Origin of the sequence: Pseudarthrobacter sp. NPDC055928, assembly GCF_042270935.1 — a bacterium.
Taxonomy (GTDB): domain Bacteria; phylum Actinomycetota; class Actinomycetes; order Actinomycetales; family Micrococcaceae; genus Arthrobacter.
The window spans coordinates 1-57,671 of the sequence record NZ_JBHJZH010000007.1; the positions used below are offsets into that span (position 1 = coordinate 1).

At 62.6% G+C, this 57,671-nt stretch carries 36 protein-coding genes (1 of these 36 running past the window's edge); 18 read left to right on the top strand and 18 right to left on the bottom strand.

The window, feature by feature from the left end:
• Window positions 1-32: 32 nt before the first annotated feature.
• Together ACFC25_RS10635 and ACFC25_RS10640 are read right to left on the bottom strand one after the other, a co-directional pair.
• On the bottom strand, window positions 33-989 hold the full coding sequence (locus ACFC25_RS10635; RefSeq protein WP_376045120.1) for a lipid kinase: 957 nt from the start codon (window positions 987-989) through the stop codon (window positions 33-35).
• A 106-nt stretch (window positions 990-1,095) separates the two neighbouring features.
• Complete coding sequence (locus tag ACFC25_RS10640; protein ID WP_376045121.1) at window positions 1,096-1,992, bottom strand: ketopantoate reductase family protein; 897 nt, start codon at window positions 1,990-1,992, stop codon at window positions 1,096-1,098.
• 320 nt (window positions 1,993-2,312) lie between these two features.
• Between ACFC25_RS10640 and ACFC25_RS10645 the strand changes: the two genes are divergently transcribed.
• Entirely contained in the window at window positions 2,313-3,479 is a 1,167-nt protein-coding gene (locus ACFC25_RS10645; protein WP_376045122.1) for a methyltransferase, read from the top strand.
• 40 nt (window positions 3,480-3,519) lie between these two features.
• On the opposite strand, the gene ACFC25_RS10650 is transcribed toward ACFC25_RS10645, so the two are convergent.
• The gene (locus ACFC25_RS10650; RefSeq protein WP_376045123.1) at window positions 3,520-5,172 is read right to left on the bottom strand and encodes a LuxR C-terminal-related transcriptional regulator; all 1,653 of its coding nucleotides are present in this window, start codon (window positions 5,170-5,172) and stop codon (window positions 3,520-3,522) included.
• 158 nt (window positions 5,173-5,330) lie between these two features.
• Between ACFC25_RS10650 and ACFC25_RS10655 the strand changes: the two genes are divergently transcribed.
• On the top strand, window positions 5,331-5,717 hold the full coding sequence (locus tag ACFC25_RS10655; RefSeq protein ID WP_376045124.1) for a hypothetical protein: 387 nt from the start codon (window positions 5,331-5,333) through the stop codon (window positions 5,715-5,717).
• A gap of 53 nt (window positions 5,718-5,770) precedes the next feature.
• Here the strand turns inward: ACFC25_RS10655 and ACFC25_RS10660 are convergent, their stop codons facing one another.
• Complete coding sequence (locus tag ACFC25_RS10660; protein WP_376045125.1) at window positions 5,771-7,444, bottom strand: thiamine pyrophosphate-binding protein; 1,674 nt, start codon at window positions 7,442-7,444, stop codon at window positions 5,771-5,773.
• 120 nt (window positions 7,445-7,564) lie between these two features.
• Entirely contained in the window at window positions 7,565-8,068 is a 504-nt protein-coding gene (locus tag ACFC25_RS10665) for an Lrp/AsnC family transcriptional regulator (RefSeq protein WP_376045126.1), read from the bottom strand.
• Window positions 8,069-8,161: 93 nt separating this feature from the next.
• Between ACFC25_RS10665 and hisC the strand changes: the two genes are divergently transcribed.
• Window positions 8,162-9,259 carry a histidinol-phosphate transaminase gene (gene hisC, locus ACFC25_RS10670; RefSeq protein WP_376045127.1) on the top strand — a complete coding sequence of 366 codons (1,098 nt, stop codon included), beginning with the start codon at window positions 8,162-8,164 and terminating at the stop codon, window positions 9,257-9,259.
• 54 nt (window positions 9,260-9,313) lie between these two features.
• Window positions 9,314-10,726, top strand: coding sequence for an amino acid permease (locus tag ACFC25_RS10675; RefSeq protein WP_376045128.1), 1,413 nt, complete (start codon window positions 9,314-9,316; stop codon window positions 10,724-10,726).
• Window positions 10,727-11,046: 320 nt separating this feature from the next.
• Here ACFC25_RS10675 and ACFC25_RS10680 read toward each other — a convergent pair whose 3' ends face one another.
• The 3 genes from ACFC25_RS10680 to ACFC25_RS10690 form a co-directional block, all read right to left on the bottom strand.
• Window positions 11,047-11,691 carry a class F sortase gene (locus ACFC25_RS10680; RefSeq protein WP_376045129.1) on the bottom strand — a complete coding sequence of 215 codons (645 nt, stop codon included), beginning with the start codon at window positions 11,689-11,691 and terminating at the stop codon, window positions 11,047-11,049.
• Between the two features lie 26 nt (window positions 11,692-11,717).
• On the bottom strand, window positions 11,718-12,125 hold the full coding sequence (locus tag ACFC25_RS10685; RefSeq protein WP_376045130.1) for an excalibur calcium-binding domain-containing protein: 408 nt from the start codon (window positions 12,123-12,125) through the stop codon (window positions 11,718-11,720).
• Between the two features lie 227 nt (window positions 12,126-12,352).
• Window positions 12,353-13,105 (bottom strand): FadR/GntR family transcriptional regulator, encoded by a 753-nt coding sequence (locus ACFC25_RS10690; protein ID WP_376045131.1) that lies wholly within the window; start codon window positions 13,103-13,105, stop codon window positions 12,353-12,355.
• Window positions 13,106-13,201: 96 nt separating this feature from the next.
• On the opposite strand from ACFC25_RS10690, the gene ACFC25_RS10695 reads away from it, so the two are divergent.
• From ACFC25_RS10695 to ACFC25_RS10720, 6 genes are all read left to right on the top strand, one after another.
• Window positions 13,202-14,080, top strand: coding sequence for a carbon-nitrogen hydrolase family protein (locus tag ACFC25_RS10695; RefSeq protein ID WP_376045132.1), 879 nt, complete (start codon window positions 13,202-13,204; stop codon window positions 14,078-14,080).
• A 9-nt stretch (window positions 14,081-14,089) separates the two neighbouring features.
• Entirely contained in the window at window positions 14,090-15,439 is a 1,350-nt protein-coding gene (locus ACFC25_RS10700) for an APC family permease (protein ID WP_376045133.1), read from the top strand.
• A 48-nt stretch (window positions 15,440-15,487) separates the two neighbouring features.
• The gene (locus tag ACFC25_RS10705) at window positions 15,488-16,273 is read left to right on the top strand and encodes a carbon-nitrogen hydrolase family protein (RefSeq protein ID WP_376045134.1); all 786 of its coding nucleotides are present in this window, start codon (window positions 15,488-15,490) and stop codon (window positions 16,271-16,273) included.
• 304 nt (window positions 16,274-16,577) lie between these two features.
• Complete coding sequence (locus tag ACFC25_RS10710; RefSeq protein ID WP_376045135.1) at window positions 16,578-17,885, top strand: hypothetical protein; 1,308 nt, start codon at window positions 16,578-16,580, stop codon at window positions 17,883-17,885.
• A 113-nt stretch (window positions 17,886-17,998) separates the two neighbouring features.
• Window positions 17,999-19,186, top strand: coding sequence for a PD-(D/E)XK nuclease family protein (locus tag ACFC25_RS10715; RefSeq protein WP_376045136.1), 1,188 nt, complete (start codon window positions 17,999-18,001; stop codon window positions 19,184-19,186).
• A 280-nt stretch (window positions 19,187-19,466) separates the two neighbouring features.
• Complete coding sequence (locus tag ACFC25_RS10720; RefSeq protein WP_376045137.1) at window positions 19,467-19,712, top strand: hypothetical protein; 246 nt, start codon at window positions 19,467-19,469, stop codon at window positions 19,710-19,712.
• A 15-nt stretch (window positions 19,713-19,727) separates the two neighbouring features.
• On the opposite strand, the gene ACFC25_RS10725 is transcribed toward ACFC25_RS10720, so the two are convergent.
• The 9 genes from ACFC25_RS10725 to ACFC25_RS10765 form a co-directional block, all read right to left on the bottom strand.
• On the bottom strand, window positions 19,728-23,021 hold the full coding sequence (locus tag ACFC25_RS10725; protein ID WP_376045138.1) for a UvrD-helicase domain-containing protein: 3,294 nt from the start codon (window positions 23,019-23,021) through the stop codon (window positions 19,728-19,730).
• A complete protein-coding gene (locus ACFC25_RS10730) occupies window positions 23,018-25,852 on the bottom strand; it encodes a PD-(D/E)XK nuclease family protein (protein ID WP_376045139.1) in 2,835 nt (944 codons plus the stop codon). The genes ACFC25_RS10725 and ACFC25_RS10730 overlap by 4 nt, the downstream gene beginning before the upstream one ends.
• On the bottom strand, window positions 25,849-28,359 hold the full coding sequence (locus tag ACFC25_RS10735) for a sigma-70 family RNA polymerase sigma factor (RefSeq protein WP_376045140.1): 2,511 nt from the start codon (window positions 28,357-28,359) through the stop codon (window positions 25,849-25,851). The genes ACFC25_RS10730 and ACFC25_RS10735 overlap by 4 nt, the downstream gene beginning before the upstream one ends.
• 78 nt (window positions 28,360-28,437) lie before the next feature.
• Window positions 28,438-30,126 (bottom strand): NERD domain-containing protein, encoded by a 1,689-nt coding sequence (locus ACFC25_RS10740; protein ID WP_376045141.1) that lies wholly within the window; start codon window positions 30,124-30,126, stop codon window positions 28,438-28,440.
• The gene (locus ACFC25_RS10745; RefSeq protein WP_376045142.1) at window positions 30,123-30,833 is read right to left on the bottom strand and encodes a hypothetical protein; all 711 of its coding nucleotides are present in this window, start codon (window positions 30,831-30,833) and stop codon (window positions 30,123-30,125) included. The genes ACFC25_RS10740 and ACFC25_RS10745 overlap by 4 nt, the downstream gene beginning before the upstream one ends.
• A 159-nt stretch (window positions 30,834-30,992) precedes the next feature.
• Window positions 30,993-31,676 (bottom strand): DUF6308 family protein, encoded by a 684-nt coding sequence (locus ACFC25_RS10750; RefSeq protein ID WP_376045143.1) that lies wholly within the window; start codon window positions 31,674-31,676, stop codon window positions 30,993-30,995.
• Between the two features lie 26 nt (window positions 31,677-31,702).
• Window positions 31,703-33,247, bottom strand: coding sequence for a hypothetical protein (locus ACFC25_RS10755; protein WP_376045144.1), 1,545 nt, complete (start codon window positions 33,245-33,247; stop codon window positions 31,703-31,705).
• 26 nt (window positions 33,248-33,273) lie between these two features.
• Entirely contained in the window at window positions 33,274-34,824 is a 1,551-nt protein-coding gene (locus ACFC25_RS10760; protein ID WP_376045145.1) for an ADP-ribosylglycohydrolase family protein, read from the bottom strand.
• On the bottom strand, window positions 34,821-35,786 hold the full coding sequence (locus ACFC25_RS10765; protein ID WP_376045146.1) for an ARPP-1 family domain-containing protein: 966 nt from the start codon (window positions 35,784-35,786) through the stop codon (window positions 34,821-34,823). The genes ACFC25_RS10760 and ACFC25_RS10765 overlap by 4 nt, the downstream gene beginning before the upstream one ends.
• A gap of 95 nt (window positions 35,787-35,881) precedes the next feature.
• Here ACFC25_RS10765 and ACFC25_RS10770 point away from each other — a divergent pair, with 95 nt between their 5' ends.
• The gene (locus ACFC25_RS10770) at window positions 35,882-36,547 is read left to right on the top strand and encodes an NUDIX domain-containing protein (protein ID WP_376045147.1); all 666 of its coding nucleotides are present in this window, start codon (window positions 35,882-35,884) and stop codon (window positions 36,545-36,547) included.
• A 36-nt stretch (window positions 36,548-36,583) separates the two neighbouring features.
• On the opposite strand, the gene ACFC25_RS10775 is transcribed toward ACFC25_RS10770, so the two are convergent.
• A complete protein-coding gene (locus tag ACFC25_RS10775) occupies window positions 36,584-37,699 on the bottom strand; it encodes an SIR2 family protein (protein ID WP_376045148.1) in 1,116 nt (371 codons plus the stop codon).
• A 677-nt stretch (window positions 37,700-38,376) separates the two neighbouring features.
• Here ACFC25_RS10775 and ACFC25_RS10780 point away from each other — a divergent pair.
• The 7 genes from ACFC25_RS10780 to ACFC25_RS10810 all read left to right on the top strand — a co-directional run.
• Window positions 38,377-41,430 carry a hypothetical protein gene (locus ACFC25_RS10780; RefSeq protein WP_376045149.1) on the top strand — a complete coding sequence of 1,018 codons (3,054 nt, stop codon included), beginning with the start codon at window positions 38,377-38,379 and terminating at the stop codon, window positions 41,428-41,430.
• Entirely contained in the window at window positions 41,427-46,775 is a 5,349-nt protein-coding gene (locus tag ACFC25_RS10785) for a DEAD/DEAH box helicase (protein WP_376045150.1), read from the top strand. Before ACFC25_RS10780 ends, ACFC25_RS10785 begins: the two co-directional genes overlap by 4 nt.
• A gap of 140 nt (window positions 46,776-46,915) precedes the next feature.
• The gene (locus tag ACFC25_RS10790; RefSeq protein ID WP_376045259.1) at window positions 46,916-50,035 is read left to right on the top strand and encodes a DUF3427 domain-containing protein; all 3,120 of its coding nucleotides are present in this window, start codon (window positions 46,916-46,918) and stop codon (window positions 50,033-50,035) included.
• A 60-nt stretch (window positions 50,036-50,095) separates the two neighbouring features.
• Window positions 50,096-50,548 carry a hypothetical protein gene (locus ACFC25_RS10795; RefSeq protein ID WP_376045151.1) on the top strand — a complete coding sequence of 151 codons (453 nt, stop codon included), beginning with the start codon at window positions 50,096-50,098 and terminating at the stop codon, window positions 50,546-50,548.
• Window positions 50,549-50,979: 431 nt separating this feature from the next.
• Entirely contained in the window at window positions 50,980-51,387 is a 408-nt protein-coding gene (locus tag ACFC25_RS10800) for an NYN domain-containing protein (RefSeq protein ID WP_376045152.1), read from the top strand.
• 493 nt (window positions 51,388-51,880) lie between these two features.
• The gene (locus tag ACFC25_RS10805) at window positions 51,881-57,067 is read left to right on the top strand and encodes a DEAD/DEAH box helicase (protein WP_376045153.1); all 5,187 of its coding nucleotides are present in this window, start codon (window positions 51,881-51,883) and stop codon (window positions 57,065-57,067) included.
• Window positions 57,064-57,671, top strand: the 5' end (the start) of a protein-coding gene (locus ACFC25_RS10810) for a helicase-related protein (protein ID WP_376045154.1). It continues 2,254 nt past the right edge of the window; the window shows 608 of its 2,862 coding nt (coding positions 1-608); the start codon lies at window positions 57,064-57,066; its stop codon lies beyond the right edge, outside the window. Before ACFC25_RS10805 ends, ACFC25_RS10810 begins: the two co-directional genes overlap by 4 nt.

Genomic DNA, 57,671 nt, shown 5'->3' on the forward strand with positions numbered 1-57,671 from the left:
CGTCGTGAGAGTACGACGGCGGCCGCTGGCTTTCACACGGGCGGCCAGTCCGCGGCGCCCGGTCCGTCAAACAATGCGCTGGTGCTGCTTTGGGGCACCACGACGTGAACGGCGTTGCGCTGGATAGTGAAGTCTGCCGGCGTGGTGGTGGCGATTTCGCCGTCAAGGTTCACGGAAAGCGGCGGCTCGGTGACCAGCCGGACGTGTCGGCTGGTCACGTGGTGCACCCGGTCGTGTTTGATGAAGCTTCCGTCCTTGAGCAACCGTGCGATACTCACGTGTTCCCGGAGCGGGCCGGCCAGGATGGCGTAGATGTCAAGGATGTGGTCATCGATCCCGGCGGTGGGGGAGACCGTGTTGCCGCCGCCGTAGTGCCGGCCGTTGCCGACGGCCACCTGAAGCAGGTCCTCGAACTCCATCGGCTCGTGGTCCCCTTCCGGGAACTCGAGGCGGGCCCGGAACGGCTGGTGCCTGGCATAGGCCCGAAGCGTCGCGATGCTGTAGGCCAATGGCCCGATCATCCGCTTCAGGCGGGGGCTGAGGGCTTCGGTGACCGCCACCGACAGGCCCACGGACGCGACGTTGAGGAACGGCTCGCCGTTGGCCCGGCCGAGGTCGATGTCCACCACCTTCCCCTCGGCGACGGTGGCGCACGCCTCGGCGAGATTGTTCGGGATCTCCAACGTACGGGCGAAGTCGTTGGCGGTGCCCAGCGGAAGAACGCCGAGCATCACGTTGGTGCCGGCAACCCGGCCCGCGGCGTAGGACACAGTCCCGTCGCCGCCGCCGACAACCACAAGGTCGTGCCCGTCTGCAAGCACCCGGTCAAGCGTCCCGGCCAGGTCTGCCCCGGACAGCACGTGGTGCACGGCGGAGATCGGCACGCCTGCCTTTCGCATGGTGTCCACCGCAAGTTCGGGTGCCGCCCCTCGGCGTGATCCGGCGTTAATCACAACGGCGGCTGAGCGGACGTCCCTGGCAGCTTTCATGAAGGCCATGGTAGGCCGCGGACCTGTGAATTCCTTAGGCCGAGTGGGTGGGATCTTGGGAGGCCCGGCTTCGCTCCTTGCATTCCGTGCAGCTGCGCCGAAGGGTTCAGCGCTGCAGGCCGGCCCTGATCTGGATGAGGGTGAGGTCCAGCAGCGGCGCGGGAACGTTGAGCTCCCGGGCCCTGCGTGCGAGATCGCCGAGGATGTGCTCCGCCTCCGAAGGGAGCCCTGCGCTGAGGTCCCGGTACAGGGAGGAAGTGAAGGCCGATCCCGGCTCGGTGAGGATTCCGACCGCCTGTCCATGAGCGGCGTCGGAAACGGGGTGCCCTGCCGCGTCGGCCACCGCTTCGGTTTCGCTGATGGCCTCCAGGATACTGGACTGCCCGCCGGCCTCGATGATCCGTCCCACTGGCGCCCGGAACAGGCAATTGACGATCCCCGCGGCGGCGATGAATGCCCATTTATCCCACAGTGCGCCCACTATGTCGTCAACCACCGAGAAATCGACGCCGGGCACGTCCAGAGCCTCAGAAACATCCGCGGGGACAGGGTTTCCGTTCAGCCCACCTACCGTGAGCGAAGTGAGGGGCACCTGCTGGCGGACCACATCGCCGTCGAGAGTGGCGACGATCCGGGCCAGGCCGCCCAGCACCTGTCCCGGGTACTGCTGCTCAAGCCGGTCCACATGGGCCATGCCGTTGAGGATGGGAATGATGCTGGTTTCCGGCACCACGAAAGCGCCCAGTTCGCCGAGGACGCCGTCGAATGCGGTGGCTTTGACCGTGACGAGGATCAGATCGAAGGCCTCCGACCCGTCCGGTGCGGTAATGGTCTGGACCGGGTGCGTCCGGTCAGCGGTGGGGGAGATGAAGCGCAACCCGTCGCGGCGAAGGACCTCCTGCTTGCGCGGCCGCACAAGATATGTGACATCCCGTCCCGCTTCCTGCAGGAGCGTGCCGAACGCCCCGCCGGTGGCTCCGGCTCCGACAACGAGTATCCGCATGGGTGCATACCTTTCCGGGGTGGTGCTCAAGGATGTTGACCGGGCCCTGGAGACCGGGACAGCTGATGAGCCTTTGGATCCGATGTTCCAAGGCTAGGGGGTTTAAGCAGGACCTCCCACCCGCGGCGCACCTGTATCCTGAGAAGGCAGGTTGAATGGCTCCAGCGGCCATCAACCACGCTCGGTTCGCGGCCGGATGACGGTCCGGAAACCTGGGCCGTCGCCTTCCCCGTCGTGGATCACCGCCGCAATCGTCAGTTGCCGATCGGCTCCCATGACGCTTGGAATGGATCTCTATCAGTACCGATACACCAGCTCCCGTGGGAATCCCGACGCCGGGCCTCAAGCCCTCGCGCACAGCTGCGGTGGATGATCCCGCCGTCGTGACCTGGGCCGAGGCTGGTGTCAGCATGACCGCGCGATGGCGGTCGGCGAACGGCAGACCGGCGCCGACCCGCGTAGAAGTAGTCGACGACTCCCTCACGGCCGATGATGCGAACCGGATGGCGTCCCAGGGGATCGCGATGCTCTGGCACGGTGACTTCCACAACGCACGGCAGATCCTCAACGCCTTGGACCGGCGGATAGGCACCGGAAAGAAAGAGACCACAGCAACGTCGGCCGAAAAATTCTATAGGCATCGCCAATCCGCCTCGCACCGTGCGCGCATCCTTGGCCTGCTGCTGGTTCCCCTTGATCCGGGCCCGGTGGTGCCGCTGCGCCGCGCACCGGACATCCGGGAGGCCGCCGCCGAGGCGTACGGGGACATCGGCGAACCCTCCGTGGTGTCGCTGCAGGAGCTGGTGGGGGCCATCGGCGCCCACGAGTGGCGGCGGACGGGCGTCTACGTCGATGCCCTGCAGGACCGCATCCACCCGCACTACGGCACGTTCTTCCCCACCCGGAGTGAGTATGTGGACCTCGTGGCCGCAGCACCGCTGCCCTCTGACACGCTGGCGTTCGACGTCGGAACCGGCACCGGGGTGCTCGCTGCCGTCCTCGCGCGCCGGGGCGTCCACCGCGTGGTGGCAACAGACAATGAACCGCGTGCCATCGCCTGCGCCGCCGAGAATTTCCGGAACCTCGGTATTGACGACCGTGCCGAGGCCGTCCTGACCGACATGTTCCCGCCCGGGGTGGCACCCCTCATTGTCTGCAACCCGCCCTGGATTCCGGCCACGCCGCATTCCAGCCTGGACAACGCCGTCTACGACCCCGGGAGCAGGATGCTGTTCCGCTTCCTGAACGGGGTCACCGACCATCTGCAGCCCGGCGGGGAGGCCTGGCTTGTCCTCTCCGACCTGGCCGAACACCTTGGCCTGCGGACGCGTGACGATCTGCTGGCCGCCATCGCGGCGGCCGGGCTCAAGGTGGTGGACCGACTCGACACCAAGCCAACGCATCCGAAGGCATCGGACCGCGACGATCCTCTGTTCGAGGCACGCGCGGCCGAGGTCACCTCGCTGTGGCGGCTTGTTCGTCGGTAGTTTCCCGCGGGACCCAACGGGTACATCGTGGTAACCAGCCTCACTGGGCGCCGCTGATGATCCCTTCCTCGATGGCATGTGTTGCAGCCTGTGTCCGAGAGGTCACTCCGAGCTTGTCGAAAATATTGCTCACGTGGCGCTGGATGGTCCGCTCGCTGAGGAACAGCTCCGCACCAATTGCCCGGTTGGTCAGGCCCTGCACGATTAACCGGAGCACTTCCACCTCGCGGGGTGAGAGTCCGTGCTGGCCCGGCGTGTCGGGATGCCGGAGCATGCCTTCGACCATCAGCAGGTCGTGACGGGCGCCGAGGCGCGTGAAGGCCTGGCGTGCCGATTCGAGTTCAAGGTCCGCCGCTTCGTCGTCCCCTACTCCCCGGTACGCGGTGGCCAGAAGTACGGAGCACCGTGCCGTTTCATAGGGGACGTCGAGGTCTCGCCACAGACCGGCGGCCTGTCGGAGCCAGGGAAGTGCCTGATGCAAGTCATCCTTTGCAAGGGCCACTTCGCCAAGTGCCCGTGCGTGGGTGGCGCGCACGCTGTCGGACGCGAAATGCTCGGCGAGGCTGCCCAACTCGGCTGCAGCGGCCTCGGCTTCACCTGCAGCCTGTGCCGCCAACAGCACGGTCACTGCCGCAGGCAGCAGTTCCACGCGGGCAGCCGGCCCCACGGACTCGCCGAGCGCACGCCGGATCCCCGCTGCCGCCGCTGGCACGTCTCCCAGGGAGAGCCTGAGCAGGGCGAGCCCTGGCTGCGTGGGGCCTCCGGTGAACGCTGCCGTCCGGTAGGCTGCCACGGCCTCGGCGAAGTCGCCTAAGAGGCGATGCGATTCACCGAGCTCGTAGCGCGCATGCCCCATGAAGCGAGTTCCTGCGCCCTCGGCCAAGCTACGGCATGCCTCTTCCAGTTGGGCAAGGGCAGCCGCCCACTCGCCTGCGAGCCGGAGGTGGACCGCATAGTAAGTCAGGCAGTGACCGTAGAAGGGCCCACCGAACGGAGGTACTTTCTTGAGCCACGATCCGAGGGCCGCGCTCCATTCCCGGATCCGCGCGACGTCGTGCACCTCCATTTCGCAGGTGCCGATCGCCGCGCAGTAGAGCAGGCTTGTGACCCGTGGCGTTGTCTGGCCCGCCACCACGCGGAGCATCGAATTGTCGAGCCAGTCCAGCCCGTCCGCGAGGCGGCCGGACAGGACGAGGGCGCGGCCGGTGAGGAGCGTCGAGAAGGCGAGCTGATCGTCGTCGTGCGTCCTTGCGGCCCCGTCACGGGCGCGCGCGAGGAGCGTGACGGCGTCGTCATAGGCGCCAGCGCCCATCCGGTAGTACGCCGTGGTGATGAGCAGCCAGCCGGGCTCTTCGCCGGCGTCGTCCGGGCCGAGTTCCCGGGCCCGTGCCAGCCAGCCGTTGGCCTGCGCGTCCTCGCCGTTGAGGCGGTAAGCCTGCCACAGCCAGAAAGCGGAGGCGACGGCGGGACCCACCTGGCCGTTCGCGGCCCGCTCCTCGAAGGCACGCACCAGCGCGGCAATCGCATCGTCGCGGAACCCCACGATTTGTGCGCACTCGGCGAAGCACTCGACATCCTCCACCCCGAGGCCGGCCGGCCCGCCGGCGGCGCGGAACTCGTCGCAGGCCTGCCGCCACGCGTACGCCGCGTGGAATGCCCGTGCCTGCGCGAGGTGATTTCCGTCGTCGGCCACTTCAACCTCCTGAGCACTACTATGCATCGTTGGACTGGGCATAACTACCCAATGCCGGATGTCGAAGGTGGCGCGGTTTGCCGATGCCTGCCTGGCACCGCCGGCGGGATCCTGAGAGTGATCCGCAGGGTGCGGATTAGCTAGTTCAGGAGGCCATCATGTACGAGCCGTTTGTCTACTTGGGCACCTACACCGTCCGCGAGGGGCATCTCGATGAAGCCCTCACGTCCTGCCGCGAGGTGGCCAGCCTCGTGGAGAGCCGTGAGCCAAAGATGCTCGTGTTCCAGTTCTTCGCCGATGACCAGGGCCGGCAGATCACAGTCCTTCAGGTCCACGCCGACGCCGAATCCATGGCCAACCACATGGGTGTGGTCAGCGAACACCTGGCACGGTCCGGATCGTGGATCGAATCGTTCAGCAACACGACGGTCCTGGGTCAGCCTCCGGCGGTCCTCTCGCAGTGGTATCAGGAGGCGGGCGAAGAGCTGACAGAGTTCCCGCGGCACATTGCAGGGGTAATCCGGGTCGGGTCGCCTGTTGGGTGAGCGGTCCAGCGGGGGCTTACGACGGCGGCGGGCTGGGTAGGTCTTGAAGGTTGCTACCCCGCCACCGCCGCCTTCGCCCCCTGCTTGGCCTGCATCCATTCGCTCATCCACGGGGCCCGGACGCTCGAGGTGATGCGGCAGTCGGCCACGAACGTTCCCTTCGCGCCGGCGTCGATCCAGTCCGTGAGCGCGGAAAGGTCCGCCAGTGAGCGGATAATCGCCGACTCGGCACCGAGTGCGCGGGCGATCCCGCTGAAGTCCACCTCGGGGATCAGCATGGGATTTTCGGTCAGGCCCTGGGATCCGTACTGGTGGATCTCGGCCCCGTAGGCGGCATCGTTGTAGATCACCACGACGGCGCTGCTCGCCGCACCAATGAGCGATTCGAGGTCGGACAGGCCCATCAGGAAACCGCCGTCGCCGGAGGCCAGCACCAGGGTGCGGCCGTCCTCCACGGCGCGGGCCGCCCCGACGGCGCTCGCGAGGCCCAGGCCGATGGACTGGAAGGCCGTCCCCACCATCACCAGATCCTGCGGCCGGGGGATGTTCCAGTACATGGGTGCCCAGCCGATGAAGTGCCCGCCGTCCTGGACTACGGTGCGGCGCTCCGGCAGCACGGCATCCAGCGCGGTGGCGAGGGCGCGCGGGTCCAGCCTGCCGTCCGGGGTCTCGTCGGAGCCTGCTGCGTGGCCCGGCCCTTCGGCCAGACGCCTGCGGGCTTCCGCGCGCCAGGCTTCTCCGCTACCGGCGTCCGGCAAGGCCGGGCCATCGAGCATCCTCAGGATGCGTCCCGCAGCAGCCTTCACGTCCGCGCTGACGAACGTATCCACCCGGGGGTGCGTCGGCTGCAGGGCGGTGTCGATCTGGATGACAGTGCTGTCCGGGCTAAGCAGGTGCCCGAACCGCATGGTGAACTGGCTCAGGCTTGCCCCGGCCACCAAGACCACGTCGGCCTCGCCCATGAGCCCGGCCGCGGTGTCCGTGCCGAAGCCGCCCGCGACGCCGAGGTATCCCTCGCCCTGGAGGAGGTTGAGGGCCAGGGCGGTTCCGGCAGTCAGCGCACCCAGACGGTCCGCGAGCTCCCGGAGCTCCGGGCCGGCTCCGGCGAGATGCGCACCCCGGCCGGCGAGGATCAGCGGCCGCTTGGCCCCGGCGAGCAGGTGCGCTACCTGCCCAATGCCGCCGTCGACGTCGTCCGTCACCTGAGGTGCCAACGGCTCCGGAAGTTCCTCATCCGCAGCCTCGAGTGCCGCGAGGTCGTAGGGAATGGCAATCACGACGGCGGTGCGCTTGGTGAGTGCGTACTCCACTGCCTGCCGGGTGATGGAGCCCGCGGTTTCGCGGGTGACGGTGAAGGTTGCCGCGCCGAGGCCTGCTGCGATGGCCGCCTGGTCCACGTCCTGGGGCCGGGCGCCACTGGTGGGGGCGTCCCCGGTGACCAGCACCACGGGGATCTGCGCCTGGACCGCCTCGGCGAGGGCGGTGAGCGCGTTGGTGTAGCCGGGGCCGTAGGTAGTGGTGCCTGCTGCGAGGCGTCCCGAGGCCCGGAAGTAGGCGTCGGCCGCGGCGATGGCGGCGCCTTCGTGGCGGACGGGGGAGAAGCGGAGGCCCAGCTTTTCGGCGGCGTCCAGGAAATACACATTGCCGTTGCCCATGACGCCGAAGACGTCGCTGAGGTAGCTGCTGAGAACCTGTGCCACGCGGCCGGAGACGGTAAGTGAAGTCATGCAGGAATCTTGTGGGCTGGTTCACAGATCGGCAAGAGGCGTGAAGTTGATTGGGATAATTGGCAGTAGGGCGCGGGTAAGTGTGCAAATATGCCCAGCTGTGGTGTGCGTCACCCGCGCCTAGTTCGTAGGGCGAGATTCCTGCTCTGACAGCCGGCTCAGGAGGCCGTCGTAGCGGGGTGGCATGAGTTCCAGTACGGATATGGCTGTACTGGTCCGTTGGATTCCCTCGATTTCGAGGATCTGGTTGGTGATGCGGTAGAGATCGGCCGTACTGCGGGCCACCACCTTGGCCATAAGGTCCGCGTCCCCGGTGGTGGCGTGCACCTCGATGACCTCCGGAATCGCGGCGAGCCCGTCTTCCACCGCGCCTGTCCGCGTCTGGCTGATGGACAGTGAGAGGAAGGCCATCAGGTCATAGCCAAGCGCGGCGGGATCCAGCCTCCGGCTGAAGGATCGGAGGGCGCCGCTGCGCTCGAGCCGTGCCAGTCGGGCATGGACCGTGTTCCTCGCGACGCCGAGCGTCCGCGAGAGTGCCAGCGCGCTGGCTTCCGGATCCTTGTCGAGGGCGAGGATGATCCTGCCGTCGAGGGAATCCACGGTGCGGGGGTTCGGGATGGTCATATTTTCACCACAGACAGTAGAGGTTGAGCAGAAGTCCCAATGTGTTGAGGGTATCTTGCATTGTGCGCCGGGTCACATCCATGATCGGTCCTCATGACCCGTGATCAACTTTTGACCGCACCGGACACCGCGGTTCCCACGCTTCGCGGCGCGGTGGCCGGCCTCCCGCCCTACGTCCCGGGCCGGCGCGGCGCCGGCACGGACGTCGCAGCCCTCGCCAGCAATGAAAGCCACTACGAGCCACTTCCCGCTGCCGCCGCTGCGGTGGCCGCGGCGGCCGGTACGATGAACCGCTACCCGGACAGTGCCGCCGTCGAACTCCGCGAACGGCTTGCCAACCACCTTGGCGTCACGGCCGGGGAAGTGGCGGTGGGACCCGGCAGCGTAGGCGTCCTCCAGCAGATCATCACCGGACTGTGCGACGCCGGGGATGAGGTGATCTTCGCGTGGCGCTCCTTCGACGCCTACCCCATCTTGGTGGAACTGGCAGGCGCCCGGCCGGTCCGCATTCCGCTGGACGAGGCTGAGGGCCACGACCTCGATGCGATGGCCGCGGCCGTCACTGACCGCACCAAGGTGATCCTGCTTTGCACGCCCAACAATCCGACTGGCGTGCCGATCAGCCACGAACGCGTCTTGGCCTTCCTGGAATCCGTCCGCTCGGACATCCTCGTGGTGATCGACGAGGCCTACGTGGAATACGCCGAACCGGGCAGCGGCCCCGCTTCCCTTGCGCTCTACCGCAGGTACCCGAACGTCTGCATCCTGCGCACGTTTTCGAAGGCCTACGGGCTCGCCGGCCTGCGCGTGGGATACGCCGTGGCGGCGCCCGTCATCGCTGAGGGACTGCGCCGGACCGCCCTTCCCTTCTCCGTGAGCGCGCTGGCCCAGAAGGCGGCCATCGCTTCGCTGGACGCGGGGGAGGAGATGGAAGCGCGGGTATCCGCCGTCAAGCGGGAGCGCGCGCGGATGGCCGCCCAGCTGGCAGCCCAGGGCTGGAAACTGCAGCCGAGCCAGGGCAACTTCCTGTGGATCCGTGCGGATGACGAGCTCCGCGCGAGGCTGGTGGACGCGTTTGACGTCGCGGGAATCCTGGTCCGGGCGTACCAGGGAGACGGCGTGCGGATCACCGTTGCCGATCCTGCCTCCAATGACCGCGTGCTCAGGATCCTGCAAGCCCACGCAGCCTGACAACCGACTTTCCTGTTACCCCAACCCGTTCCACCTACAACCAGAGGACTCCCCATGGAACAACAGACAATGAAGTCTGGCCGCGCACTGGGCGCGGCACTGAAACCCCGCCAGCTCACCATGATGGGGCTCGGTAGCGCCATCGGCGCGGGCCTGTTCATCGGCTCAGGCGCCGGCATCCAGGCGGCCGGCCCGGCGGTGCTGATCTCCTACCTCGTGGCCGGCACCCTCATCATCCTGGTGATGTGGGCGCTCGGCGAGATGGCCGCAGCCAATCCGGACAGCGGTGCCTTCTCCGTCTACACGGCCAAGGCCTACGGGCCGGTGGCCGGTGCCACCGTGGGCTGGCTCTGGTGGCTGCAGCTGGTGGTGGTCATCGCGGCCGAAGCGCTCGGCGCGGCAGGCCTGCTGGCCACCATCTTCCCGGCCCTGCCGGTGTGGCTGATGGCCTTCGTGTTCATCGTGGTGCTCACCGCTGTGAACCTCACCAGCGTGAAGAACTTCGGCGAGTTCGAGTTCTGGTTCGCCCTGCTCAAGGTGGCAGCGATCGTCGGGTTCCTCCTGGTGGGCGCGGCCCTGCTCTTCGGCTGGCTGCCGGGCGTGCAGTCGCCGGGGCTGGCCAACTTCACCGGTGCAGGTTTCGCGCCCGACGGCTTCGCCGGGATTGCCACGGCACTGTTCGTGGTGGCGTTCGCGTTCGGCGGCACCGAGATTGTGTCCGTTGCTGCAGCTGAGACCGCAGAGCCGGCCCGCAGTGTTAAGAAGGCAGTCCGGACGGTGCTGTGGCGCATCCTGGTCTTCTACATCGGTGCTATCTTCATCATCGCCGCCGTCGTTCCCGTGGGTTCGGCCGGGCTGAAGAGCCCGTTCGCCGCCGTGCTGGAGGCTGCGGGCATGCCCGGCGCGGCCACCGCCATCACGCTGGTAGCCGTCGCCGCACTGCTGTCCGCCCTTAACGCCAACCTCTACGGTGCATCACGGATGGCATACTCCCTCGCCGAGCGGGGCGACGCGCCACGCCTGCTTGCATCGGTGTCCAAGGCCCGGGTCCCGGTTGTTGCAGTCCTGGCCAGCGTCGCTTTCGGCGTTGTCACGGTGGTGCTGGAGTTGGCTTTCCCCGAGATGGTCCTCGGCGTCCTGCTGAACATCGTGGGCTCCACGTGCCTGCTGGTGTGGACGTCCGCGCTCCTGGCCCAGCTGGCGCTGCGCCTCCGCGCCGACCGCGAGGGGACGGAACTTCCGCTGCGGATGCCCGGCTTCCCGTGGCTGACGTGCTTTGGCCTGCTCATCCTCGCGGCGATCTTCACGGTGGGCTTCATCGGCGAAGACTCCCGTCCCCAGCTCCTGAGCACGTTCGGACTCGTGGCGCTGCTGGCGGTGGCGAACTGGCTGAACCACCGAGGCCGGAAGGTTGCGGGACGCGTTGAGTCTTCCGATGGTGCCAAGCAACCAGTGCTCATCGACTGAATCAAGAGCCCTCAACCAATTCGTGGTTTGGGAGGCACGGAGGGCGCGCTGGCTTGGTCGGGGCGCGTCCTCCGTCATTATGCCGGGCTTTCGGCCGGACGCTGGCTGCGATTCTAGATGACAGCTGCCGGGCGGGAGCAAATGCGCCCCGACCTTGCCCATGGAGTCCTCGGCCCTGGCGCTTCTTCGCTGCAAGGAGGTGCACAACATTACGCTTTCGGCTTGTCAGCGGAGTCGGGCTTGAATAGAAAAAGCCGTCACTGGTACGGCAAGACCCCGCCCGTGAGAGCGGGGTCTTGACTTTACCTAGCAGTAGGAATTCAAGATACAAGCGTCGCATAGACAACATAGTTGTCGTCGAATTCACCTGTTTTCGCATCATATCCGTCGCAGGTGATTAGCCGAAGCTCAGCCCCCTCTGTGTTGCCGTACACCTTTTCCGTCGGGAACGCGGTCTTTGAATACTGTTCGCCGCGATCCGTTTTGAAAACGGCTATTGTGCCGTTTTGGCGTGTGATCCTGATGAGGTCGCCCTTTGCAAGACTTCGAAGGTCGGCGAACACTCCTAGTCCACCGTCAGTTGCGTTAACGTGCCCATAAATTACAGCGGGCCCACGCTCACCCGGTGTGGGTGAGCCGTTGAACCATGCTGCCGGAGCTCCTGGTTCGCCTGGAGGAACTTCCAAAGTCCCATCATTGCGGAGGCCAAGACTGATCAGCTTGGATCGCGTGACTGAGCTTGGGATGTCTATAGATACCGGGACGGAAGCCGCCATGACATCAGCAGGCGAGGCCAGTGCGGCCGCGGCGGATGACGGGGATGTTGACGTACTGCCCGTCGCAATTGTGGTGTCGAGGGCGCTAACGGTTTGCGTCGAAGCGTTAGATGCACAGCCCGTGAGAAGAAGCAAAGCGACCGTCGCAGATGCAATGCATCTGCGACGGCCACTGATTGAGCTAGTCATTCGAAGTAATCAGTCCGAAATGTGCTCTAGGCCTTGACCGCAGCACGGCGGCGCACGAGGACAGTCGTGGTGGCTGCAGCCGCCACGAGACCTCCAAGGGCAAGGAAGCTCATGGCATTGTTGGTCTCCTGCTCGACGCCAGTAGGAGCACCGCCGACGGGCTTCCTGGCAACCTGGGCACCGACCTGGCTCTGGGCGGGAGCCTGCACAGCCGTTCCGCCTTCTACGGCTCGCTCGCACCCAACACCATCACCATCGCTGTCCAAGTGCGTGCCGTAGCCGGGGTCCCCTACCGGGATGTTGAAGGCGCCGGCTGCAGCTGCTGCGGTGCAGTTTGCGTATGCGGCCCCGACAATGGCACTGGCTGGGCTAGCTGTCAGCGCTGAAAGGCCAGCCACTGCCGCTACTGCCAGAATTGAAGTGCTCTTTTTCACTAAAAATCCCCATATTCTTTGCGTTGATTTCAAAAAAGTCAATCGCACGACTGCAGAGGAAACAGAAACTACCGTGCCCCCTGGCCAGTTCGACCAGCTTTTATTGGCATTTGCCAAGCTACTTATATCAACCTTCAACCATTGAAGGTTAATGTGACTTGACGCACGGCCGAGGATGACGTTCGACACTGTGGGTGGGCACTGATATCCGAGTTCAACAGGTATGATCAGGAATTTTCTGGCGTGGTCAATCCCATAAACATCGTCCGATGCAGGATGTCCACGTGCTTCCGGGCAACCTCAACAGCATCCTGAACGTCGCCTGCACGGAGGGCTGCCACGAGGGCGATGTGGTCCTGGTTGGATTTGTGCAGCTTCTCGATGGGGTAGGGGATGAAGTAGTCATAGAGCTCGGCGAGCGTCTCGTGATAAACCTCGACAGCGGAGTCCAGGCATGATGCAGTGCCCACCAGTTGATGGAACTGCTCGTCCATCCGGTGGTAGTAGGACCAGTCGGTCGCCTCAGTCATTTCCCGGGTCAGTCGCTCCAGCTCATCCAACTGCTCGCCAGTGGCATTGACCGCCGCGTAGTGAGTGACCGCGCACTCGAACAGCAGCCGCCGGTCCACCAGCCGGTTCACGGCCTGCGACTCTGCCGGTGACGCGGACAGCTGCGCTAAGACGTCCGACGGCGGCGCATCCGCCACAAACGTTCCGCCGGCCCGGCCACGCCGGCGCACCACCACGCCCTGCTCTGCCAGGCTCGCCAGGGCGCGGCGCGCGGTGATCGGGCTGACCGACAAGCCCAAAGCCACGTCTTCCTGGTCCGGCAGGCGCTCACCGGGCTTCAGCAGCCCAAGCGAAATCGCCATCCCGATCCGCATCCGCACGGCGTCCATCGCGCTGCGGCGCTCCATTCCGGGCAACCTGCCGGCGCCGAGGCGCGGGGGGTCAACGGTGTCCTCCAGCTGACGGGTCATAACCGCTACTTTACGGCCCACACCAGCCCCCTTCCCTTTATTGGATCATTCTGATCTAATATAACCCGGATCACACCCCAACGCGGAGAAAAACCCATGCAACGCATCCTTCCCCTCATCGCCGCCCAGGCCCGGCCGCGGCTCATCGGCGAACCCGTCTCGGCCTTCGCGGACGAAGTCAAAGCAGCCCTCGAAGCCCAGCCGCACAGCAAGCTGGTGGTTTTCCCCGAGCTGCACCTGTTCGGCGATGAAGACCCGGACCTGCAGCGCACCGACATGCTCCAGGCCTCCGCCGAGCCGCTGGACGGCCCACGGGTCAAAGAGCTCAAACAGCTGGCGAAAGACCTCAACATCTGGCTGGTCCCCGGCAGTGTCTGCGAACGCGGCCCCGAAGGCCAGCTGTTCAACACCCAGCTGGTCCTGTCGCCGGAGGGGGAGCTCGCCGGCTACTACCGCAAGATCTTCCCCTGGCGCCCGTTCGAGCCCTACGATCCCGGCGATCGTTTCACCACCGTGGACCTGCCGGGCATCGGCAGAGTGGGCCTGAACATCTGCTACGACGCCTGGTACCCGGAGGTATCCCGCCAGCTCGCCTGGATGGGCGCCGAGGTGATCCTCAACGTCGTTAAGACCACCACCCCGGACCGCAAACAGGAACTGATCCTCGCGAAGGCCAACGCCATCGTGAACCAGGTTTTTGTGGTCAGCGTCAACTGCGCCGGACCCACCGGCAAAGGCCAAAGCATCATCGTGGACCCGGAGGGCAACACCCTCGCCGAGGCACCCGACGATAGCCCGCAGCTGCTCACCGCGGAACTGGACCTGGCCGCCGTCGAGCGCGTCCGCACGCACGGCACGGAGAACCTCAACCGTCCCTGGTCGCAGTTCCGCGAGGGGGAGCCCGCCGTCGAACTTTCCGTCTACCAAGGCCGCATCAACCCGGCCACCTGGACACCGCCGTCCTACAAGCCCTAAGGAAACACCGTGACAACAACCCTCACCCGCACCCTGAAGCTGCCCTCGCTGGTCCTGTTCGGGCTGGCGTACCTCACCCCCATCATCGTCCTGGGGATCTTCGGCATCATCGCCGAAACCACCGGCGGCGCCGCGCCCGCCGCGTACGTCGTGGCGCTCGTGGCCATGCTGTTCACCGCGCACAGCTACGGCCGCATGGCCATCGCCTACCCCGTGGCCGGCTCCGCCTACACCTACGTTCGCCGGTCGATCGATTCCCGCGTCGGGTTCCTGGTGGGCTGGGCCGTCCTGCTGGACTACCTCTTCCTGCCCATGGTCATCTGGCTGATCGGCGGCTCCTACCTCAGCGCGCAGTTCCCTGGCATCCCCATCGGCGTTTGGATCGTGGGCTTCATCCTCATCACCACGCTGCTGAACATCCTGGGCATCAAGGTGGCGGACAAGGCCAACTACGTGCTGATGGCGTTCCAGCTGCTGGTCCTGGTGTTCTTCGTGGCGCTGGCCATCGGCAGCGTGGTCTCCGCCAACGGCGCCGGGGGACTGGTGAGCACGCAGCCGTTCTTCAACGACACCGCCAGCTTCGCCACCATCTCCGCCGGCGCGGCCATCGCCGCGTACTCGTTCCTGGGGTTCGACGCCGTCACCACCCTCACCGAGGAAACCATCAACCCGCGCCGGACCGTGCCGCGCGCCATCATGCTGGTGGCCCTTATCGGCGGCGGCATCTTTGTGGCGGTGTCCTACGTGACCCAGCTGGTCCACCCCGGCGGCGTGTTCGAGGATTCGGCGTCCGCGGCCAGTTCCATCGCCCTGCAGATCGGCGGGCAGTTGTTCGGCGCCGTGTTCCTGGCAGGCCTGGTGGTGGCACAGTTTGCCTCCGGCCTCGCTGCGCAGGCCAGCGCCTCCCGCCTGCTGTACGCGATGGGCCGCGACTCGGTCCTGCCCAAGGCGGTCTTTGGTCGGCTGAGCGAGAAGTTCCACACCCCGGTGGCGAACCTGATTGTCACGGGCATCGTGGGCCTGATCGCGATCTTCCTGGACGTGGCCACGTCGACGTCGTTCATCAACTTCGGTGCCTTCACCGCCTTCACGCTGGTGAACGCCTCGGTGGTGTTCCACTATGTCCGCCAGGGCAGAGCCGGGCAGCAGCTGAACCCGGTGTCCTACGTGGTGGTTCCGGTCATCGGCGCCATCATCTGCGCCTACCTGCTCTCCCAGCTGGACAGCAATGCCATTACGCTGGGTGTGTCCTGGCTGGTGCTGGGCGTGGTGGTGCTGGCCCTGATCACCCGCGGGTTCAAGGCGGCGCCGCCGGAGATGACGGCCACGGAGAAGGCGACGGTCGAGGCGGCCGCCTGAGCCTGGCGTTTGTCAGCCGGGCCGTCGCGTGGCGTAAGGGAAGGAACCATGGTGAGGATAGCGCTCGGGCAGCTGGAGTCGGGCACCGACATCCAGGCCAACCTCGTCGCGATGGACCGGTTCGCCGCAGAGGCAGCTCGCGACGGTGCCGCGCTGGTCGCCTTCCCGGAGTACGCCACCTACGAGAAGAAGAAGGTGGACGCCACCTTCCCCGCGGTGGCCGAGCTGCTCGACGGTCCCGTGTGCCAGGAACTCGCCGCCATCGCCCGGCGCCACCACATCGCGCTGGTGGCGGGTGTGGTGGAAACCTCGGACGAGCCGGGCCGGGCGTACAACACGCTGGTGGCGTTCGGGCCCGACGGCGGCCGGCTGGCTTTCTACCGGAAGATCCACCTTTTCGACGCACAGGGCTTCGGGGAGTCCACGTTCATCAAGCCCGGACCGTCCACCGATCCGGTGGTGTTCGAGTGCGGGGGAGTGCGCTTCGGCCTGATGACCTGTTACGACCTGCGGTTCCCGGAACTGGCCAGGTCGCTCGCCGACGCCGGCGCGCAGGTCCTGCTGGTGTGCTCGTCCTGGGTGCCGGGCGAGCACAAGACCGAGCAGTGGCTGGCGCTGAACGCGGCGCGGGCGATCGAGAACAGCGTGTATGTGGCAGGGGTGTGCCAAGCGCCCCCGGTGTCCGTGGGGCGGAGCGTGCTGGTGGATCCGATGGGGGTTGTGGAAGCTGACCTTGGGCTTGCCGCTGGTGTTCGGGCGGTGGAGGTGTCGCTGGAGACGGTGGACCGGGTGCGAGAGTCGTTCCCGATGTTCCGGCAGCGGCGGCTGCTCTAGGCCGGCTGCATGCCAGAGCTTCATGAAGGCGAACGCGCGCTGCATCCGGTGGCGCGGGTTTAGCGGGACGGCACAGTCGGGTACTAAACCGGGCATATCGCGCCTGAGTGAGCGGGCAGTTGAGCCTACTCGAGCCGCTTCCGAGCGCAGGTGGGAGTCACTTTGTCGAGGAGTCTGAACGCGCCGTGACCTATCAAGCTTGGATCTATGAATACAATCACCATAGATTCAAGCGCCACTGGCGAATTCTCACCTTTCGGCCGCGTTCACACCTCCGAGAGGTGCAACCACGGAGGAGTAAGCGATGACCGATATCGAGAGCATCACGCTGGAGGCAGAGCTTGTCGGCGAGGACGCCACGCGTGACATTGCAAAGGCTGTAAGCGCCCGTCATTCGATCGCTCGCAAGTACGTCATGAGGCTCCGCCGGCGCCATCCGGATGCGACGCCCGCTGAGGTGATCCAGATGTTGGAGCGTCACTACGCAACCTCGATTACCACTGCTGGTGCTCTCATCAGCGCCGGCGCGATCGCAGCTGATATTGGTATCGCGATGATCCCCGGAGTAGGGGCGGCAGCAGCCGGCATGAAGAGTGCGGGGCAACAGGCCGCCACGAAGACTGGCAAGGAAGCCGTCAAATTGGCCGCAAAGAGCGCTGCCAAACAGGCAGCGAAGAACATGGCGATGGGCACTGCGAAGAACGGTGCACAGCGCGTTGCTGCTCTCCTTCCCGCAGGCGATGAACAGCTGCAGTTCGAGATCACGGCGGTGTTTGCTCTCGCTATTGCCGATATTCACGGAATGGATCTCGATAAAGACCAGGCCCTCGCCCTTGTCTATGGACTCTCGAATGAACGAGTGAGCCAGAAACAAATCGCGGCGATGGCTACGGACCTATCGAGCGCGTCGGCTGAAGGTGCCGTCGGTGTTGGCAATAGGGTCGCTGCCGGCCGCACGGATTGGTCACACTGGGCGAACACGCTCGCGGAGACCCTCCCTGGAGGCGCGGCGCAGACTTTGGTTCGGACCATGGAGACCGGTCAGCTGGAGACCGTGCGCCAAAATTTGAGCGGAAAGCAGCAGGCAACGATCGAATACGGAGTCGGAGCCTTGGCAGGAGGTGTCACGCGCTTCGTGTTCGGTCGAGAAGTCGTGACCGCCGCCCGCGCTGCGTTCGCTGAAGCCCCAGACACGTTCCCCGAACATCTGGCCGTCAATGCAAAAGATAATCCCGAGGCCGAAGACCGCGAGATCGAACAGAACCGAGCTCTCGCAGCAATGGAGGACGCCGCTAAGGTGACGGGAAACTGGATCGCAGGCACTGCCAGCACAGTCGGAGGCGGCGTCGCGACAGGCGCCGTCGCAGTGGGCACAGGGGTAGCAACCGCAGCCGACACGGTAACGCGCGCGTTCCGGAGCGTGGACATCGACGGAGACGGGATCCCGGATGAGCCCCAGGCCCTCACCGCGGTCAAGGGCGTTGGTGGCGCCATTGCCGGCACGGCGGGCTCGGTCGGCGGGACCGTGGCAGGTTTATTCAAACGGAAGAAGCGCGACGAACAGACGGCTGACGGGTCTGAGACCGGCAGCGAGGAAGCGATCCAGGAATAAATCCCCGAAGAGGTTAATTACCTGCGGAACGCGGCCGAGTTCCCGTTTAGCGTTCGAGGTTGTCCTAATTCTTTAGCCAGTGGCCGTCTTCTATTTGGCCCTAACGTCGATGCTTGGGGGTTGATGTCTTGTCAGATGACTTGGTAACTGGGCTCCTGCCAGTGCTTGGCAGGTCTCTCGAGCTGGGTTTCAACGTCTTTGACGTCATGCACCACGGACTCCACGAGAAGCAGATCTCCAATGTATTCAGATGGTTGTTGGACCCCGAGCAGACGCACAACCTGGGCGACCGTTTTCTGCGGATCTTTATCGACGAGTGGAACCGGGTTTCGGTGGGGCGCGCCCCCCTTCCACATGGCAGCTACTTGGTGCGCCAGGAGGTGAACACCTCGGTGGGCGGGGCGGGAGCGGACATCGCCGACCTTGTCCTTGAGAGCGAAGATGCGGTCATCGTCATCGAGAACTACTTCACCTCTGACGGTCACGGTCACAGTTACAGCGGTTACCTGGCGTTCAGCGTCCGGGACGGCAGGCGTGGCGTCGTCGCTCTTTTGTGTCGCGATGAGGATGTGTCCCTGCAGACCTTGGGGTGGGAGGACGCCGCGGTCCTCACGTATGGCAAGTTAGCTGAGCGACTGCTGGAACACGTCGGTGGCGACAGGGCTTACCAGCGGAAAAATCCCGATTCCTATGCGTTCATCGAGCAGTTGCACCGTAAGTTCGTTAGGGGAAGAGGTCGCGTGGGTGATCAGGAAGTGCTCAACTTCGTTGTTGCCATGTGTGATTCCGGGGAAATAGGCAGATACCAGGAGCAGCCGCAGGAAGTAGCCGCCGAGCGCTTCGCTGATGACCTTGCGGTGCAGGCGAGGGAACGGTTTGGCGAGGGCCGCGACCTCCTCCAACGAGCCAAGCGCCGCCTCAGCGTGTTCAGCGAGGGTCCTCTCAGACGCCAACTCAACGCGACTTGGGGCGAGGGGTTTGTGGTTGGAGTCAACGCCAGACTCGCGGGGATATACCAGTGGACCGTCAACATTGACGTGAAGGAAGAATCGAACGTCTTGGGCCAGTCGCTGCTCCAACTCAAGTTCGGGCCGTCAGCGTGGTTCGCCAACGAACGGGATCCGAGCTGGACCCGGACCGTTGATTCGAGCCAAGCGGACTACTCGCGATTGTTCCTTACGTGGCCCGGCGTCAAAGAAGTCCGTCAGTCGACCGTGAGCATCCATGACGTGCTTGACGGCCTCGAACCCGCCGACCCTAGGCTCCACGACGAGATTAGTGGGTTGCTCAGCGGAAACTGAAGGCTGCCGGACGGGGGTGCACTCGACTTGTCGGAATTTCCTGTCAGTCAAAGGGCGAAGACGACTGGGAACTGCTATCCAGCGGTCTCGCACTCTATGGCGAAGTCCAAGAAACTGGGAGACGTCAGCCCGTGATTAGCCTGATGCAGCTCAGTCAGCAACTGGATACCACTTACATCGTTAATCTCCTGACGGAAGTTCTTGGGTTACAAAAAACGCTTAGCCATAGGAAATTTTTGTAACTCGTCAGAATGTCAGTCACTGCGGATAAATTTCCCGTATGACCGAAAAGGGAAAAGCAAAGAAATCAGCTGTGACAAGACGCTGCCCGGTGTGCGGGCACGAATCCTGGCGTATTGTCTACGGAATGGTTATGCCCGACGTCATTGAGCAATATCCGAAAGCGGAATTCGCCGGCTGCGTCATTGTGCCCGAAGACCGCTTCTACTTTGCTACCGGCAAAGTTGAAAGTGGCATAGCCAAGTGGGCTTGCCAAAATGACGAGTGCCGCCACCGCTGGTGGTAGACGGCACTCGTCACTTTACGACTCGGCCTCTGCTTTGGTGTGCCGTGCCTGACGGCGGATTTCACCATCTCCGGTTCGGCAGAAGATCAAGACTAGTTCACTCACTTTTTGACCGGTGATGCCCTCCACCATGCCTGCATAGGTCGACAGCTGGCGCCAGTAAGCCGCCAGGGTCTCCTGCGTGACACTGATGTCAGTCTTGAAGTCGGCGATGACCAGGGTTTCGTCGTCCTCGCGGTACATCAGGTCAATGATGCCTTCGAGAGTCATTCCGTTGTGGGGTGTGACCACGGGAAGCTCAAGCCAGTGCTCCCGGTCAGCCGCACGCTGTACAGGCGTGCTGCATAGTGCAGAACGGGCACGTTCAGCCAGGCCAGCGGGATCTGCCAGGCCGGATGCGCTGGCGATCCTTTCGGCGAGCACTTCGAGGTTCTCGCTGTCTCGCAGGTCACTCAGCTCGAGCAGCCGGTGAAGAGCCGTACCGAATTCCTTGCCATGTTCCCCGCCGGACGCTGCCGAGGACGGCAGCGAGCCATCCTCGTCAATGCTCACAAAATGCGGGGTCCTGTCGATCTCAGACGCGACCAAGTCGTCACCTCCTTTGGCAATTGCCGTGACGGAGGTGGACGACACGAGGGCCGAATTCTTCTGCCAAAGATCCCGTTGCTGCCGCCACTCTTCAAACGCTTTGACGGGTTGGACTTCGTGGGCTGTCCTCGCATGGAGCGGCATGTCCTCCGGAATACGGAGATCTGGCGCGGGAACAGCATCGGCTGCGTCCTTGAGGAACTGGCCGAGACTATTCCTGGCGTTCACGTAGTGGGAAACCACAAGGTGGCTTTCCGCGCGGGTGCATGCAACGTAAAGCAGGCGGCGCCGTTCTGCATCATCGAAGTCCTTTTCGATGTCCTCAGCGGTTCCGTATCCTGCGGACCGTATGTCGCCGATGAAATGCACCTGTACTTGTGAGCTCTGATCCCAAAGGGCTGCCGCCTTCTGGTTGTTGGGTCCGGAGCCTGTACCGGCGAGAATCACCATTGGGAACTCAAGCCCTTTAGAAGCATGGATGGTCATGATCCTGACGGCCTGGACGTCCGTTTCCGGCACTACAGCTTCTTTGACCCGTGAGTTTTCCTCCTGCTGCACGGCCGCCCACACCAAGTAATCGCGCAGGCTGCCGTGGGTGGCCTCCGTCCAAGCCCGTGCTTGATCGATGACAAAGCGTAGCCGTCGCCAGACGTCCCGGTAGCGCGCCGCATCAATGGCTGCCTCGAGCATGCGTCGGTCAGCGGCGAGGTGCTCCATAATTTCGGCCGGTGTCATCACCTCTATCTCACGGCACAGGGCGGCAAGATAAGCGATGGCGAGTGCGACGGTGGAACTTTTAAGCGCATCGGGCGCCTCCGCAAAGAGGTTCCAGCGGCCTCCAGCCCGCTTCCACTCGAACAGTTCATCATCACCGCACCCGAACATCGCCGACCGAAGGGACAGCACAAGTGCCGCCTCATCCGCGGTATTGGAGATTGCCCGCATCGCGAGCAGCAGATCGGTCACCTCCTGCGTGGAGTAAACCAAAGACGAAGCCTCAGCCCGGTACTCAATGCCGGCGTCGTCCAATGCATCCTCGAGGGCGGCGAGGGCTGTCCGGGTGGGGATCAGGACACAAATGTCCTTCAGCTCAACCGGTGAGCACCTAAAGCCCTGGGACCGCTTGCTTTGCTTCTGCCACGCCGGCAGCCCTGCCGTGCCCGTCGCGACTCTGATAGCTGCGGCAACATCTGCAGCTTCCTGCCGGCGCATGGCATCGGCCGAGACCTTTCCCGCTTCGTCGGCCTGTGCACCGCCGCGACCAATGATTGAGACGGCCGGGCCGTGTTCATCGCTCCACTCGGGACGCTGAGGATCGGGTGCCAAGGCGCGGTATTCCGGCTGGACCGTGCCGTTCGCCGTGATGAGCTCGCCGAACGTGCCGTTGATCCACTCAAGCAGTTTTCCCGTGGACCGGAAGTTGGTCTGGAGAGAAGCGGTCCTGGAATTCCTGTCTTCTGAAAAGCGCTGCTGTGCCGCGAGGTAGGTGGCGATGTCGGCCCTGCGGAAGCGGTAGATGGACTGCTTCGGATCCCCGACCGTAAACAGCCGGCCTGGGGGTACGCTGAGCTGCTCCCAGCCGTCGGGCCCACAAACCTCACTAGCGGCAATCCGCGTGGCCAGTTCAGCCTGGATAGGGTCCGTGTCCTGGAATTCGTCCAGCATGATGCAGCGGTAGCGATCATGCAGGACAGCATGGACAGCCTGCTTGTCCTGGCCGACAAGGAGGTCCCGGGCGTGGATGAGGAGATCGTGGTACTCAAGCTCGCCGCTGCGCTGGCGTTCGTGAGCCGCCTGAAGAAGGACCTCGGCCATGGCGGCGGTAACGGTTTCAACGGCGGGCTGCACAAAGCTGTTGCGCAGGGCTATCGCATCCTGGGCGAGATCTTTGCAGGAGCTGCGTACTTCCGCGACGTTAATAGACCAGTTGCCCCTTTGCCCGATACGAGAGTCGGGTCGCGGCACCGCATGGAGCAATTCGAGGACAAGGCCCAGTTCGCCTGTCTCGGCCTCCGCAAGGCGGCCGTGCCAGCTCTTGATGAGTTGGATGGCGGCTAACAGTCTGTCAGCACGGTCGGTGCAGTGGTCGGAATGGGCGACAACGTCAGTGGCCTTGTGCAGAAGGGGCTCCAAGTCAACTGTCGGAATGGTGCGCCTCCGGGGAGGATGGCTTCCCAGCCGGTCCCAGTTGGCGTCCAGGTCAGCCGCAACGTTTTGCAGGTGATCCAGCGAAACGCCGACGGCGAGGAGTATACGGAGTGCGTCGTCAATGGACGAGTCGGTGAACAGTTTCTGGCGGGCATCTTCCCACCGCCGCGTGAACGCAATCTGGGACCGCAATTCATCCACAACGGTGATTAGGGGAGGGACTCCAGCCTCGATGGGATGTTCGCTGATGATGCGTGCTGCAAAGGAGTGAATGGTGCCAATGGGAGCCGTATCCAGCTGGTCGAGCGCCCGCCGGCGCAGGTCTGTGGGGCTGGCATCCGTCAGCTGCCGGCGGACCCGTTCCCGGAGCTCACCTGCTGCCTTTTCGGTGAAGGTGATGGCTGCCACGCTCTTGAGTTCGACGCCGGCGTCAACCATCGCGCAGATGCGCTCGACGAGTTCATGCGTCTTGCCGCTGCCTGCACCCGCTTCAACGAAGATGTTCGCTTCGAGCCCCTGCCCGATCAGTGTTCGGTCGGTCTGGTCTGTGAGTTCCATGAGTTCCGGGTTCATTTCTCCGCCTTCAGGAGCTGGGCATAGGGCTGCAGTTCGGGGGCGTTTTGAAGCTTAAGCCATTGCTGGCCAAGCTCTTGGGCGCCCATCATGGTGGTGAAGTTGACGTATCGGTCGGACTCGGGCCGTGGCGGGAAGACTCCGTTCCGCAGCGCAGTAATGATGAGACCCACATCCGCGCGCAGTTGATCTACAGCCTCGTCAGTCACGGTGTAGCCGATTTTCTTGAAACCGCCTGCTTTCGAGATGAACCAGTATTCCGCTGCGACATGGGACGAATTGTCGCGGAGGGTCCGGGCAAACAGTCCGTAGACGGGAAGCTGGTACCGAGTGCCATCGGCAGTCGGGTGCTTCGCGAGCGGCTCATAACCTTTCGACTTGCCTGTCTTGTAGTCGATCACCCGGATACTGCCATCGGAATGCTGGTCAATCCGGTCCACCTTTCCCCGGAAGCGAACCGTAGTGCCGTCGTCGAGAATCAGTTCAACAGGCGGGTGGCTGTCCCTGTCCTCGGACCCGAAGGTCGCCTCCTCGGCGAGATACTTCCAGCCTTCGGTAAAGCTGTCTTCGTCGTCCGCCAGCACACGCTTTAGGTCTTGGCGGAGCATGGCCTGATTGCGGTCCCACACGTGGCTGAGCCATGCCGGATTTGCGACGTCCTCAAAAGCGGAGTCTGCCAACTCCATAAGGCGGTCCAACGACGGGGGAAGGTCGTCTTTCGTGATGCTGCGGACGTAGTCTTCCAGCACTCGGTGAACTAGGTTGCCCCGTTGCTGCGGCGAAATCTGCACTTCGAGTGCCGAGTCCTCCAGGATGCTGACTTTCAGGACGTGTTTCATGAAGTAGCTGAACGGGCTGGTGACCCATTCCTCAAGTCGGGTGGGGGACAGTGGCTTTTCGGGGTCCGCGATGATCCCCGCAAATGCACCGAGGTTGCCGTTGAACCTGGAGAAAATGCCATCCCGCCTGTCGCGCGTTGCAGCCAGCCCATGCTGCAGCGCCCTGTCCTCTTCCAATACGGAGGTGCGCTCCCCGGCAGTAAGGATACGACGGAGCCGCCATTCCTGGGCTGTGGGGGGCAGCGCGTCGGAGGCGGGTGCGCCGTTCTCGATGCCGTGGGCGAAGGACCGCAGCTGGTTCTGTGGCTCAGGCTTGCGGTTGATCCAGCGTGACACTTCGTAGCTCCCGGAGCCGCGCAGGTCCCCGCGGGGGCTGGTAATGAACCGTTCCGATCCTGTAGCGAGGGCAGCAAAGAACTGCTCCTTGCTGGCTTCGGCACGTTGCTCCACCGTGGGGAGACTCCCGCCCAGCATGGCACGGGCGCTGTCGGGAAGCAGAGGGTTCTCCCGTGTCCGTGCTGGGGCAAGCCCTTCCGCAACCCCCATAAGAAAGACGACATCAAGGTCCCTGGCGACCGCATCAGCGAAACTGCCCACGGCAACCCCCGTGCCGCTCTTCCCGGTCCAGCGGCCTTTTGAGGCTATGCCGTCTTCCAGGGCGCTTTGTAGGAGCGCCGGGCGGGGCGAAGGGCCGACAAGGTCCAGATGCCGGAGATCCGAGGCGGCTTCGACCAGCGCGTCGCGGGCAGCGCTTTTCTCCGGACGTTCGCCAGCGCCCCTGGGACCCATGAAGTCCTCAAGAAGTGAGATCAGCGACACGGAGGCGTCATTCCATGAGGCAGCAGCTAGGACTTGGCTTATCCGTGCCGCAAGGGCCTCTTTGAAGGACTGGAAGATCCGGAACTTTTCGAGGTAGTCCGCGTGGGCGGAGGTGTCTGCTCCTGCATAATCCTCTTCGGTGGGTGGATTTGCATAGAACCTTTCACATGCTGCGCTACTGGGCAGTTTCTGCTCATGCCAGGAGAAGGCACCCTCCGCATGGATGTTCAGGATGGCGCGTTCGTCCAGATCCTGTGGGTCCAGTTTCAGCAACTGAAGGAGGCCGCGTGCCAGGGGCGAGTCCATGAGCCGGTGGGCTGATGGACCGACGAAAGTGACTCCCGCCTGGCTCAGGCGCTGGCTGAGCAGCGCGGCGTAGGGCTGGGAGGCCGAGTGGAATATTCCGATACGGTGGCCTGGGGTCCCTGCTGCAAGCCGCTCGACGACGAGGCGCACCACGGCGCGGGCTTCATCGTCGGCGTCGGACGCTGTCAGTAGTCTTACGCCATTCTCTGCCGAGCCGGCCGCCGTGAGATGCTGCATTCCGGCCGCGTCGAGGCTCGCTCTGAAGATTGCCTCGCCGGGACGGTTTTCTGTACCGAGCATGAAGCCGATGATGGTGCCGAGCCGTTGCGTCACCGTCCTGGTCCCGAGCTTGTCGCTGGCAAGGGTAAAAGCCTCATGGTCCGTGTACCACTGCCGGCCCAGAGCCTCCATTGAGGCACCGTGAAGCCGGAGCACTTCCTGCATGAGCTCGGGGAGTTCCGGGTCGGCGGGATCCGGAACCGCGTCGAGGAGCTCGGCTGTCCGGGCTATCGCACGGGCAGTCGAGGGCTGGTCGGCGACATCCTTGAAAAGCCCTGGTTCGTCCAGCAGGACCCGGCTCACTGCTCCAAGCCGGAGGACGGGAAGAAGGGGACGTCGCCCGTTCACAGCGTCGTCGTCGGCGATAAGTTCGGTTGCGAGGTCCTTGAGTGTGAACGCCCTGACCCCTACACTCCCGGCGCCCCGGTTGAGGGTCCTGCCCAGGTAACGGGTCACGTCCAGGCCCGCGGCGTGGGAAGGGACCAGGATGGTGACGGGAGCCAGCGGATCGGCGGCCTGGGCATCGCTGATCATTGCTTCTAGCTCGGCCAAAGCGAGACTCACCGAAGGGAAAATCGTGCAGGTCATGCAACACCACCATAGTTGTACTCGCGTAGGGACTGGGATCGTTCTGGTTCTCTGAGCAGAGCCATGGTCTTCGACTCGATCTGGCGGATGCGCTCGCGCGTGACGCCGTAGGCCTTGCCGATGGCATCCAGGGTCTTTTCCTCGCCGTCGTCCAGACCGAAACGCATCGCAATGACGCCGGCCTCCCGTTCAGTCAGCGTGTCCAGGACCGCGTGAACTTCGGCCCTCAGCTGTCCCTTCGCAATCTGCTCAATAACATCCACGTGCCATGGATCGAGGAGTTGGTCCGCCAGCGGCTCCAAGCCGCCCTTGCCGTCCCGAACAAGGACGTCCAGCGAGCGTACTGGCTTGTCGAGGGTAAGCAACCGTTCCACTTTGGCCGCGGCCTGATCCGTGAGCTTGCCGAGTTCCTCAAGACTGTATTCGAGGCCCTTCCGGGCGGCTTCACGCTGAAGGGCCTGCAGCTTATGGATCTGCTCCACCATGTGGACCGGAAGCCGGATTGTTCGGCCCTGATCCGCCAAGGCACGAGTCACTGCCTGCCGGATCCACCACGTGGCGTACGTCGAGAATTTGTAACCCAGGGTGTAGTCGAACTTGCACACGGCCCGGTGCAACCCGATATTTCCCTCCTGAATCAGGTCCAGCAGGTCCATGCCGTGATACACGTATTTCTTGGCGATGGACACCACCAGCCGGAGGTTCGCCTCGAGCAACGCGTCTGCAGCCCGCTGGCCCATCTGGGCGATCATCCGGAGCTCCCGGGTTTCGCGGCGCCCGCGGGCAGGGCCTTCCGCCAGCAGGTGGGCGGCGTAAAGGCCGGCCTCGATGTCCTTGGCGAGCTCCACTTCCTGCTCGGCTGTCAGCAGGTCCGCGCGGCCTGCCCGCTGGAGGTAGTCCGATACCCCGTCGTCGCTGAAGCCCTCGAGGCCCCTGAGTTCCTCAACCCAGCCGGAGTCTTCAAGATCAAACGACGTCGGCGCGGTCTCGTCGTCCTCCTCCACGGGAGGCTCCACCACCGGCTCCAGCTCACTGCCGACCTCCGGTCCAGCGCCGTTCCCGGGCGTACCCGCCGCGGGCTCACCGGGCTCGGGCCGTGAAGCCTCTTCAGGTTCGGCCTGGCGGAAGAACTCCTCCAACCCGTCCTGGTCCGTCCTGATGTCGAAGAACCCCACGTTGCGGGCGAAGGGCAGAACCTTGCCCAGGAACTCCTCGCCCTGGACGTCCGGGTCCTCCACGGTGCCCTTGGAGTAGAGGACAACCAAACGTCCGGGCCGCCCGTCGGCCTTCTTGCGGATAACGCGGCCGAGCCGCTGCACCATCTGCCGCTGGCTCCGGTTGGCTGCAACGATGATCCCGAGGTCGGCCTCGGGTACGTCGATGCCTTCGTCAAGGAGCCGCGGCGCGGTGAGTACCTGTGATGCGCCGGTGCGGAAATCCTCCAGGCCCTGCCGGCGGTCATCCTTGGCCATGCCGCTGAACACGGCCGACGCCGTCGATCCGAGGGACGTATACAGCTCCTGTGCCCGCCGGGCTGAGTCCTGGGTCTGCGTGAAGACCAAGGTCCCGCGGGACCCATCAACCGTTCCCTTCAGAGCTGCCAGCGCCAAGTACTTTGTCTTCGCTTCCGCCAGCAGGGTGAGCCGCGAGGACATTGCCCGCATGTACCTGCGCGCGATGGTTGCTTCCCGGCTGGGCGAATCCGAAGCGGCCAGCGCGGCCACGGCAGTGATGAACTGGGGGAAGGGCCGCCGCGGGATGCCGGCGTACGTCTCCAGGTTCCGCGCCGCCTCCACCATCACCGTCGAGAACTCGTCATAGTCATTCTGTTCCGACGGCGTCAGATCAACGCCGACCAAAGCGATGTCGAACGGGGCGATGACCTGGTCCTTCAGCGCACGGTCGTACCAGAGGTTGTAAATGACGCCGCCGAAGTAGGGGGTCAGGAGGTTCTCGTGCTCACCGTCCGCCCTTTCGAACGTGGCTGTCAGCCCAAGCCGCCAGGCGTACCCTTCCTGGAGGGCGCCGGTGAACATGGGCGCCGCATAGCGGTGGCACTCATCAGCGATGATCAGTCCGGCCTTGTGCGAGCGGAGGGTCTCCCGGTTGGACGCCGAATGAACGATGGCCACGAGGATGTCCACCTCATCGAGGGAATCGGACCGGCCGTCGCCAAGGGCACCCCGCCGCGCGGAGGGCAGGTCGCGCCGGAGGGACACCAGCCATTGGCGCTGCAGCTCGGCCGTTGGCACCAGGATCAGGACTTTGATGCCCTGCCGGACTGCTTCGAAAGCGGCGGCGATCCCAACACGGGTCTTGCCGGAACCGGTCACGGCCTCCACCACGCCGCGGCGCGCATTCGAGTGCCAGGCCTTCAGCGCCTCCTGCTGCCACGGATACAGGAAGGCGTAGTCGTAGGAGGCAGGCACCGCCGCGGGCGGAGCGTGGACGGGCACCCGCGGAAGCGTCGCGACCGGGTGGGACCCGGCGTCGGCTAGTTCTGGCATTTCATCCCCCATTGGACGGTTCTGATCTGGTGCCTGAAGAGTATTGCGGGGCACCGACAATCTAGGTGAGCAGCGCCACTAACCGTCTTCCAGCGCAGGCTTCCACGCTTGGCTGCGGGACAGCGCGAGCTTGAGATCGCGGCCGCCGGCCTCCTCCAGCAGCCCCGAATCACCCACAACCACCAGTAGGCTGCGTGCCCGGGACAGCCCGACGTAGAGCTGTTCCCGTGCCCGGCCCATGTCCTTGAACCCGTTGACGCAGAGGACAACAACGGACCGTTCCAGGCCCTTGAACCCCAGCACATGCCCGTAGAACTCACCGTCGTTGGCGTGGAAGTCCCGCCAGTACTCCTCCGTGGCGCCCCGCTCGAAATAGTCCAGGTGGATGGGGTGGCGGTCCTTGGTGGTCAGGAGCGCGATCTGGTTGTTCGCCCAGCCCTCGTCGATGAGCGCCTCAACACAGTCCCCGGCGATCTCGAGCGCGTCCTCGGTTGGGCAGTCCACGAACCGGACGGGCAGGCCCGTGCTTCCGCGGGGCTTGAAGTATTCGCCGGCGAATGGCTTGAACGTCTCAGCGATCTTGACGGTGTTCCGGAGGTTGTCGTCGATGTGGATGGGAACGAAGGTGGCCATCGGGCCGCTGGTGAGGTCCGCCGCCGCGCCTCCCCAGCGCTGGTAGACGTCCTGCCGGTCATCCATAAAGGCGTACACCTCACCCGCGTCCGGGTCGCTGGTGCACGCGAGTAGGGCGTCCCACCACAGGGGCGCGAAGTCCTGCGCTTCATCGACGACGACGGCGTCCAGCCGCTCGTGCGGCTCCAGTCCGGCTGCCAGCTCCTTCAGGAGGCGGGGCATTTCGACGTCGAAATAGTCCTGGCCGGAGCCGTCCGGGACTCCCAGCCCGCGCACGTATTCGTGGAACTCGCCCGTGAACACCGGCTTGGCTTGCCGCTTCCATGTCCCGACGCGGTCCTGGAGGTATTGCCCCAAGCCTTTGTTGTAGCAGAAGAGGCCCACGCGTTTGCCCTGCTTGCTCAGCAGCTTGGCCTTCTCGACGGCGAGCCACGTCTTTCCGCTGCCCGCGCCGCCGGTGAAGCGGACCCTGTTGAGTGAGCGGGTTGCCTGGAGCAGCACGGACTGGCGTTCCGTGAGGTGGTCCTGCGCTGCCTCGTCCTCCTGCGAGGTGGTGGAAGGTGCGACGGCGGTGTCCAGGTTTCCGCCCAGCCTGCGGACGATGCGTTCCAGGAAGGCCGGGGCCAGCGGGGAGGCGCCGCCGCCTTCGTTTTCGATGGCTTGGCGTACGAGGTCGGCGGGGGACTTGCTGCCGGTCTGGTCGAGGATGAGCGACCGGGGGCATCCTGCCATGGTCCACTCCCGCGGCACGTCGGTGTAGGGCAGGCTGACCATGTAGACGCAGCGGCTGCTCAGGCGCGCACCGAGCTGGTTCTCCAGCCAGTTCTTAAGGGCGTGGAGTGAGCTCTGGGACTGCGCCACGGGGCTTTGGATCTTACGCTTCTGGTTCCGGTCCGACTGGTACCACTGCCCGTCCGTGATGCTGACCTGGCCGCCCTTGACCTCGATCGCGGCCATGCCGACATTAGGCCAGAGGACCAGCAGATCAATCTCGTATTCGTTGCATCCATCGCGGACGTGGACCGAGTGGGCCAGGACGCAGTCATCGGGGAGGCTGTTCCGCAGGGCGGTCCAGACGGCCTTTTCCGCGTGGTGTCCATCGCCGAACTCCGGTTCTTCCGGAATGCACCTCATGGTGTTCCCTTCGCAGCCAGTCGCAGCCGTTCGAGGGCATCTGGGTAACTTGAGGCGAACGATGATTTTGCACCGTGTGCGCTTGGATGCTTCAGGAAGCAGACGAGTCTGTCCCGTCCGCCAAGGTGCATGTGCAGGAGGTTCTGCTCCGTATACGGCACGCCTTCTTCGCTGTGCTTCCCAAATAACGCCCGCTGCTGAAAGGCGACTGGATAGGCAAGTTTGAGAGTCTGCGCTGCTTTGCTGCCAACGACCACAACGAGCCCTGCCGGTGTTGCTGCAAGAATGCGATCCATATGTTTCTGAGCGCAGAGTGGTGCAGCCTGAGCGACGCCCTCCTCCCCGTTGGACTTGCAGTGGACAACCTCCGTCATCACGGCCTGCTCGTACCACGGTGTTCCTGAACCGAGCAGCGCGTAGGTCTGTTGCTCTACCCAGCCCCAGTACGGCTCGGGAGTACCCCAAGCCGGCCCGTCTGCTGTTTCTACCTTTCGGTGCCGGCGGTTAAGGACCCACCCGTGTTCGGGGGCGAAGCGGTTGATCATAAAGTCCGCGATGTCGACGTCGTCCCAATCCACGGTGGGGTACTTCTCGGCTACGCGCTTCGCGCGCCATCTGGCAGCCGGGTTGCCGGCACTGATGGCAGGGTTCGAGGAAAGGAAAACGATGCTGGCCGAGGCCAGGTTGCCGGCCCATGCTTCGGGCACTTGGAGAGGGCCAGCCAACGTATCCTGCGAATCCACGATCTTTCGGCAGGGGTGGGCACGGCCCTCTTCCGTGTCCCTAACAGCAGGCACAAGTTCGCTACAACGAGCAACGCTGAGGGCAAGCTCTTCGAGGTATACGGGCATGATTCTTCCGGCGCTTTACGCTTGGACGCTTGCTGCAGCCAACGGAGGCTGCTTCCCGTGCATCCACAGCACAATGTCCATGACCCTGATATCGGAAATGGAATCCTTGACGCCGGAGAGGTTGTAGATGGTTCGCAGGCGTGGTGTCAGGCCGGGGTGCTCAATGAAGGCGCCGTGCCAGACTGCCCACTGGCCTTTCGAGTTCCCCTGGAGACCCATGAGCGGTCCGACGACCGAATCATAAATAGGAATTAGACGGGGGCGCTTCCGGGCCATAATTTTGCTGGCTCGAGTTTCGCCCACTCCCCACCGGCCTGTCTCACGGCCGCGAAGGACATGCCACAACTCAGTTGCTGCACTTTTTTCACCGAACATAGTCGGAAATTCCTTTATCGATACGTCCGCTAGATGACGGTCGGTAGGAATTTTCTTCAGCAAGTCGGAAATTCGATTTTTATGAGTATCGAGAAATCCAATGGCAGCTTCACCTGGAATATCCACCGATAGGAAGGACACGGCGATGAGGTCGTCGGCTGTAATAGTGTTCGCGTTGGCGCTTATGTCCCCACCTCCCGCCCACGAGTTGAAGTAGCTACCTGTGTACGCCGGAAGGCCATCTGATAGACGCCGGTAATAGACGGCCAAGAGCCGCGCCGCCTCTTCCTCGTTGCCTTGGCTGAGGATGTCGGGAAGTGCCATGTTGGTCCTATCTAGTTAAGGGGTATTCAGCCGGCATTTCGGAGGGTTTGCACAGCGCCGCCCAAGACATGTTCGACTGTCACACCCCCGTCAGGGTTCGACCCGGAAGGGAAATCTCCGGTGTGCCATTGGAGCTTCTCAGCGTCAGGGCAGGCCCGGCCGTGTCTCAGTCCCTCAAGGACGATGTAGTTAGCTTCGGTCAGGGGGACGGCTTCTCGGTACCAATTAGGGATCTCAGAATCCGGCTCTGACCATCCGTTCTCCAGCAAGTAGTTCGCAGAGGTCGGCCATTCGTCGGCGCTCAGAAATCTTTCCGAGACAATTTCACACCATGCACCATCAGGTCCCGGTGTCACTTGGGCATATGGTTGCGATTGTCCACCAGCACCGTCACCGTACTGAATGCTCAGAAATGAATTCCACGGCGTGGTAGCGAGTACTTCGCCTACCAATTCACCCGCCCGCGCCCATAGCGCATCCTCGTTATTACCTTCCCTGTAAAGCTCGATCATTCCCGCTACTTCCTTTGGATCGAGCGGAACATAGGCGCTGATGACAGATTCCCAGGTACCGAAGTACCTTCTGATAGCCACTGCCGACGGACGCTCCCGTCCCGCAGCCAGTTCGGCGATCATCCAACTGTCGTAACTCGCCACTTCTTTCGGGGAGCCGAAGAGGCTGAATGTGGAGCGGTATGAATGGGAAGCATCTTCATAGTCGTCGGCGGAAAATCTGCCCCGTACGGTCGGAAATTTTAGCCCCACAGACTCGAGCGCCAAGTGCCATGAGCTGCCCTCCGTTCGATCGCGAATCCGTTCGGCGGGTGGTGGAAACGATGAATCGGGGTCGAGACCCATCTCGAGGAATACCGCCTCGCGAACTGCTACATACTCGGAGTAGGAGATACCAGCATTGTCCCCACTGCTAATTGCTTCGGCAGTTGTTTCTATGACGGCGATGACCTGGCCGATCTGCAGCCGCGGCAAATGCGCGGCCTCCAAGAGGATCCGATAGTCCTGCATACTAGGCAGCGGGTCCTTGCCCAATACCATTCGGTAGTCCGGCTCAACGCCGCGTTGATACCCCGTTACGTAGAGCAGGCCCATTTTGTCAGTGACAAAAGCGCGGGGTGCTGAACGTTCTGAAGACTGCAGGATTTCAGGGCTCTTCAGCAGCTCGCGGGCCATGTCAACGTCCAGGTTGGCGCCGAGAGCGACCAGGATCTTAGGAATGTCAGAGCTACCGATGCCGGCGCCGAGGAGCTGCTTAATACGGTCCCGCCAATCCAGCAATACATCCTTAGTCTCCAAGCATCGCCTGCGAAGGGCCTGAAGTCGCAGTTGCTCGCTCCGATCAGCAACTCGAGTACTGAGCAGACTCAGCAACTCATAGCTTCTTATCCTGGAATCGGCGCTGATTCGCTGGAGCGGGTCACCCATTTGATAGGCCTTCAGAGCGCGGCTCAGAATCTCCTGCCGCCTGAGCTCATATCCGTGCGACACGGACTCCATTTCCCCCACCCGCAAACTCTCCCCAAATCGAATGCAAACCAGCATCTTCAGCGATGACAAGTCATTCTTATCAGCAGTTAGGGACTTTATTGGTCAACCGCTCGGAGCGGCTTCCCTTTGTGACTTGACGTCTGACTTTCATTCGCGAGCACCCGCAGGAACAGCGGATTCGGCCGTGCCCCGGGCAGGACGTGCTGCAGGTCTGCCAAGGCTTCCAGCGGAGAAATGCTTGCCACACGAGCCCCATAAAGCGCAGCGACAGTCGGCGTCCGGGATTCCGCCCGGACACAGTGCAGCAGCACTGTCTTTCCCTCCGCCCGGTAGCGTTCGACGGCGGCGGCCGCCTCATGCAGGACAAAGGCCGCGTGTGCGTTGTCGCCTTCATCAGCGGAGTCGACCACCCAGAAGGTGGCGTGGTTCTCTGGTGCCACACCTGGCACATCCAGCGTGCCCAACCGGCAGAGCGATACCACCGCGTCGATGCCCAGGTTATCTACACGCACAAGCGAGCCGACCCCGCCCAGCCACACGCCGTCGTCGTGCGGGTGCCGGACCAGCGCATCGGTGCGTTCCCACATGCTGTAGTCGTGCCGGTCGGCCCGCGGCCAGGCAGCGGACCGCCGGCCCTCGCCGCGGCCCAGCTCCATACCCAGGACCATCAGGTCGCGGGCATGCAGGCCCGGCCAGCCGTGCAGCCGCTGCCGCCACTCGAACGGCACCGCGGTATAGCCGTACGCCGCGCCCAACAGGGCGCCGGCGATGGCGGCCACCGTGTCGGTGCCACGCCCGCCGCGCACCGCCTCTTCCAAAGCAGCCCCAAGGTGGGCAGGACCGGCAGCGGAAAGGCCTGCGTAGTGGATGGCGCTCCAGGCCCCCTGGAATGCCTCCACCACCCAGCCATTGCGGGTAAAGTCGCGGGGCCGGGACCGCTCGGCCGTCTCGATCCGCCCCAGCCACACCGAAGCCCGCTCGGCCGGCAGCAGCGGCAGCCCTGCCCGGACATCGAGCTGCCCGGTGAGAACGGCCTTGCGGATCGCCACGCACCACAGGCCGCAGGCCTCCTGCGCATCAGGGTCGGCGTGAGTCAGTGCGCTCATCACACTGGCAGCAGCCATCAACTCAGAAGGGTCCCGGTCCAGGTAGGCGAGGGCCAGCGGTGCCGTCCGCATCAGCGAGCCGTTGCCGGCGCTGCGGCCGGTGCGGGCATGGAACTCCGAGGCCGCGGCAGTGAAGTCGGCCGCGTGCACCTTGCTCCGCCCGGAAGTCATCCGGCGGGCAGCCGCGATGACGGAGCTCGTCTGCGCCCCAACGTCCTTCGCCTCGCCAGCCCAGGCAGTCCAGGCCCGGACCACCGTGGTGAGCGCCGCGGGGGAGGAAGGGCCGCCGTCGGACGCGGACTCCAGCAGCGTTTGGGCGATTGGGATGGCCATGGAGGTGTCGTCGGTCCACTCGGCAGGCGCGAACCCGAACGGGCCGCCGCCCTTCATGGTGACGACGGCGCCGTCCGGCAGCGGCGCGCCTAACTCGTAGCCGGCGCCGAGGGCGTCGCCGGCGGCCAGGGCGACGAGGGCGTCGCCGGCGGCCAGGGCGACGAGGACGCCGGCCGCGCGGTCATTCTGCAGGGGGTTCAGTTTCATGCCATCTCCATCAGGGGGTGTTGGATGTTCCAGCCGGTCAGGTGGGCCAGCTGCGGGCGGCGCTGGGGGAGTGCGACGGCGATGCCGGCGGCGGTGACCGCTCCGGCGGCGCGGGAGACGTTGCGGCTGCGGAGCGAACCGTGGCTCCGAACCTCCACGGCCGCCGCGCCGCCGTCGAACGTTCCGAAGTCCATCGCCTGCACATGGGCGGCGAAGTCGCGGGCGCGCTGGCCGGGCATCGGGCCGGATGCCAGCGCCTGGGGTGGGAGGAGCTCGAGGTCCAGCAGTGCGGCCTCGATCAGCTGGCGGTAGTGGCGGACGAAGAGCGTGCTGGTGCCGAAGACCTCCAGGAGCAGCGGCTGCCGGCCGAGGCCGATCACCACGCCGCGCTGGCCTTCCAGCGGCTTCGGTGCGTCCGAGGCGTCAAAGCGGTTCCGTTCCTCCTTGTCGTCCTTGAACCAGTCCATGTGCTGGAGGAGGGAGCTGGTGGCGGAGGCGCCGCGGGCGTTGTCGAAGCGGCTGACCCGCTCCCAGATGCGGCCCTGCCGGTTGCTGCCGCGCTCGCCGCCAATGCCGTTGGCCAGCTCGGACCAGACGTTGAGCGGCGCGCGTCGGGCTTCCCGGCGGTGCGTGGTTTGGCCGGCTTCCCAGCGGCCGGCTTCGACGCAGAAGGTGTCGATGTCGCGGGTTTCGCCCGGGCCGAGGACGACGTCGCGGGCGCAGGTCCGGTGCTGCTGGCCGCCTTCGAGCAGCTCGCCTTCCAGCAGCAGTGCCGGGTGCGGGCCGTTGTTAGTGACGGTGAGGCGGGACACCTGGGCGCCGCCGGCGAGTTCGCTGACGGCGACGTCGGCATGGGTGCCGGTGCTGATGCCGAGGCTTCCGGGGGCGGAGGTCCAGACGGGGAAGATGCTGAGCGGGTCGAGGCTGCTGCCGGCGCCGACGTGGAGCTGCGGAACTTTCATGGGAACCTCCGGTTGATTTAATGCATTTTTGCGCTAATTGATCTCAGTATGCACCGCTTGCATCTTTAGCGCAAGACTGCGATAAATGAGGTGTGATGGTTTCCAAGAACAGTTCTGGCGCGTCCCTGCTCGACTACCCGCGGCCGTCGGTTGCCGTGGACACGGCCGTGCTGACGGTTTCGGAGGGCAGCGTGTGCGTGCTGCTGGTGCGCCGTGCGGAGGACCATCAGCACGGGAAGTGGGCCTTGCCGGGAACCTTCCTGCGCGAGCGCGAGACCCTGGCGGACGCGGTGCTCCGGTGCTTGCGGGAGAAGGCCGGGATCTCCGGGCGGGTGCCGCAGCAGCTGCAGGTGTTCGACGAGCCGGGCCGTGATGACCGCGGCTGGGTGCTGTCAGTGGCGCACGTGGACGTGGTGCCGCTGGCGGCTTTGGAGGAGGCATTGACGTCCGACGGCGTCCGGCTGGCTTCCGTGGACGGGGAACCGGAGCTGATCGCTGGGCTCCCGTACGGGCACGCGGACATCGTGGCCAAGGCATTGGAGTGGTTGCGGGCTGCTTACGCTGAGGAGCCTGATCCTGGGGCGTTGCTTGATGAGCCGTTTACATTGAAGGATCTGCGGGAGCTGCACGAGGTGGTGGCGAGCGCGCCGCTGATGCGGGACACGTTCCGCCGGTTCATGGAGCCGAAGCTGACCGGAACGGGGCAGATGTCCGACGGGACGCGGGGGAGGCCGTCGCGGTTGTGGGTGCGGGGGGAGTAGACCTGCAGACCGGATCCTAGCTTCACGCGGGCAGCCCTAAGACTGGCTGCTCAACCCCAGCTCCCGAAGGGCTTTGTCGAGAACGCCCCATACTTCGGCCGTTCCTGTTGACCGGTCCTGTTTGGCAAGAGCAAGAAGTTGACGCCGTAACTCCAGCTCATCGTCGGCCAAGCCTTGGTTGTAGGCAGGTGCCAGCAGGTATGAATGGTTGTCAGTGGCGTAAGCGGCCATCATGTCTAAGAAGATTTCAAGCTGCCTTCCTGCGGTCACGAGTGCCGTGTGTATGTCGGCCGAGTCGGCACCCCGCTCCGGTGCGGGCGCCATTGGAAGGATTTCCAGCCTGCCTTTCCAGACGAGTTTCTGGAGCTGTTCCTGAAAGAGAGACAGCACCGTGCCCATCTGGTGGTTCTTGGAGGTATTGTTCGGGAGCGCGCGTCTCACATCGTGCACGATCTCATGAAAATGGTCGTCGGCGAGCCCAAACCCGACAAACAGCAGGTGATGAGTTAGAAGGTGCGCCTTAACCAGAGCGGATAGCGCGTCCCGGTTGCTGTGGTAGCTGAGGTAATCGTCACGGGTCAGCACAATGCTCTCGGGCTGACTGACCGAGCCGTGGAGTTTTAGAAGCCAATTGTTGCCGACAGCGGGAGCGTTCTCGGGCATGACAGTCCGTGGCCGCTGGGCGTCGATGCAGGCCATTTCGAAAAGCCGGTCATAGTTCAAGGTGATTGCCCCGGCGGAGGGCAGCGTCGCAAGAAGCGCCGGAGCCAGCCCATACCTCGGTAGATCCACCGCGGCAGCCACGGCTTCCCCAAAGGCCTTCCGGGATCCGTGCTGGTCGGCATAGAGCTGCTCGAGCACTCCAGCCTGGTCAAGGAGGCCCATTCCTTCAAATGCATCTGCGTCCTCTTGTTTGAGGTTGACACCGCTCCTCAACCTGTCGAGGAGTTGGCCCCAGCTGGGGGCGCCCGCGCTGACACTGATACCCGCACCCAGGAACGGCACCAGGTGCCCGGCCCGTGCTATCTCGCCGAGTGACCGGGCCTTCCCCCTCAACTGGCCGCCAACGGAGGGCCAGCAGGCGCCGTCGACCCCCTCGCGGCGTAGTTTTTGGGCCAGTGAGAACGCTGCTCGGTCGCGCAGCACCAGCACAATGTCGACACTGTAGCGCCTGACCAATTCGGTGCACGCTTCCAGAGTGGCGCGCAGGGCTGCGCCAAGGTGGTTTCCAGCGCCTCCGCCGGCTGTTCCAAAGAAGGGCAAAGCAAGCAGCCGATATGGGCGGTGATCCGGGGGTGTGGGTATCGCGATGACGGCACTGCGGACGAATGCTTCAAGACGTTCTGCCAGAACTGCGGGGTTCCATGTGCCGTCTTCGGGCACTGCAGTCATGATTGGCAGCGGTGCCGACGAGGGCCAGGGACGGATCGGCTCGGCCAGTATTGTTCCGCCACGGAACTGGACCGAGGCTGATGCCGCAGCTATGCTCCGCAAATTCGGGTGGGCCCGCAGCCAGTGGCTCTCAATTCTGGCCGTGGAGTCCGTTGGGAGTAACCATGCGTCGCACCGGAGGTTTAAGAGGTCGGCCATGGCTACAAAAACGTGCGGTTTTGTCATTTAATCTGTCTATCACCTTCCACAGCTAGAGCTAGGCCTATAGAGAATCTGAGGACCGGCTGGCCGAAAACAAAAGATCGGATGCGCTGACTGTTCATTGTTCACTGCGTAGCACCATAATCTGCTCTCTTTGCGTGCCTAGCTCATTGATTGTCAGTGGCACCGTCTAATCTTGCGCGAAGTAGGTTCCTTTTTATTTGGGGGTAACGGAAGTGGTAGAGGTAGCCGACAAGGATGTCGCTCGAGCAGGAGTCACATCTTATGAGAACTGGAATGCGGCGTTAGCGGCGGCGTTCTTCAGCCCCGACAAGGCTGGGGAGCTCGTCTATCTGGACAAAGACGATGATGCTTTTGCGCGTGCCTGCCTTGATGTTGGCGTAGCCCTTGACGAGGCCGACGAATCACTGGCGCGAGCTGTTCGCAGCAAGATCTGTTGGAGGGAGTCGGGCAAGCCATTTTTCGCGGACTTCGATGGAATGACGAGATCGTGGGTTAAGGCTAGGCGCAAGGCACTTGCTGCCGCAGCTGAGGTGCCTCCGCCTCCGCACATCGCCCTCTTGGTCTTGTTCTCGTCGGCGGCCGAACGCATGGGTGGTGCCAACATTGAGACTGGCGCCGCGGAATCGAGCTACTATGCGAGCCTTGAAGGGCTCTTGGGAATACCACGCCACGAATCCGGCAGGTTCCGCCTGTCGTTTACCAAATCAAGTGAGGCATTTTGGGAATCACTAACCCTGTGGCTTGAGGACCAAGACGGTCAGCGAGGGTTACCCAGCGCTTATGCACTTATGCACCGCTACGTGGGCCTGCCGATTTCTCAAGCCTTGGTTCGTGAGCGTGAGCGTCGCAATCTAAAGAAGATGTTTGAGGAACAGGGATTCAACCCTGGATCGGTCGTGTCGCACATCGACATGCACGGCGCCATCGACGTTTGGATTGCATCTGCTCGAACTTCAGCCAACGCGGCACTTCGAAAGATGTGGGCATTCAACGAATTGCAGAACCGGATAGTCGAAATTGCGCTAGCAGAGCTGGCCGCATGGGACGGTGTCGGGAATGGCCAGAACAATCTCCAGCAGAAGAATCAACGTGCCCTCCTGACAGTAAGGGACGCCAGGGTCATGCTTCGCTCGGAAATGCGGTTTGGACTCTTGGCAGGATCGAACGTATCCCCGGGAGACATCTGCCGAATAGAAGGACTTAATGCAGAAGCCCGTGAGTTCCCTTTGGATCTCATCGGCGCCGGCTCGGCTGGGTTTGACTTCCGGGCCGTCGGCGTGGACGTCGGCTCCGCTATAAGCGGCGATCTCCAGATCCATTTGCATTCGGGCCTCAAACTTGGGCGTGTCCCGAAAAAGGTAGTTATCTTGACCAGGGATGCCTTTTCAGCGGCCTACGTTGAATCGGACCGGATCAACGCGGCCGTTCTTTCACGCCTCCTTGTTCGGGATGAACCTCAGCTGCTAGCCGCGGTTCTCAAGATCCTTGCCGACGCAGCCCAGCCGGGTTTTGCCAGAGTTCCGGGCGGCACAGACGGTGTACCGCTCGGCTGGACAGTCTTCAAAGACGTCATGCTCCTGCGGACACCGGACTCGGCTCTGGTAACAGGGACTGATCTCTCCGCCTTTGAGCCGAGGCTCTCCACTCAGATGACTATCTCGGGTGGCCTCAAGCTGCCCGGACGGATGCAACGCTGGAGCACGTTAAGTCCTATCCAGGTGATCGTCGCTTCTGAGACGGACGAACCCGTTGATCTGTTCATTCTGACTCGCAACGCTGAGACCCTACAAACTGAAGAATCCGTTGTCAGGAGTAAACTCTCCGTTCCCGCAGTGGTGAACCTGGAAGCGATCCCGGGAGGAACTGAAGACTTTACGCTTTCTCTCCGGCGAGGCAAAACCACGCTACAGACGATGGCTGTGAAACGCAGAAGCTCATCGGTACCAAGCCCTGACAGCGCACAGCGTTTCAGGTCCCTATGCCACGACTTGGAAGACCCATTGTGGCCAATTCAGAGCATCCCTAACGAAGACGCGGCAACACCAGGTATCGACGGAGTCGCAGTTTCGGCGCCTGAAGTTAGTTACAGTCATCGCAAAGTGGCCACGCGTCCGGATTGGAATAGGCAAGGGAGAGTTAATCCGAAGACTCCGCCTTTGCTCGTGGCGGGCCCGCCGGCAGATTCGTGCATCGTGACGGGGCGCCATCGCTGGAATTTTCCACTCTTCGACGGGAAATGGCCAAAATCGCGATGGATGTACGGCGTCTGTGCGCGATGTGGCATGAGTAAACGCCATCCAACCCGGATCCCTAAGAGCCAGGCCGGCCGGGACCAGGCAGTCCGGAGCATAAGAAAGGCTCTTCCGGCGCTCGGGCCCGCTACCGCGCCCTGGTCGGCGCTGATCGATGCGCTGTTCTATCTCGGCGCCGGGTCCCGCCACGAATTCTCGACGCTCGCTCGCCAGCTCGAAGACTCCGCGATCTTTGAGAATCAGCTTCTACACGGCCTGGAGGCTTTGGGCATTATCGAGTTGGAAAGAAATGCTGCACTTGAAGTCATCAACTGGGAAGCCGCAGCAACCTGTATGGGCGAATTATCAGATGGAACCTGGCTGCTCACTGGCTACTGGCCCAGGCAATTAGATAAGGACGTGGTTGAGGCTCTAGAAGATTTGGGCGCAACGGTGACCATCAATGCGCCGCATCATCAGAGCCAACGGAGAGTAGCCGACCTTTCAGCCCACGACGTGGCCGAAGTTGCTAAAGAGTTTGACTTCGACTTAGTGCCTCACGCGGCACGGTCTCTTTCCCTGGCGCTCCCGACGCTTTCGTCCGTTGCGGCTGGCTTGAGCCGGCGCGATATGCCTTTCGCCAGTGGTTATGAGTACTTCGATCCTCGCTCCGCGACGTGGATGGAGATTGAGACTTCGCGACTCCCCGGCCTCTACCGTGTATCTAGCAGCTTTAGCTCGAATTACTACTATCGGAATGCGGAGGACGTGATTGCTGGAGTGGCAGCCATCGTGACCGTTCAGCTAGGCAAGCACCTTGCCGCTCTCGAAGCCAAACGTCCACTGATCGCTTACGATCCCGTCGAAGGGACGATTTCAGTTCCAATTGGGGCCGAACTCCCCGGGATGTTCAGCCGCGCGGCGGTCATGGGCGCCGGTGATTTACCCGTAATGCGGCGCTCGGACCGCTCCGTCAACTATTTCAACGTCCCGGCCGCCGCTGCTAACGCGATCATTGGAAAGCTCACGTCATGAACCAACACCCAAACCCCATAAGTGTCAGCCACGATCTTAAAGAGGCGTTTTCGCGGTATTTCTCCACCAACTATCGCCTCCGATCCCTTGGCCTCGCCGCTGACCGCGAGGATCTTCTCGCTGCGCCAGGACAAGTTTTCCAAGAACCCATGCTCGAACCTGTCATTCCGTATCCCACCACCGACGACCTTGTGGACACCGCTACATCAGCTGGATATTCGGAATCGGTAGCGCGTATCGTCGGGGACGCCTTTTTTCGCCAGTTTGGTAAACCTGGTGAGCGCATAGGCATCCGCCGTCATCAAGCTACAAGCATCCTGACGAATCGAGGCGCCGGTGCGGCGGGAAAGCATAACGTGGTCCTTACCTCGGGGACTGGATCCGGAAAAACTGAAGCGATCCTGCTGCCGATCCTGCTCCGACTGGTAGAGGAATCGGAGACATGGAGCCGGCCAGGTCCTGTCAACACCTGGTGGACGGGTGAATCGTTCAGTCCAATGCGGAAGTACGAAAAGCGCAAGGCAGCAGTCCGGGCGATGATCCTGTATCCCACGAACGCCCTCGTGGAGGACCAGCTAACCCGCCTCCGTCTGGCCTTCCGAAGGATTTCCGAGAGCCGACCCGAGGCGCGGCTCTGGTTCGGTAGGTACACGGGTGCAACTCCCGGAAATAACGCGTTCCCGAAGCCGTCAGCTAAGTCGGTGACCGTCTCCCGTGTAATCGAGGAACTTCGCGAGATGTCCGACGAGTACGAGAGCCTCGTCGCTGCGGGGACCGTTGAGGAGGGTGACCTGTCACTGTTCACGGATCCAAGAATTCACGAGATGGTAACGCGTTGGGACATGGTTCAGGACCCTCCCGATGTCATGGTCTCAAACTTCGCAATGATCAACGCCATCCTAATGAGGGACTTCGAAGCGCCGCTCTTTCAGCAGACGCGAGAATGGCTCGCCGCATCGACGGATCACGTATTCACTTTGGCAGTGGACGAACTCCACTCCTACCGGGGATCCGCTGGTAGCGAAGTGGCACTCCTATTAAGAAGACTCATGGACCGGCTCGGCCTTGAGCCGGATAGCCCACAGCTGCGCATCATTGCAGCCAGCGCTTCGCTGAATGACGATGACGACGGTCTGAGCTTCCTAGAAGAGTTCTTCGGAGCCTCGAGGAGCAGCTTTGTTGTCACTTCGGGTCAGGCCCGTGAGATCATTAGCAGGCTGCCACTTAGTCGCGATCAAGTGCTGGCGGAGCACGCAGCGGGCACCCTGGTGTCTCGCTCGGCGGAACTGTCGGAGGCCATTGCAGCGGCCTGTTTTGAGCCTGAGGACGGCAGGCACAGGGCGCAGTTCCTGCCGACCATTTCTCAACGAATGTTCGGCGTCGATGACCCCGAATTGAGTGCACTTCACGCGACATTCCAAGCCGTTGCATTGGGCGAACAAGTCGGGGTCCCTCTGCGGGGGCACATTTTTGCTCGCGTCCTGTCCGGATTGTGGGCCTGCAGCAGCCCTGTGTGTTCGGGCGTGGCTCCGGAGCGACAAGACCGACACCGCAACGTTGGTAAACTCTTTGGGCAGCCACTCTCAGTCTGCGACGACTGTGGCAGCCGAGTCCTGGAGCTCATTCTCTGTGACGAGTGTGGCGACACGAGCCTTGGCGGCTATGTCTTGCGGTTCAGCGATGAAACAGAGAGCCTGAGCGCAACGCCGGCGGGTATCCTGTCGGACGCCCCCGGGTTGGTTACTCGCCGCAGCCGGGATATGTATCGATGGTTTTGGCCAGCCTCTGACGATCAGGCGCCGGCCGGCGCTGGTAGCAAATGGTCGAGTCAGAATTTCGATGTTGCCTGGGTCCGGGCAAATTTGAGTGCTAGCGGACACCTCGAAGTCGGTGCACCTCAAGGAGCAAACGGCTGGGTCCTTCAAATCAGCGGAAAGGGTGACGCCGGGGCTGCGCCAGCCATTCCTGGCAGATGTCCACAATGCGGGCAACAGGGCCGTCAGACGGCGGACTTCCTCCAAGGACAAGTCGCATCTCCCTTGCAGGGCCACGCCACATCGCCCGCGCAAACAACCTCGGTATACCTCCGTCAGCTTCCCCGTACTCTCGGAGAGCGACCAGAGGACTACCGAACGATTGTGTTTACGGACAATCGAGATTCCGCCGCCCGTACTGCCGCGTCGTTGGCAACACGCCAATACAGCGACATCTTGGTGCAGATGCTCCGAAGGGGCCTCTCCGACGTGGCAGACACGGATATGTTGGATATTCTGCGACGCTTCACCTCCGATTCTTCGAGCCTAAAGCCTGCTGAACTGGCCCAGGCCCAGCACGTACTGCAGACCAATCCTGAGGCCCTCATGGCTCTCATGCGTCAGACGGCCGGCGTAGCTACGAAGGTAGATATCGAGTTATTGACTGAGCTGAACGCCAGTGGGTCGGAGTCCATTGCCTGGACGGATCTTCGTGCTCGGATTGAAAACCAGATGGTTGACCTGGGGATTAGTCCGGGAGGTCCATCGCCTTTTGCGCAGAAGTTCGATAGGGAGCCCTGGTTCACCTTTTATGCGCCCCCGGAACCGGGTCTTTGGACCAAGGCCGACGCCGTCTCCTCAGCTGTGGCACGCGAGAAGCTTGGCAACATGCTGGACATGGAGCTGGCACGGCAAGTCTTCGACGGCGGACGTCGCGACATCGAATCAACGGGACTTGCCTGGGTCCGTACCGAAGTGTCAGGGTCAGGATCCGGTCTTGCCGATGACGTTGCCAGCCAGGCCGCGGCAAGCTGTGTGCGCCTCTTGGGTCTAGATCTCAACTACGAAGGATCTTTCGCTGCCCGTTCGGAGGGGATTAAAACCCCGACCGCCGTGAGGGACTACCTCAAACGTGTTTCGAACGTGCATGGCGGCGATCTGGCAGCGCTCGAGGCGTGGGTGTACGGCGTGCTTAAGAACCTGGGGTTGACCCATGAAGGCTGGACTCTGAAGATACACGGGGCGACTAACCACATCCGCTTTGCTCCTCCGACGACCCGACAGTGGACTTGTGACCGCTGTGGCTTTGTCCATTTGCACGGCTCGGCCGGTGTGTGCGCCAACAAGGGCTGCGACTCTACGTCACTGTCGCAGCGAGAAGGGTCGGTTCACTCCGGCGACTACTACGGTTGGCTCGCGAGCCAGGACCTGAGGCGAATAGCCGTTGCCGAACTTACCGCTCAGACAAAACCAGCCAGCGAACAGCGCAAGCGGCAGCGTTGGTTCAAGGGCATTCAACTGCCGGCTCCCAGAGAGAACGGACGTACCTGCCAGCTAGACGTTCTCAGTGTGACTACGACGATGGAGGTCGGCGTCGACATTGGTGCGCTTAACGCAACTCTGATGGCCAACATGCCTCCCCAGAGATTCAACTATCAGCAGCGGGTCGGGCGGGCCGGGCGCGCCGGACAAGCTTTCTCCTTCGCGATTACATCGTGCCGCGACTCGGCCCATGACGAGTACTACTTCAACAACGCGTATCGCATGACTGGCGATCTTCCACCACAGCCGTTCTTGGACCTGGGACGCCCACGCATAGCGCAGCGCGTTGCTGCGTCCGAGTTGTTAAAACGGGCCTTCGCATCGTTGCCAGGGAAACCAGAGTGGACTGCCGATAGCCTCCACGGATCTTTTGGAAAGGTCGAATCCTGGCCAGTCTTCAGGCCTGCTGTAGCCGAGTGGCTAGGCACCAACCCTAACGTGGGTAACGTTGTCCGGCAGCTGACTCGCTACACGAGGCTCAGCGACGCGCAGGTCTTGGAGATCGAACACTGGGCCCGCACCGAACTTGTCCCAGAGGTGGACCGCGTTACTGCATCTCCTGAACGAAGCGACGACGAACTAAGTCTCGTCTTGGCGCTCGGCGGGTTGCTTCCTCTATTTGGCTTTCCCACGAGAGTGCGCAATCTCTACCACAGCGAAGTCACGGGCCGGGTATTGGACAACCATGTTGTTGCTGACCGGCCTCTGGCGATGGCTGTTACGAACTATGCACCAGGCGCGGAAGTTGTCCGGGACGGTCTCGTACATACTGCAGCTGGGTTTGCGCACTATGAAAAGAAGGGCAGGTCGTGGTCGCCAGCTGACCCGTTGGGAACGCCTCATGAGGTGGTTACGTGTCCTGAATGTGGAACGACCACTATCGACCGGAATGTCGGTGATGCATGTGAGAACTGTGGCTCCGAAGTCGTCCGGTTTTCAATGTTTGAGCCGCGAGGCTTCAGAACTTCATACAAGGCGCGCCCGTATCGGATAGATGGGTCGCGGGCGCAGACCAAGAACCCGCCCACGTTCGTGTCCGCGCAGAAGGAAACCGCCCATGCTGAAGTGCTGGGTGTGGACGTTCGCCTGTACGAGCAGGGCAAATTGCTGCAATACAACGACAATCGAGGACGGCTTTTTGACCTGAAACGGCAGGGCGACGGTTCCGTCGTGGCAGTCGATAAATCAATCTATACACGTGGTTGGAAGGACATGCCCACGACGGGCATCGATGTTGGAAGGTCCGCCATTGGAGAAATTCGCACTACCGATGCTGTGACTGTCGCTTTCACCCGGCTCAAGACCCCGACAGGTGGCCTTACCACCTCGTCGGCGATACTTCCTCCGGGAATGTCTGCGCTATGGTCTCTTGCGGAGGTTATGCGCGCAGGCGTTAAGGCACAGCTGGACATCGACCCCCAGGAGATGCAGACAGGTCTCCAACACCTAATAAGTGCAGGCGAACCGACAGCGCGCGTATTCCTGGCTGACAGTTTGGATAATGGAGCCGGATACGCCGTCGAGATAGCGAAACAAGAGAATTTCAAAGTCCTATTACGCTCTACTCGCGAGTCCTTGAGAACGCTGTTCGAAGGCAATGAACATAACGGGTGTTCCACCTCTTGCCCTGACTGCCTGAGATCGTGGGACAATCAACGCCTCCACGGCGTCCTTGACTGGCGGCTGGCGCTCGACATGCTCGATCTTTGCGCGGGTGACGAGCTGAAGTTGGCCAGATGGTTCGGCCGCAAGCAGGAACTTGAGTTGGTGGCGAAGTCGATCGACCCTGGCTGCGCGGTTGTGCCGGTGGGATCCTTGAACGTTCCGGTCGTACTAATTCCTGATGAGAAAGTGGGCGTGCTCGTAGGGCACCCGCTCTGGTTCCGAGGTCCTGTTGGCATGAGCAACACACAGAGGGAAACCGCTATCGCGGAAGCAAAGCTGGAACTCCCCGGCTACCGACTTTCAATGAGCGATCACTTTGAGTTTGACAGGCGTGCACTCCCTGTCCTGATCTCCGCAATTGAGAGCGAGACAGTCTCCCTCTGAAAGGCCTTGCCGTGTATGCCGAGCGTCAACTCGCCCCGAAAATCCTGGGCGAGTTGACATTCGGAATTCCGCCCCTTATCAGTGAAGGATAGTAGCCTGGCGCAGTGACTGAATTCATTGGGGGAGTAGCGGCAGACCAGATGCCTCCGGGGTTGTACGAACTTCTCGCTACAGATGCGCTTGGTAGGTTGCTGAATGCCGGACCGGATCTGCACCCAGTCTTCACTAACGTAGAAGCGGAGAATAGCCCAGACGTCCTCTCCCGCCACGTCGCAGACGCTGTCAGGCGGGCCCTCGCTGCGGCCAAGCCATCAGATCGGGTGGCGATGGCAAACCGTGTTCTTCAAGAACTCCAAATTAGCGATCGAATTGCAGAGGGCCCCACCCAGCTCCAGTCACTGTATCGTCCAGACTCGCTCAAGCGACGGCAACTTCGCCGCCCCACCATAAGGCTAAGTAATTCCGCGCTCCTCACCAACAGCAAGGACGATCCAAACCTCGCTGCCGAGCTTCGGGCCGAAATGGAGTCCGCCAACACGGTTAATCTCCTCTGCGCTTTCATACGCTGGACCGGCCTGCGGCTCTTGCAGCCGGCGCTGGAGCAACTCAAAGATCGCGGGGCAAAACTACGAGTCATCACCACCACCTACATGGGCGCCACGGAACGCCGCGCCATCGATGAGCTTGTCACCCGGTACGGCGCCGAGGTGAAGATTAGCTATGAAACGCAGGCTACGAGACTGCACGCCAAAGCATGGCTGTTTCGTCGCAACACCGGCTTCGATACCGCTTACGTCGGCAGCTCCAACCTGAGTCAGGCTGCCCTCCTGGACGGGCTTGAATGGAACGTCCGGCTCAGTTCCGTGGCAACGCCTTCCCTGCTACAGAAGTTCGAGGTCACCTTTGACAGCTACTGGGAGCAGCGTGCCTTCCAAAGCTACGACCCCGGACGCGACGGCGAGAAGCTGGACGCTGTGCTGGAACGCAACGGCGGCCGGCGCACCGCCGCACCCGATGCGGCCACCGGGCTAGAGGTCCAGCCGTTCCTCCATCAGGAGGAGATGCTGGAGGACCTGGAAGCAGAGCGTCTCAAGGGCTTCAACCACAACCTCCTGGTTGCGGCCACCGGAACCGGCAAAACGGTGATAGCAGCCCTGGACTACAAACGGCTGTCTGAGGTTGCCGGCCGTGAGCTGAAGCTGCTCTTCGTTGCCCACCGGCAGGAAATCCTGAAACAAGCGCTGCGCACCTACCGCGACGTCATGCAGGACGGCGCCTTCGGTGAACTCTACGTGGGGGAGCACAAACCGAAAGACTGGAGGCACATTTTCGCGTCCGTCCAATCGCTCTCCTCCCTCGGTATTGAGCAGCTGGAGCCGGACTTTTTCGACGTCGTCGTCATCGATGAGTTCCACCACGCCATGGCCCCCACTTACCGCCGCCTGCTGGACCATCTGACACCTCAGGAGCTCCTCGGGCTGACAGCGACTCCGGAACGCGGCGACGGCGTCGACGTCGCCAAGCAGTTCTTCGATGGCCGCACCGCCAGCGAACTGCGGCTCTGGGATGCCCTCGATGCCGACCTGCTGGTGCCGTTCCACTACTTCGGCGTCTCGGACGACGTCGATCTCAGCCATTTGGAATGGAAACGCGGCAACTACGACACCACACAGCTGAGCGCCCTCTACACCGGCAATGACGCCCGCGCCGCCAAAGTAATCCGGGAGCTCCGCGACAAGGCCACCAGTACCGACGACATGCGCGCCATCGGCTTCTGCGTCTCTGTCCAACACGCCCACTACATGGCCGAGGTATTTAACCGGGCGGGCATTGCTTCCGTCGCCGTCGACGGCACCACCGACAATGCTGACCGCGAGGAAGCCCTCAGGCGCCTGGGGCAGCGGGAGCTCAACTGCATCTTCGCCGTCGACCTTTTCAACGAAGGCCTGGACCTGCCGCAGGTGGACACCATCCTGCTGCTCCGCCCCACGCAGAGTGCCACGGTCTTCCTCCAGCAGCTGGGACGCGGGCTGCGCCGTGCGGAGGGCAAAGCGGTGCTGACGGTCCTGGACTTCATTGGCCAACAGCGCCGCGAGTTCCGCTTTGATCTGCGCTACCGGGCGCTGACCGGCTACGGGCGCAAGGAGTTGGAGAAGGCTGTCGAGGACGAGTTCCCGTATCTGCCGTCCGGCTCCCAGATCGTACTGGACCGGGTCGCGCAGAAGGTGGTCCTCGACAACATTAAGGCGCAGCTCCGGTTCAACCGGGCGCAGCTGGTCCGGGACATCGCATCGTACGCCGAGATCGAGTTGGACGCGTATCTGGAGCGCTCGGGGAACGACGTGAAGACGATCTACCGTTCCACCAGGGACTCGTGGACCGGCTACCTCCGCCAGGCAGGGCTGATCGAAGGGTTCTCTCCCCTGGAGACCGTACTCCGCGGGAAGATTGAGGAGCTGTCGAACGCGGAGGAAAGGAAGCTGCTGGGCCGTATGGCCGCGCTGATTCACGTGGACGATCCGGAACGCGCCGCCGCCTATTCCATGCTGGTTGCTCCCGGCGCGCCACGCTACGCGGAGCTTGGCATGCGTGAGCAGGCTTTCGCGCGCATGCTGTTTTATACATTGTGGGATGACGGCGGCGGGTTCAAGACGTACGACGACGGACTGGACTATCTGCGCGGGTATCAGTTTGTGTGCCGCGAGATTCAGCAAATCGTAAAGCTCGGCGCTGCCGCGTCCAAACACGCAGCCAAGAGCCTCGGCGCAGGACTGCAGCACATCCCGTTGCTCTCGCATGCCACCTACCGGCGGGAGGAGGTTTTGGCGGCGCTGCAGTACGGCTCGCTGGAACAGGGCAAGAACGTGCAGCACCGCGAGGGCGTTGCGTGGTGTCCTGCAACTTCCACAGATGCCTTCTTTGTCACCCTGAACAAGGACGACAAAAAGCATTCAGCGACCACGATGTACAAGGACTACGCCATTAGCCCGGAGCTGTTCCACTGGGAGTCGCAGAATGCGACCTCACCGAAGAGCCCGACGGGCCGGCGGTACCTGGACCGGGCTTCGCATGGTTCGAAGGTTCTGATCTTCACTAGAGACACAGCGGACGACGAGACCGGGCTGACAGTTCCCTACACTTGCCTCGGACAGGTGGACTACGTTCAGCACACTGGCGAGAAACCGATAGCCATTACTTGGAAGCTGCATCGGCCGATGCCGGCGGATGTGTTCGCTACTGCGGCAGCCGTGGCGCAATAATAAGCATCAAGCGGGACAGAATTACGTGAAACGTTTACGGCCGAATTGAACCGAGGAAGTATGAACTTTAGCGATGTCGCTGATCTTGGCTCCGTTTTGACTGCCGCGGCTGCGATCTTTGCAGTCTTCCAACTCGTGGGCGCGAGGACTCAGCGGCACAGGGATTTTGAGAACTTATATGTCCAGCGTTATTGGCAGCTTCTCGATCGTATGCCGGATAGGCTCTACCTGAATCATGAGATTCCAGCGCCGGATCCGGATGAACGCCGTATTGTGGTGGCCTATCTTCGTCTATGCGAAGACGAAGTTGACTTGCGGAAGCAGGGGTTTATAACGGACAGGACCTGGGTAATCTGGTCAGAGGGCATTCTCGCCCAGCTGCAGGGCACTGTCTACACAAAAGCGCTGGCCGAACATTCTCACTTGCTCCCATCACTCACCCAATTCGCAGATTTGCGCAAGGATCCGCTTTCTTGGAATGCTTTCGCCAGATGGTGGTCAGGCCTGTATTAGGAAATGCCTCACGTCGGACCAGGCGTCCGCTGGGTTCCCTCGTAGTGGCTTTGTTCTGTCGGACTGCCGCTTAAGGGGCGGACGGTTGCAGCTCGCGCCCGCCGGCCCTCCAAGCGTGGAGACTGGCACAAGGACGTTGACCAGTTCTGAGTGAGGCTGTGCATGGCGACCGTCGATGCATTTTTCATCGAACGCTTGACGGCAGACGCCGTGCGGCGCTATCTTGAACATACGAATTTCCCTGCGCCCTCTTTGGCGTAGGGATTCTGTCGTTTTAGGCCCTGAAAAGATTCTCCGATATCTTGAATTTAACGCTTTGATAAGCGTCGAAATAAGATCCTCAATAGGCTTATGACCGAATGAAAAACTCTATACTCCCAAACGCCGTCACAGTTCCGTGGCGGCTTCAACTGTTAAAGGCGAAGATTACTATGGAAAATATCGGCATCTTTATTGAACGGTTTCGGGACCAGAAGGAACAATGGGGCGTGGACCCGCTGTTCCGCGAAACGTATCCACCGATGGTCTACGGTCCTAGCCGCCTGCGGCCCAAGGAAGCTGGAGTTGATGTTCGGCTTGGTCTGGACTTTGTAAAGGCGGCGGAATCGAGGAAGTTCGACGTGGTCGTACTCTTTTCCAGTGATTCCGACCTCTTCCCGGCGGTTCATGATGCAGTTCGAACATCAACCCGTGTGGAGCTCGCGGCGTGGTCGACCGGTGCTTCAACACCTGGCAATTTGGTGTCCCACCAAGCCATCAAGTCGTTCCGACTTTGGACTCACATGCTGACGGAGGAAACATTCTGGGATTGCCAGGATGATCTGTCAGTGGCTGCCTGAGGGGAGGCCTTGAAGAAACCATGTACAAGAACTCTCAACTTTGCCAGGGTGAAGTATCTATCCTCCGGGGACAGACTGTTGCTGTGACAGGAAAGGTCCTTCTCAACTGTGAGCATGTAACTCGATCCGCCCTTGCCCGAATGCTCCAGACCTTCGGCGTTCGGTTCAAGACTGATGTCTCTGGCCAAATCTCCCTCCTCGTCCATGGTGACTTGTCCGGTCAGGCCGTAACGAACCGCGGGCTTGAGCTCAGACAGAAGCTGTTGAACGTGTTCAAGGAAGATCTGTGTGGTCATCATGTTTGCGTAGTCTCATCGTCCGGGCTCTGGGATCTCATGCAGGGCCGTTCGGCGCGGTGCTTCCACCATCACTTAGTTCAATTAGCGAATCGTTCCAATGTTTAGCTGCAATTACATGCGCGGCTACTGCCCCCGCTGGGCATTCGGCATAAAGTAACTGGAGTAATAACAGCAAGCGGGATGGGGATCCAAAGTTGGATGCGTTCGGTATTCGTGACCGGTTGATCGATGGCTATCGATCGTTCACTGAAGGTTTTGTAGACATCAAGGATGAGCGCATCCGGAGCGAGGTTGAAAAGCTTGGCGATCAAGGCCGCCAGTGGCCGGACCCGTGGCTATCCCTGAACCCTTCATTCAAGTCCGGCGGAAGCGTCGACGAGCTGGTGTCACGGGGCGTCCTGCACAGCAAATGCAGCGAGATTTTCCGTCCGAAGAAGGATCTGTCTGACCGCGGTGCGACGTCTATCACTCTCCATAAGCACCAAGCGGACGCAGTGGAAATCGCAGCGAAACGACAGTCCTACGTCCTGACCACAGGCACCGGGTCCGGCAAGTCTCTTGCCTACATCGTCCCGATCGTGGACCGCGTCCTGCGTGAAGGAAGCGGCAAGGGGATTAAAGCCATCATCGTTTACCCGATGAATGCCCTCGCAAACAGCCAGATGGAGGAGCTGTCCAAGTTTTTGGAAAACGGCTTTGACGGCCAGTCGCCGGTGACTTTCGCGAGGTACACCGGTCAAGAAAAGGGCGAGGCGCGTGAAGCCATTCTCAAGAACCCCCCGGACATCCTCCTCACGAATTACGTCATGCTTGAGTACGTCCTCACCCGCCCGGAGGAACGCCAGTCGCTCATCCGGGCAGCGTCCGGGTTGCAGTTCCTCGTCCTCGACGAGCTGCACACCTACAGGGGCCGCCAAGGCGCCGACGTCGCCCTCCTGGTACGACGTCTTCGGGACGCCTGCCACGCCCAGTCCACCCTCCAATGTGTTGGCACATCGGCAACGATGTCCAGCGGTGGAACCGTGGCGGAGCAGCAGAAGGACGTCGCCGAGGTCGCTTCTCGCATATTCGGCGCCTCGATCAGTTCGGAGCAGGTGATCACAGAGACCCTTGTGCGCGCCACGACGTCGAGGGATCAGTCACCAGAAGATCTTCGAGCTGGCGTCCAGGAACGCGGAGACGCCGAGTTCAGCAGCGCGACTCTCAGCGGCGGCTACGCATCCATGCAATCGGACCCGCTTGCCTCCTGGATCGAGGACACCTTCGGGCTCACCACCGAGCAAGCATCAGGTCGGTTAATCCGCAGCGCTCCAAAAACTGTTACGGGTGCGGCCGGAACTTTGGCAGAGCTCACAGGCCAAGAACCTCGGAGATGCGCAACGGCCATTCGAGCCACGCTGCTGGCTGGCTCTAAGGCGAAGTCCACTACGGGTCGTCCATTGTTTGCGTTCCGTCTGCACCAGTTCATTTCCAAGGGTGGATCGGTTTACACCACTGCGGAGTCCGAAGAGACCCGGCTGATCGAGACGGATTTTCAGGTCAGCACTGGTGCGGAGGAGAAGCGCCTTTATCCGCTGGCTTTCTGCCGGGAATGCGGGCAGGAATACCTGATGGCGAGGCTCGTCGAAGCAGGTGGGGGATCTAGGTTCATTGCCCGCCACGACCTGAAATTCCAGGACGACGGCGGCGTCGACGATGGCAAAGACGGTTACCTTTTCATTTCCACCGGTCAGGAGTGGCCGGAAAATGCCGTCGAAGCGGGCCGGTTGCCGGCCTCTTGGCTGACAAACGCCGTCTCAGGTCACCCAGTCGTGGAATCGAAACGGAAGCGGCTTCCGCTTCGCTACCGGATTGAGCCGGGAGGTGACACCGTACGCGACAACGATCAGACGGCCTCCAGCGGACAGCTTGCTGCATGGATTCCCGGCAGCCTCGGATTCTGCCTCAATTGCCAGGTGACGTACGAATCCGCTCGCAGCGGCGAATTCTCCAAGGTGGTGACCTTGGACCAAGAGGGCCGCAGCAGCGCCATGACGGTCATCGCCACTAAGCTCGTGCAGTTGCTCAAATCGGACGCCGGCCAGGATCTCAGCAAAGAAGCCAAGAAGCTCCTCACCTTCGTCGACAACCGGCAGGACGCGTCTCTGCAAGCTGGCCACCTGAATGACTTTGTTCAGGTAGCCCAACTACGGTCCGCCTTGTACCGAGCGGTGGCTGCTGCTGGGGAAGATGGCATCGAAGCCGGCGACCTCGGTTCCGCCATCGTCAATACGCTGAGTCTGAATTGGTCAGATTACGCGCAAATTGAGGACCCGCTCGACCCCAAACCGACCATCCGCGCATTGAACGACGTGGTCACGTACCGTGCACTCCGGGACTTGCAGCGCGGCTGGCGCATCACCCTCCCCAACCTCGAACAGACCGGCCTCTTGCTTGTCGACTACCCACACGCGAAGCTCCTTGCGGAAAAGGAGAATCGTTGGGAGACGGCCCACTACATCCTGCGTGACGCGGAACCGGGCAAGCGGGAAGAAATCATCTGCGTCCTGCTCGACGAGTTCAGACGAGTCCTGGCCATCGACGCCGACGAGCTAACCGTTGACTCCCTCAACAAGGTCAAAGGCCGCAGCCGCGAATACCTCACCGGCATCTGGGCTCTTCCCGAACGCGAGCCGGACCCCAACGTCGGCCTGGTATCCACGGAGACCAAGAAGGGCGCCAGCTTCCGGAACCTCCTTCCTGTAACCGCCCACGGGACCTTCGGCCGCTGGCTGGCCCGTACTGCCGCGCCAGCGAACGCCCTGACTCAGAAGCTCTCCATGGCCGAGGTCAACGAGGTTATCGCGTCACTCTTCGAGACGCTCCTGACGGCCGGACTCATCACTGAAGTGCATGAAGGCAAGCTCTCCGGCTACCGCATCAAACTCTCCGCCATGGTCCTGCGGAAGGGCGAGGGCGAGTTCGGCGCACCGGATCTGCTGAGGCGCAGCTACCACCCGGACCAGAAGCCACGCGTGATCAAGTTCTTCAAGGACCTCTACCTGGAAACAGGCGTGGAGCTCGCTGGACTGCGCGCCGCCGAGCACACCGCCCAAGTGAGGCCCGAGGACCGGGAGGCCCGCGAGCAGGCGTTCCGGAAGGCGGAGCTGCCTTTGCTGTTCTGCTCGCCAACGATGGAACTCGGCGTCGACATCGCTGATCTCAACGCCGTGGCCATGCGGAACGTGCCGCCGACTCCCGCCAATTACGCACAGCGCAGTGGCCGGGCAGGCCGATCGGGGCAGCCGGCCTTGGTTCTCACGTATTGCGCCACGGGCAGCGCACACGACAGTTACTACTTTGAGCGTTCCAATTTGATGGTTTCCGGGCAAGTTCAGCCGCCACGGTTGGACTTTGCCAACGAGGATCTCATTCGCTCTCACGTCCATGCCGTGTGGCTGGCTGAGGCCTTGGCAGCAACCAGCAACGGTCTTGGTAAATCCCTCAGCGGCCTGCTCAAGCTTGAGGACATGAGCTACCCGATCCAACCGCAGATCCTGTCCTTCTTGCAGGATGAAAGCGCCGCCAAGCGTGCCAAGGCATCTGCGGCCTCCCTTCTCAGTGCCATCCGAGGCGAACTCAAGGACACCACGTGGTGGACCGAAGCCTGGGCGGACACTGTGGTCGACAACGCGCTCAGTTCGCTCGACGAAGCCTGCGACCGATGGCGCCAGCTCTACCGCAGCGCGCTCGGAGAACAGGACCTGGCCCACAAGGCGAGCCAGGACCACTCCCTCACCTCGAAGCAACGCGAAGATGCCGTCAACCGCCACCGGGAAGCCAGCCAACGACTGGAAATCCTGCTGAATGACAGCGATTCCCGCGGACAGTCTGATTTCTACACACTTCGCTACCTCGCCTCCGAGGGCTTCCTGCCCGGCTACTCCTTCCCCCGCCTCCCCTTGGCAGCCTTCATCCCAGGCATCCGCAAGGGCCGCGACAACAACAGCACCTGGCTCCAGCGCTCGCGGTTCCTCGCAATTAGCGAATTCGGACCGGACGCTTTGATCTATCACGAAGGCGCCCGCTACCAGGTCAAGCGTGTGAGCCTCCCACGTGACTCAGAGGGAGCAGGCGGCGGGGACGTCGTCCTCACCGAGGCCCGGGTCTGCGAGGCCTGCGGCTACCTGCACGCCCGGCAGGCAGGAGTTGATGTCTGCGAACTGTGCAACACTCCGCTCGGGGGCAGCTGGTCCAACCTCATGCAGCTCCAGTCGGTTATCACCCGGAGGCGGGAGCGGATCAGCGCCGACGAGGAAGAACGCAACCGGCAGGGATTTGAGCTGGTAACCACCTACCGCTTCGCCAATCACGGCAAGAAGCCCGGGCGCTCAGACGCAGAGATGTACGACGGCGACGAGCTGCTCGGCGATGTGCGGTACGGAGACGGCGCAACGGTTCGGGTGACAAATCTCGGGCGCCGCAACCGTGCGAACCCCGATAAGCACGGTTTCTGGCTGGACCTGATCACGGGCGAATGGTTGTCCGAGAAACGGGCTACCGAGGACTCTTCGGAGTCTCCTGACTCAGAAGACATGACCGTGGAGCAGTCCAAGAAGAAGCAAATGGTGACACCCTTCGTCGAAGACCGCCGGAACATCGCGGTAATCCGGTGGGCTGAAGAGCTCACAGATGAAGCGGCCACGTCCATGCAGTACGCGGTCGAACGCGGCATTGAAGCAGTGTTCCAGCTGGAAGATTCCGAGCTGGCCAGTGAACGGCTGAACGACGCGGACGATCGCGGCAGGCTGCTTTTCGTGGAGGCAGCCGAAGGAGGCGCAGGCGTCCTCAGACGGCTCCAGAGCGAGCCGGAGGCGATGGCAAAGGTCGCGGCCAAGGCGCTGGAGATACTCCATGTCGATCCCATATCGGGGGAAGAGATGGAGAACGCCTGCGTTCGGGGCTGCTACCGCTGTCTGCTGTCCTACGGCAACCAGCGCTCCCATGAATCCATCGACCGCCGGCTGGTCATCGATCTTCTGCAGAGACTGGCAAGATCCCAGACGACGGCGGCGGTCGCCAAGGCCCAAACGCCCGCCTTCGCGGCTCCCCAAGGAGCGGCGGTCAGCCAGCGTGCGCAAAGTATCTTGGACTATCTGGCCGCTCAAGGGCTCAATCTCCCCGACGGGATTGGCCAGGAGATCGACGGACAGGTGGTCGATTTTGCCTACAGCACCAGTTTGTCGCAGCCCACTGTTGTCATTGTGGAGGACGAGTCACGGCCTCCTGTGGATGAAATGATGCTGACGTACGGAAACTGGAATGTTCTGACTGTTCGTGCCGATGCTGCGATAGACGTGTTCGTCAAGGATCACGCAACTGTATTTGGAGTGGTTAAGTGAGTATTTCAACGGCCGAATCGAGCTATGCGGTGGGTTCATTGGTGTCCGCGCGCGGCCGGGAGTGGGTGGTGCTTCCGGAAAGTGATTCAGACTTTCTGGTTCTGCGCCCGATCGGCGGCACGGATGATGACATCGCCGGAGTGATCCCGTCCCTCGAAGACGTGAAGCCAGCGTCGTTCGGCCTGCCATCGGCAACGGACCTGGGCGACGACCGAAGCGCCCGGCTTCTCCGCGATGCCTTGCGCATCGGATTCCGCTCCAGCGGCGGCCCCTTCCGCTCCCTGGCGGGACTGAACGTGTCACCGCGCCCCTATCAGCTGGTGCCCCTGCTGTTGGCGCTCCGCCAGAACGTGGTGCGGCTGCTGATCGCCGACGACGTCGGAATCGGTAAGACCGTGGAAGCCGGCTTAGTAGCCGCCGAACTCCTGGCCCAAGGCGAAGCAAGCGGACTGACGGTTCTGTGCCCGCCCAGCTTGGCTGAACAGTGGCGGCAGGAGCTGTCACAGAAGTTCGGAATTGAAGCCGAGCTTGTTCTCCCTGGCACGGCCAAGAAACTGCAGCGCGCAGCAGGTTACGACCAGTCCATCTTCGAGCACTTCAAACA

What these genes read in the sequence shown, in the direction of transcription:
- ACFC25_RS10635 (WP_376045120.1), bottom strand. Translation starts at nt 989, where the DNA reads ATGAAAGCTGCCAGGGACGTCCGCTCAGCCGCCGTTGTGATTAACGCC.
- ACFC25_RS10640 (WP_376045121.1), bottom strand. Translation starts at nt 1,992, where the DNA reads ATGCGGATACTCGTTGTCGGAGCCGGAGCCACCGGCGGGGCGTTCGGC.
- ACFC25_RS10655 (WP_376045124.1), top strand. Translation starts at nt 5,331, where the DNA reads ATGTACGAGCCGTTTGTCTACTTGGGCACCTACACCGTCCGCGAGGGG.
- ACFC25_RS10660 (WP_376045125.1), bottom strand. Translation starts at nt 7,444, where the DNA reads ATGACTTCACTTACCGTCTCCGGCCGCGTGGCACAGGTTCTCAGCAGC.
- ACFC25_RS10665 (WP_376045126.1), bottom strand. Translation starts at nt 8,068, where the DNA reads ATGACCATCCCGAACCCCCGCACCGTGGATTCCCTCGACGGCAGGATC.
- hisC (WP_376045127.1), top strand. Translation starts at nt 8,162, where the DNA reads ATGACCCGTGATCAACTTTTGACCGCACCGGACACCGCGGTTCCCACG.
- ACFC25_RS10675 (WP_376045128.1), top strand. Translation starts at nt 9,314, where the DNA reads ATGGAACAACAGACAATGAAGTCTGGCCGCGCACTGGGCGCGGCACTG.
- ACFC25_RS10680 (WP_376045129.1), bottom strand. Translation starts at nt 11,691, where the DNA reads ATGACTAGCTCAATCAGTGGCCGTCGCAGATGCATTGCATCTGCGACG.
- ACFC25_RS10690 (WP_376045131.1), bottom strand. Translation starts at nt 13,105, where the DNA reads ATGACCCGTCAGCTGGAGGACACCGTTGACCCCCCGCGCCTCGGCGCC.
- ACFC25_RS10695 (WP_376045132.1), top strand. Translation starts at nt 13,202, where the DNA reads ATGCAACGCATCCTTCCCCTCATCGCCGCCCAGGCCCGGCCGCGGCTC.
- ACFC25_RS10705 (WP_376045134.1), top strand. Translation starts at nt 15,488, where the DNA reads ATGGTGAGGATAGCGCTCGGGCAGCTGGAGTCGGGCACCGACATCCAG.
- ACFC25_RS10710 (WP_376045135.1), top strand. Translation starts at nt 16,578, where the DNA reads ATGACCGATATCGAGAGCATCACGCTGGAGGCAGAGCTTGTCGGCGAG.
- ACFC25_RS10720 (WP_376045137.1), top strand. Translation starts at nt 19,467, where the DNA reads ATGACCGAAAAGGGAAAAGCAAAGAAATCAGCTGTGACAAGACGCTGC.
- ACFC25_RS10725 (WP_376045138.1), bottom strand. Translation starts at nt 23,021, where the DNA reads ATGAACCCGGAACTCATGGAACTCACAGACCAGACCGACCGAACACTG.
- ACFC25_RS10730 (WP_376045139.1), bottom strand. Translation starts at nt 25,852, where the DNA reads ATGACCTGCACGATTTTCCCTTCGGTGAGTCTCGCTTTGGCCGAGCTA.
- ACFC25_RS10735 (WP_376045140.1), bottom strand. Translation starts at nt 28,359, where the DNA reads ATGCCAGAACTAGCCGACGCCGGGTCCCACCCGGTCGCGACGCTTCCG.
- ACFC25_RS10740 (WP_376045141.1), bottom strand. Translation starts at nt 30,126, where the DNA reads ATGAGGTGCATTCCGGAAGAACCGGAGTTCGGCGATGGACACCACGCG.
- ACFC25_RS10750 (WP_376045143.1), bottom strand. Translation starts at nt 31,676, where the DNA reads ATGGCACTTCCCGACATCCTCAGCCAAGGCAACGAGGAAGAGGCGGCG.
- ACFC25_RS10760 (WP_376045145.1), bottom strand. Translation starts at nt 34,824, where the DNA reads ATGAAACTGAACCCCCTGCAGAATGACCGCGCGGCCGGCGTCCTCGTC.
- ACFC25_RS10765 (WP_376045146.1), bottom strand. Translation starts at nt 35,786, where the DNA reads ATGAAAGTTCCGCAGCTCCACGTCGGCGCCGGCAGCAGCCTCGACCCG.
- ACFC25_RS10770 (WP_376045147.1), top strand. Translation starts at nt 35,882, where the DNA reads ATGGTTTCCAAGAACAGTTCTGGCGCGTCCCTGCTCGACTACCCGCGG.
- ACFC25_RS10785 (WP_376045150.1), top strand. Translation starts at nt 41,427, where the DNA reads ATGAACCAACACCCAAACCCCATAAGTGTCAGCCACGATCTTAAAGAG.
- ACFC25_RS10790 (WP_376045259.1), top strand. Translation starts at nt 46,916, where the DNA reads ATGCCTCCGGGGTTGTACGAACTTCTCGCTACAGATGCGCTTGGTAGG.
- ACFC25_RS10795 (WP_376045151.1), top strand. Translation starts at nt 50,096, where the DNA reads ATGAACTTTAGCGATGTCGCTGATCTTGGCTCCGTTTTGACTGCCGCG.
- ACFC25_RS10800 (WP_376045152.1), top strand. Translation starts at nt 50,980, where the DNA reads ATGGAAAATATCGGCATCTTTATTGAACGGTTTCGGGACCAGAAGGAA.